Consider the following 57,671-nt stretch of genomic DNA (forward strand, 5'->3'; position numbering starts at 1 on the left):
AGACCTGGCCGAGAACAAGCCGGAAGAGTACGCCACGTTCTGGTCGGAATTCGGCCAGGTGCTCAAGGAAGGCGCGGGCGAAGACCACGCCAACCTGGAACGCATCGCCAAGCTGATGCGCTTTGCCTCGACCCAGACCGGCGACCAGGCCCAGACCGTGTCGTTCGCCGACTACGTGGCGCGCATGAAGGAAGGCCAGGACAAGATCTACTACGTCACGGCCGACACCTTCGCCGCCGCCAGCAACAGCCCGCACCTGGAGATCTTCCGCAAGAAGGGCATCGAGGTGCTGCTGCTGTCCGACCGCGTCGACGAATGGATGCTGTCGTACCTGCGCGAATTCGACGGCAAGTTGCTGGTGTCGGTGGCCAAGGGCGGCCTCGACCTGGCCGAGCTGGCCGACGAGGAAGAAAAGAAGCACCAGGCCGAAGTGGCCGAGGACTTCAAGCCGCTGGTCGAGCGCCTGCAGAAGACCCTGGAAGACCAGGTCAAGGAAGTGCGCGTCACGCTGCGCCTGGTGGATTCGCCGGCGTGCGTGGTGGTGGGCCAGAACGAACTCAGCCCGCACCTGCTGCGCATGCTGAAGGCCGCCGGCCAGGAAGCGCCCAACGTTAAGCCGGTGTTGGAGATCAACCCGGAACACCCGCTGCTGGCCCGCATCCGCGCCGCCGACGACGGCGAGTTCGACCAGTGGGCCCGCCTGCTGCTCGACCAGGCCCTGCTGGCCGAAGGCGCGCAGATCGCCGATCCGGCGGCGTTCGTCAAGCGCCTGAACGCGCTGCTGCTGAAGTAAGCGGTTGGTGTGACAGGTGAAAAAGGCGCTCGCGAGGGCGCCTTTTTCATTGGCGGGGGGGCGGAAGACCGAGGATTCGCCATGCGCGGACCAGGCTTCCGCGTAGGGAGAAGCGGCCGCGGTATTCCCGATCGGTAATTTCTAGACAGAAATGCGGCGATTCGAGCATAAAAATTACCGATCGGTAATTAAACCTGCATTTCGTGGGAATATCCGCGTAAAATTACCGTACGGTAATTCTGAGAGTTTCCCATGCCCTCGCCATCTTCCACTGATGGAGCCTCCATCGCCATCCACACCTCCGCCGAACTCGGTGAATTGGTGAAGGACGTACGCCGCGCGCAAGGGCTGCTGCAAACAGACCTGGCCGGCCTGTCCGGCACCGGCAATCGTTTCGTGGTGGACCTGGAGCGGGGCAAGCCAACGCTGCAGTTGCAGAAGGTGCTCGACATGCTGGACCTGCTGGGCCTGGAAGTGCGGGTCGGTCCCAAGCGCGTGGGCCGGCCATGAGCGTCGACGCGCTCGATCTTTACCAGGCGGATCGCAAGGTCGGCCGCCTGTTCGACGAACGGCCCCTGCGTTTCGTCTATGACGATGCCTGGCTGGGATGGCCTGCGGCGCATGCCATCGCGCCGGACATCCCGCTGCGCGACGGCGACCATGCCGGCGAGGCGGTGCATGCCTTCTTCGAAAACCTGCTGCCCGAAGGGCGCCTGCGCCGATTCCTGCAAGTCAGCCGCCACGCCACGACCGTCTTCGGCCTGCTGCGCAGCGTCGGGGGCGACACGGCCAGCGGCCTGACGATATGGCCGCAAGGCGAACGGCCGGCGCCGCCGCGCTATCGCGCCACGACCTGGGGCGAGATCGCCGCGCGTCTGCAGGATCCGGCACAGCCAGCCCTGGTTGCCGAGAACGCCGACGGTGCGCGCATTTCACTGGCGGGCGCGCAGGACAAGCTGCTGCTGATGGTCATGCCGGACGGCGCGCCGGCCTGGCCCGAGGGCGCCGCGCCCTCCATGCATATCCTCAAGCCGGACATCCGCGGGTTTGATGGCGTCTGGTCATCGGCGCTCAATGAAACCCTGGTGATGCAATTGGCGGCGCGCCTGGGGCTGGGCGTGGCCGAGGCGGGCCTGCAACCGGATACCCGGGCGTGCCTGGTCACCCGCTACGATCGCGCGCCGGACGGCGCGGCAGGCCTGCGGCGCCTGCATCAGCTCGATCTGTGCCAGTTGGCAGGCAAGCCCTCGGATGTGAAATACGAAGCCGATGGCGGGCCGTCGCTGGCGCAGTGCCGCGAACTGCTCAGGGGCATGGGCGTCAACGCGGCGGACCTCAAGCGCTTCCTGCAGTGGGTGCTTTTCAACCTTTGCGTCGGCAATAACGACAGCCATGCCAAGAACCTGTCCGTGCTGCAAACGCCGGATGGCCAGTACCGCCTGGCGCCGTTCTATGACCTGATGTGTACCGCGCTGTACCCCGGCCTGGCCTGCAATTTCGCGTTCGCCGTGGGCGGCGAGTCCAGGCCGGGCCACATTGGCCGCGGGCACCTGGATGCCATGGCGCGGGAACTGGGCTTCAGCCCCCGCTACGTGGCTGGCGTGGCGCAGGCGCTGGTGACGGAACTGCCGTCTGCGCTGGAAACGGTGCAGGCCGACCTGGCGCGGCAGGCTACGGCGGGCACGGAAAGCACGCTGCTCGAGCGTCTGGGCCAATGGATCCGGGCCAACACTCGCAAGCTCGCCAAACGCTGGGAATTGCCGGGCTGACCTCGCCCGCGCCCTGGAAACCCTCGCGTCATTCATGACTCCAGGTCAAAAGTCTTTCCCCGTTTAGTTGCTTTTTCTGTAAGGGTATACCCGTCATACTGGCCGCCTGTCTTCCGATCAGACTCGTCCCACGCCCCGGCCTTCGCCGCGACGCCCCTGGATTCCCTGGTCGGCGCATCCATACCAAGGAACCCGTATGTCCACCCATGAAACCCCGCCGGTGAAAGCCGGCCTGCCATTGCTGGCGCTGGCCGTCGGCGCCTTCGGCATCGGCGTCACCGAATTCTCTCCCATGGGCCTGCTGCCCGTGATCGCCGACGGCGTGGGGGTGTCCATCCCCAGCGCCGGCATGCTGATCAGCGCCTACGCGATCGGCGTGATGCTCGGCGCGCCGCTGATGACGCTGGCGCTGTCGCGCTGGTCGCGCCGCAAGGCGCTGATGGTGCTGATGGCGATCTTCACGCTGGGCAACCTGCTGTCGGCGCTGTCGCCCAACTACACCACGCTGCTATTGGCGCGCCTGGTGACGAGCCTGAACCACGGCGCCTTCTTCGGCCTGGGTTCGCTGGTGGCCGCCAGCGTGGTGCCGCGCCACAAGCAGGCCAGCGCGGTGGCGACGATGTTCCTGGGGCTGACCATCGCCAACGTCGGCGGCGTGCCGGCGGCGACCTGGCTGGGCCAGGTGATCGGCTGGCGCATGTCGTTCGCCGCGACCTCGGTGCTGGGGCTGGTGGCGATGCTGTCGCTGTGGTTCGCGCTGCCGGCGGGTGAAGCCGGGCGGCGTCCGGACATCCGCCACGAACTGGCGGTGCTCAAGACCCCGGTGGTGCTGGTGGCCCTGTTGACCACGGTGCTGGGCGCGGGCGCGATGTTCACGCTGTACACCTACGTGGCGCCGACGCTGGCCGAGTTGACCGGCGCCTCGCCCAACTTCGTGACCGCCATGCTGGTGCTGATCGGCATCGGCTTCACCATCGGTAATACCGCGGGCGGCCGTTTCGCCGACCGGTCGCTGGATGGCAGCCTGATCGCCTTCCTGGTGCTGGTGATCGTCGACCTGCTGGCCTTCCCGTGGCTGGCACAGACCCAGGTGGGCGCCGCGATCGGCCTGCTGGTCTTCGGCTTCGGCACCTTCGCCGTGGTGCCGCCGCTGCAGATGCGGGTGATGCGCGCCGCGACCGACGCGCCGGGCCTGGCCTCGTCGGTCAACGTGGGCGCCTTCAACCTGGGCAATGCGGTGGGCGCGGCGGCCGGCGGCGGCGTGATCTCGGCCGGCATGGGCTATGCCGCGGTGCCGATTGCCGGCGCGATCATCGCCGCGGCGGGCCTGGCGCTGGTGCTGTGGCAGCGCGCCGCCAACCAGCGCCAGCGCAAGCTGGCGGTGCAGGGCTGCTGATCCTCAGAACTCGAAGGTCGCGCCCAGCTCGTAGGTGCGGCCCGGCGCCAGCAGCACCTGGCTGGTGGCGCGGCCGCCATAGTAGGCGTAGAGCTTGTCGGTCAGGTTGCGTACCCGGAAGGTGATCAGCGCCGGCCGCAGGCGGTAGCTGACCGCCGCGTCCACGGTGGTGTGGCCGTTGATGCGGATCTGGTTGGCGTTGTCGGTGTAGATCTTGCCGGTGTGGTTCAGGCCGACGAAGAAATTCATCGGCAGTTCCTTGAGCCGGTAGTTGGCGTACAGGTTGGCGACGCGCTCGGGCACGTTGGGCGGCGTGTTGCCCACGCGCGAAGTGCCGTCGGCCTCGGTCAGCGAGTCGAAGCGCGCGTTCAGCGCCGCGATGTTGCCGGACAGGGTCAATTGCGGCGTGACGCGCCAGTCGGCCGACAGCTCCACCCCGCGCGATGACTGGCGGCCGTTGTTGACGGTCACGCGCGGGTCATTGGCGTCGCGCGTCAGCACGTTCTCGAGCTTGATGTGATAGACCGCCGCAGTCCATTCGACGTCGCCAAGGGTCTGCTTGAAGCCGGCCTCCCATTGCTCGCCCTTGGCCAGCGGGAACGAGGCGTTGGACTGCGACAAGAGGAACAGCGAGCCCACCGGGATGGTGGCGTTGGTGTACTGCGCGTACACCGATGACGACGGCGTCACGTCATACACCGTGCCCAGCCGCGCGGAATTGGCGCTGTAGCGGGTGCCGAAGGCGCTGCGGGTGCCGGCGTTCAGGTCGGTGACGCTGCGGTCGACGCGGATGCGGTCGTAGCGGTAGCCGCCCACCACGGTCCAGCGCTCGGTCAGCTTGAGCGAGTCTTCCAGGAACAGCGCGGCGCCACGCACGTCGGTGGTGAAGTCGGTGCGGTTGCCGGGGCCGCTCATCAGCGCGGGGTCGTCGTTGAAATAGCCCACGTCCGGATTCCACAGCGATACGCGCAGGGTGTCGCTAGTGCTGGCCGAACGGTTCGAGAAGCGCCGTTCGCTGTCCAGGGTGGTCTTGCTGAGCTCGCCGCCGATCACGAACTTGTTCGACAGGCCGCCGATCGTGCCGTTGTGGGTCGCGTCGAAACGGTCGATCAGGTAGCGCTGGTGGTGCGTGATGATGGTCTGGTCGCGGTCGATCGAGCCGGGGGCGCTGAAGGTGGCCGACTCCGAGTTCTTCCACAGCCGGTCGACCTTGTTCATGGCCAGCTCGTTGCGCAGCGTCCACGACGAAGTCAGCTGGTGCGTGACGCGGGCCCGCAGCCAATAGGCCTCGGCCTCGTTGCGGTCGTCCAGCACGTTGTAGTTCTTGCCGGCCAGCGCGCGGTCCAGCACGCGGCCATCGGGCGTGCTGACCACGCCGGTGGGGTCCTTGGCCAGGCTGCGCGGGATCAGCGGCGTGCCCCAGTAGGCGTGGCCGGTGTCGCGCGAGTAGTCGAACGACAGGTCCAGGCGGGTGGCGGGCGCGACGTCGAAGGCGATGCCGGTGGTCAGGTGATCCAGCTTGTTGCTGTTGCGGTCGATGGTGCCGACGCGGCTGTCGTTGTGGCTGTAGTCGATGCGGTAGGCGCCGGTCTCGCCGAAGTTGTCGCCCAGGCCGATGCCGGTGCGGATGCTGCCATAGCTGCCATACGAGAACATCGCTTCGCGCGAGGGGTTGTCGCGGTCGGGGCGCTTGGTCTGGAAGTTGACGATGCCGCCGATGGCGCTGTCGCCTTGCAGCACCGAGGCCGGGCCTTTCAGGACCTCGATGCGCTCGTAGTTCCAGGTGTCTTCGACCCGGTTGGTCGAGCCGGCGCCGGACATGCGCAGGCCGTCGTACAGATACAGGATGTCGGTGAAGCCGCGTGACGACAAGGTGGTGGGCGAGGACGGCGGGCCGCCGCCGGCCAGGCCGGTGGCGCCGCGCAGCGCCTCGCTGAGGGTGGTGGCGCCGCGCTCGCGCATGGCTTGTTGCGACACTATCTCGACCGAGGCCGGCGTCTCGCGCAGGGTCAGGCCGAGCCGCGAGGCGCTGCTGCTGCGGCTGTCCAGGTGCAGGCTGTCGGCGTCGCTGGCGGCTTCCACCCGGATGGCGGGCAGTTCGGCCTCCTGGGCCTGGACGTTGGGCACTGCGGTGCAGGCCGCGAGGGCGGCGGTGGATACGACTCTTCTCATGACGCTTTCCCGAAACTCGATGGGGGTGAAAAACCTGTCTCTAGACCACGCGGTAGCGGCGCAGGCGCCAACTGGCCAGGGCCAGCAGCAGCGCGGCGGGCACCAGCAGTTGCAGCAGCGCGCGCACGGCCCGGGCGCGCACGGCGGCGGGATCTTCCTCCTGCCACTGGAATACCGGCATGGCGGCGAAGTCCGCGGTCGTGATGGCGCGGCTGGCTTCGATGCGGGGCAGGAAGAAATCCTTCCAGGCGCGGTGATAGGCATCGATCTGCCGCATGAAATGCGCGTGGCGGCGCTGGCCGGTGCCGGCCAGCGCGGTGATGCCTTCGTACGCTACCGCCGCCGGCGACAGCACGCTGTAGCGCGCCACCAGCGCCTGCTGGCGCGCCATCTGCGCGTCGAAGCGATCCAGTTCGGGCTGCATCGCCGCGTCCACCTGCCGTTCGACGCGGGCATGGCCTAGCGGGCGGCCGGTGATCTCCAGGTGGCCGTCGTGGGGAATTAGGGCGTCGGGCTTGTCCATGTGGCCGTAGTCGGTCGACAGCAGCGCGGCGTGGTCGCGCATCGCCAGCGCCGTGGCCACGCGGGTGCGCGTGGCCAGCTCGGCGCGCGACGGCGCGGGGCTGGCGTACGCCGCCACCAGGTTGAGCAGCACCGGCACCACCAGTACCAGCAGCACCCAGCCGACCATCAGGATCATGGCGTTGGCGGCCGACGACTTGCCAAAGGCGTTGACTGCCACCACCGCGGCGAACCAGAACAGCGCGTAAGCGCCGACCAGCAATGCCCACCAAAGGGTGGCGCTGGCGGCCTGCAGTGCCTGGGGGCGGGCCAGCAGCAACGCGGCCACCGGGAGTAGCACCGCCGCGCCCAGCAGCACGGCCGCGCGCAGCGCGATCTTGCCGCTGATCAGCGTCAGCAGCGCCAGCGGCTGCGACAGCAGCAGCCGCAAGGTGCCGTCTTCCTTTTCGCCGGACAGCAGGTTGTGGCCAAGCGCGAAGATCAGCAGCGGCAGCAGATAGACCACCACGAACGCCAGGTCGAAATGGCCGCTGAGCAGGTGCCAGGGATTCTCGATGTCGTTGTTGTGAATGAAGTTGACCTTGCTGTCGTAGGTCACCTTGAACTGCGACGGGAACAGATCGGTCTGGCCCAGCGCCACCGGGGCCAGCGGCTCGCTGGGCATGATGGCGTAGTGCGCGCCCAGTCCGCCGCCCATGTTGGCGGGGCTGGCGGGGTTGCCGAACGGCGTCGGGGTTTCGCTGCCGTCCATGATGCGTTGCAGCTGCGCCAGCTGGCCGGCGCGGTTCTGCGCGTCGGCGCGCGCCAGCGCGGCCTGGGCCTCGTCGCGCAGCGACGTCTGCAGCAGTCCGTTGAAGACCGCGTAGCCCACCAGCAGCAGGAACAGCAGGCCGCACAGCCACAGCGCGCGTTCGCGCGTCAGCAGGCGGAGTTCGTGCCGCAGGACCATCCCGAAGCGGCTCAATTGCGAATCGTGCACCTGGGATCTCCTACAGGGCGGTCTGGCGGGCCACGGCGCGCCAGGCGAAGGCCAGGCTCAGCAGCAGCGCGGCGCCCAGCATCAACAGGCTCAGGCGCGCTTGCCGCAAGGCCCAGCCGGCCTCGGGCGGCTGGTAGCGGAACGGCGGCACGCGGGCCCACAGCGACGGGCTGGCCTGATACGAGAAATGCAGGTGTTCCTGCGTGTCGGCGTGCGCCACCAGGTCGGCGCTGACGATGTCCTGGATCACGCGGCGCTGCTGTTCGGCGGCGGTGGTGAAGTCGCGGTGGTGGGCGAAGTCGGTGCCGGCCATGGCGGCGGACAGCGCACGCACCGCCAGCAACGGCATCAGCCAGCCGGCCGATTCCTGCACCGTCTGCTGCCGCTCCCAGGTGTCCCACAGGCGGCCGAAGTGGCGGTCGTAGACGGCATAGCTGGACTGGTCGTCGAGCTTGAGCGCCAGGCCCCACTTGTTCAGCGGCACGTCGCGGCTCCAGCGTTCGGTGGTGCCGAAGGCCTGCATCCAGACGCGGTCGGACGTGGCCTTGAGGTCGTCCTGCAGCGCCTGGTTGAATTCCAGCCGTGTCGGGCTGGGATAGAGGCCGCGCGACAGTTCGGCCATGACGCGCGGCGCGATCACCGTGTTGGCGATCCACAGCGCCAGCAGCACGGTGATTGCCACGCGCGACGAGCGCGCGGCCGCCGACACGCCCAGCGTGAGGAAGATGAAGACCGCCAGGTAGATCGCATAGCCGCCCGCCAGCACGGCGAACCGCCACAGCGCATCGGCGCGTCCGCCCGCCAGCCACACCGCCCCGATGGCGGCCAGCGCGGCCGGCGCCAGCAGCAGGCCCAGGCTCATGGCCAGCGCCGTGGCCTTGCCCCACAGCAGGCGCCAGGGCGCCACGCCCAGGCTCAGCGTCTGGCGCAGGATGCCCTGTTCGCGTTCACCGGAGAAGGCGTTGAAGCCCAGCACGATCACCAGCAACGGCCCCAACGCCTGCAGGATCCAGGCGGCGGACAGATCGCCGAAGCGTTGCAGGCCGGTGGCGTCCTGAGCGGGGCGGAACTTGACCTCGCTCTGGCGGTGCGCCTGCAGCCAGACGGTGCTGCCGATGTAAGGATTGATGCCGGGGTCCAGCAGCGCCAGCGTGGTGTCGGGTTTGAAGACGTGCATGCCCTGGTGGGCGGCGTCGTGCGGATGGCGCACGCCTTGCTTGAGCCAGTCGGCGTAGTCGGTGTTCTGGGCCGCGGCCTGCTCGGCGCGCGCTTCCTGCTGGTGCAGGTAGCCGACCGCCAGCGCGGTCAGCAGCAGCACCGCGACGATGCCGCCGGCCCAGTACAAGCGGCCGTCGCGCAGGCGTTCGCGCAGGTCCTTGAGGGCGATCAGCAGGATCATGCGCCGGTCCTCATGTGCGCCAGGTACAGGGCCTGCAGGTCGGTGTCGTCGATCTGCTTGCTGTCCAGGCTCTCGACCAGCCGGCCGCGCTTCATGATGCCGACGCGAGTGGCGGTCTGGCGGGCGTGGAACAGATCGTGGGTGGTGGCCAGGATGGCCACGCCGCGTTCGCTGGCGCGTTGCAGCAGGCGGGTGAATTCGGCCGCGGCGGACGGGTCCAGGCCGGAGGTGGGTTCGTCCAGCAGCAGCGCGCGCGCATCCTTGGCCAGCGCCACGGCGATCCAGACTTTCTGCCGCATGCCCTTGGAATAGGCGGAAACGCGCTTGTCCGCCGCCGACGGGTCGAGGCCGACCTCGGCTAGCAGTTCCAGCAGGCGCGCACGCGGCGGCGCCTCGCCCAGCGCCAGCGCGGCGAAGTAGCGCAGGTTCTCCAGCCCGCTGAGCGTGCCGTACAGGTTGACCTGCTCGGGGATGTAGGCCACGTGGCGCTTGCTGGCCAGCGGTTCGCGCGCCACGTCCAGGCCGTGGATCAGGGCCTGGCCGCCGTCGGCGTCGATGAAGTTCAGGAACAGGTTGATGGTGGTGGTCTTGCCGGCGCCGTTGGCGCCCAGCAGGCAATAGATTTCGCCCGGCTCGATGCGCAGGTCCAGCGGGTGGAGCGCGATCTGGTCGCCGTAGCGTTTGGTCAGGCCGATGGCTTCGAGCACTGCGAGTCCTTCTTCGTCCGAAGATGCGGGGGGAATCAATGGGAGGGGGAAACGGGCAATTCCGGCGTGTTCCGCGGCGGATTGGGAATGCCTATCATTAGTGATGATATAACATAACGTGATTATACCGCCACACCTCGCGCGGAACTCTTCCGAAATCGGCGATACAAAGCAGAAGGGCGCCCACACGTGGGCGCCCTTCAGGGACTGCGACAGCGGCGATGCGCGATCAGGCCTCGATGCGCTCCACCTTGCCCACCAGCAGGATGTACGACAGCGCGCCCAGCAGCGCCAGCGACGACACATACACGATGGCCGGCGCGAAACTATCCTTGGACACCAGGAAGCCGATCACGATCGGCGTGCAGATCGACGACAGGTTGCCGACGAAGTTGAACACCCCGCCGGTCAGCCCCAGCAGCCGCACCGGCGCCAGCGCCGACACCAGCGACCACGTGATCGACGCCAGGCCGTTGCCGAAGAACGCCACCGCCAGGAAGAAGATCACCCACGGCGTGGAATCGGTGAAGTTGGCGCCGATCATCGACGTCGAGATCAGCAGGCCCAGGATGATGGGCAGCTTGCGCGCCAGGCCCACCGTGGCGCCGCGGCGGATCAGAAAGTCCGACAGCACGCCCGAGCACAGCACGCCGATGAAGGCGGCCAGGAACGGCACCGACGCCAGGAAGCCCGACTTGATGAAATCCATGCCGCGGTACTTCACCAGGTAGGTGGGGAACCACGTCAGGAAGAACCACAACGTCGAGGTCAGGCAGAACTGGCCCAGGTACACGCCCCACAGCTTGCGCTGGCTCATCACCAGGCCCAGGTCGTTCCAGTTGAACGGGGCTTTCTTCTCGGTGACACGCTGGTCCAGGTCGACCACGCCGCCGCCCTTCTGGATCAGCGCGATCTCGGCCGCGTTGGCGCCCTTGAACTGGCGCGGTTCACGGTAGATCATGTACCACAGCACGCCCCAGACGATGCCCAGCAGGCCGGTGCTGACGAACACCATGTGCCAGCCGTAGTGGTGCTGCAGCCAGGCCAGCACCGGCGTCAGGAACGCCAGGCCGACGAACTGGCCCGAGGTGTAGAAGCCGATGGCGGTGGCGCGTTCCTTTTCCGGGAACCAGGTCGTGACGACGCGGTTGTTGATCGGATAGGCGGGCGCTTCCAGGGCGCCCACGGCCAGGCGCAGCACGAACAGGATCACGAAGCTGCCGGCAAAGCCCATGAAGAACGTCGCCGCCGACCACAGGATCAGCGCGGCCGCGTACAGCACGCGCGGCGACACGCGGTCCACCAGCCAGCCGCCGGGGATCTGCATGGCGGCATAGGTCCAGCCGAAGGCCGACAGGATCAGGCCTTCGTGCACCGTGTCCAGGCCGAACTCGTCCTTCAGGGCGGGCGCGGCGATCGACAGGTTGCTGCGGTCCAGGTAGTTGATGACGACGGTGATGAACAGCATCACCATGATGAGATAGCGGCTGCGTGTCGGCCGCTGGGCGCTTTGCAGGCCCGGATGGGTGGCGGTGGTCAAGGGGGTCTCCTCTTTCGCTTTTTTCTACCGGCTTACCACTCGGCGAAGCTGCCGTCGGCGTGGCGCCAGATGGGGTTGCGCCAGCGGTGGCCCACCGCCGCGCGTTCTTTCACGTATTCCTCGTTGACCTCGATGCCCAGGCCGGGGCCCTGCGGAATCGCGACCATGCCGTTCTCGTAGGCGAACACTTCGCGGTTGCTGACGTAGTCCAGCAGGTCGTTGGCCGCGTTGTAGTGGATGCCCAGGCTCTGTTCCTGGATGAAGGCGTTGTAGCAACCGGCGTCGATCTGCAGGCAGGTGGCCAGCGCGATCGGGCCCAGCGGGCAGTGCAGCGCCAGCGCCACGTCGTAGGCCTCGGCCATGGCGGCGATCTTGCGCGTCTCGGTGATGCCGCCGGCGTGCGACGGATCGGGCTGGATGATGTCGACGTAGCCGTCGGCCAGCACGCGCTTGAAGTCCCAGCGCGAGAACAGGCGCTCGCCCAGCGCGATCGGCGTGGACGTCAGCGGCGCCAGTTCCTTCAGCGCCTCGTAGTGCTCGCTCAGCACCGGCTCTTCGATGAACATCAGCTTGAACGGGTCCAGCTCCTTCATCAGCACCTTGGCCATGGGCTTGTGTACGCGGCCGTGGAAGTCCACGCCGATGCCGACGTTGGGGCCGACCGCATCGCGCACGGCGGCCACGTTCTCCAGGCACTTCTCGACCTTGTCGAACGAGTCGATGTACTGCAGTTCCTCGGTGCCGTTCATCTTGACGGCGGTGAAGCCGCGCTCGACCGCGCCCTTGGCGGCGGCGGCCGTATCGGCCGGGCGGTCGCCACCGATCCACGAATACACGCGGATGCGGTCGCGCACGTTGCCGCCCAGCAGTTGCGACACGGGCACGCCCAGGTCCTTGCCCTTGATGTCCCACAGCGCCTGGTCGATGCCGGCCAGCGCGCTCATGTGGATGGCGCCGCCTCGATAGAAGCCGCCGCGGTACAGCACGGTCCAGTGGTCTTCGATGTTGCGCGGGTCTTTGCCGATCAGGTAGTCCGACAGTTCCTCGACGGCGGCGGCCACCGAGTGGGCGCGGCCCTCGACGACCGGTTCACCCCAGCCGACGAGGCCGGCGTCGGTCTCGATCTTCAGGAAGCACCACCGCGGCGGCACGATGTAGGTAGTGAGCTTGGTGATCTTCATGCTTGGGTCTCCTGGGCGGGATAGGCGCGTTGCCAGGCGGCGATGAAAGCGCGCGCGTTCTGGCCGACTTCGGCGGCCGACAGGCCGGGTTTGTACAAGGCGGAGCCCAGGCCGAAGCCGCTGGCGCCCGCCTGGGCGTAGGTGGAAAGGTTGTCGGGCGTGATGCCGCCGACCGGCACCAGCGCGATCGGCGGGCGCATCACCGCGCGCCAGGCCTTGAGCACGGCCGGGCCGAGCTGCTCGGCGGGGAACATCTTGAGCACGTCGGCGCCGGCGGCCAGCGCCGCGAAGGCCTCGGTCGGCGTGGCCACGCCGGGGCACGACGCCAGGCCCGCGGCCTTGGCCGCGCGCACCACGGTCAGGTCGCTGTGCGGCATGACGATCAGCTCGCCGCCGGCGTCCTTGATGCGCGCCACGTCATCGGGGTTCAGCACCGTGCCGGCGCCCACCAGGCAGTCGGCCGGCAGCGCGTCGCGCATGGCGCGGATGCTGGCCAGCGGATCCGGCGAATTCAGCGGCACTTCGATCAGGCGAAAGCCGGCGTCGTACAGCGCGCGTCCGACGGGCACGGCCTCGGCGGGCGTGATGCCGCGCAGGATGGCGATCAGGCCGCAATGGGCCATGGCGGTTTGCAGTCCGGTATGGGTCATGGTGTGGTCTCGGAAGAAGGGGCGGCGGGCACCAGGCCGGCGCTGACCGCCAGGTGCCACAGGCCGCGCTCGGTGGCGTGTTGCGCCAGTTGCGGCGTGCCCAGGCCGTAGTGCCGCAGCGCCAGGATGTAGCGTTGGCACAGCGCGTCGTCGCCGCACAGCACGATGCGCGGCAGTTCGCCCTGCAGCCGCAGCATGTCGGCCAGCGCGCAGATTTCATGGCCGATCAGCAGGCCCGACAGGTAATCGGCCTGCGACACGCCGGCCAGTTCGCCGGTCAGCCCCAGCGCGCGGGTGCTGAAGATCGTCGACAGCACGCCGGCGCGTCCGGCCGGCACTCCGGCCACTTTCACGCCGCGCTCGAACGCCGCCATGTCGGAGGTCGGCGCCTCGACCATGGTGCGGCCCAGGATGGTGTGGCCGCGCAGCGCGGCATAGACCTCGCCGGTCATGAAGGTATCGAAATGCGTGACCTGGCCGCGGCGCGCGTTGACCCACTTGGAGTGCGTGCCCGGCAGGCCGATCAGCACGCTGTCGGCGGGATCGTTGCCCTGGTCGAACAGCACGCCGAAGACCTGGGTCTCTTCGCCGCGCATCACATTGGGCAGGCCGTGGCGCTGGATCAGGCCGGGCACGATGTGCACCGGCGTGGCGCCGTTGCGCTCGACGCGCGTCAGCAGCGTGCCGATGCGCTGCAGGTCGACCGGCACATCCAGGTAGGCGGCTTCCTGCCAGCCCTGGGCGCTGCCGACCATGCCGCAGGCGATCACCGGCAGGTGGGGCTCGGCCCGCAGCCAGTCGCCGCAGGCTTGCTCGAAGGCCAGTTCGAAGCCCGATTGGCCGCTGGGCGTGGCGGCGCCGTCCTGCAAGGGCTGCGGCAGGCGCATGATGCCCCACGGCAGATGGCGGGTATCCAGCGTGCGCCCGGCGCCATCGAGGCGGTAGGCGCGCAGCGAAGAGGTGCCCCAATCCAGCGCTATCAGGGCCGCGCGGGCAGGCAATCCGGTTGTCATCAGAATCTGTCTCGTCTCGGGCCGGCGGCGCGCTGCGGGCGAGGGCGCGGGGAGGCGTTCGCGCGCGGCAGGAGCTGGCCGACCTTGTTGTCGTCAGGCCCGCGACGGCGCCAGGACGGCGCGGGGGCGGGTTGGGAAAAATTCTAGATCAGCGCTTGAAAAATCTCAAAATATAGAATTAAATCCCATATACAGGGATTAGTTTCTCGCTTCCCGTTTCCCGTTTCCCGTTCCCGATTTCCAGCACCTGGCCCTCTATGTCCGATTCTTCCCCCGCCTACGATCCCGACGCCGCGGCCCCCGCCGGCACGCAGACCCTGATGCGCGGATTGGGCGTGATCCAGGCCGTCGCCGCGGGCGCGCGCGATCTCAAGGACATCTGCGCCCATATCGGCGTGGCGCGCAGCACCACGCACCGGCTCGCCAGCTGCCTGGTGCAGGAGCGTTACCTGCGCTCGCTGCCCGGCGTCGGCTACGTGCTCGGCCCGAAACTGATCGAACTCGGCTTCCAGGCGCGCGAAGCCTTCCCCATGGCGACCTTGGCGCGGCCCTATCTGGACAGCCTCGCCGCCGAGACCGGCGACACCATCCACCTGGCCGTGCGCGACAACGACGAAGTGCTGTACCTGGAAAAGATTCCCGGCAAGAAGGGATTGGAGATGCGCTCGCGCGTCGGCCATCGCATGCCCTTGGCCGCCACCGGCGTCGGCAAGGCGCTGCTGCTCGATGCCGACGAACCGCAATGGAAGGCGCTGCATCGCGTCGGCGCGCCGGTGTCCTCGCGCGCGCCTGGCGGCCGCCAGACCTGGGAGGCCTTCCGCGACCGCATGCGCGACTACGCCGCCCACGGCTACGCCTTCGACCTGGAAGACAACGAACCGTCGATCCGCTGCGTGGCCGCGCCGGTGCGCGACGCCTCCAGCGGCATCGTCGCCGCCATCAGCGTGTCCAGCACGGTGCCGTACATGTCGCTGGAGCGCATGCAGGACATGGTCGCCGTGGTGCGCGACGCGGCGGCGCGCATCTCGGCCGAACTGGGCTGGAAGGTGCAGGGCGGTCCCGCCAAGCCGCGCGACGCCGACCAGTAGGGCAACACATCGGTAAATACCGCGAGCGATCCGCGCATGGCGCGCGACCCCGGGGCCCTGACGCGGGGCGCCGGACGGCTACGCCGGTCCAGGTCAAATCTCCGACCAATCCATATGCCGCCGCTACCGGCAGGGCGCCCTATCGGTGCTAGTCTCTTGCTCAACCATCCCTGACGCTCATCACGATTGAGTAGATTTCCGGCGACGAGCACGTGGCGCCCCAACCTGATGTCGAGCGCCTGTATGCGGCCTATGCCGAGCGGCTGCGTCGCTACCTGTTCCTGAAGACCGGCGAAGCCGAACTCAGCGCCGACCTGGTGCAGGACTGCTTCGCCCGCCTCCTTGCCCACCAGGAAGACGTCCCGCTGGACGACACCGCGCTGGCCTATCTCTACGCCATCGCCAATCGCCTGCTCATCGACCATCGCCGCAATCATCATCAATCCCGCACCGACATGGCGTCGGATGACGTACTGGAAGGCGTGCGCGATCCGCGCACCGCGCCCGACGTGCACGTGCACGTCCGCCGGCAACTGGCGCGGTTGACCGCGACCCTGGCTGAACTGCCGCCACGCACGCGCCAGATCTTCAAGCTCTGCCGCGTCGAGGGCCTGAGCCATGCGCAGGCCGCGCGCTATCTGGACATCTCTCCCAGCTCGGTGCAGAAGCACCTGGCCATGGCGCTTGAACTGATGCGCGAACGCCTGGGGAACGATCCATGAGCCCGCGCAATGAATACGCGCTTTGGGCGCTTTTTTTACTGTCTTTCGCGTCCGGGCCGTTTATTCCTTTCATGAAGATCCCATCATGTATCCGCTGAACCGCTTCGGCCGCCAACGGCGCCTGCGCCGCCACGCCAGCCAGTGGGCCGTGCGCCTGGAGGCGGGCGCGCTCGCGCCGGCCGAACAGCGCCGCCTCGATCGTTGGTTGGCGCGCGACGCGCGCCATGGCCCGGCCCTGGCCGATGCCGAAATGGTCTGGGCCCTGGCAGGCGCCTGCCGCGACGCGGCGGTCTGCGCGCAGCCGGCGTCTCGGTCTCGGCGCGACCCCTGGCGCGCCTGTGTCGCGTCGTGGCGGCGGGCCGGCCGTCTGCTGCCATCGCGACGCACGCCGGCGTTGGCGGCCTTGGCGCTGGCGGCGGCCGGCGCGGTCAATGGTCCGGACATCGTCGCGCCCTGGTTGGCCGACTACCGCAGCGGCGTCGGCGAAGTCCGATCTTTCGTGTTGCCCGACGGCAGCCTCGTGCTGCTGGGCAGCAACAGCGCGCTGGATGTGGAATACGACGCCATGACCCGCCGGGTGCGCCTGCTGCGCGGCGAAGCGGTGTTTTCGCCAGCGCCCACCGGAGCGGCCGAGCCGCGCCGTTTCGTGGTGGCGAGCGCGGGCGCCAGCATGACCGCGCTGGGCACGCGCTACGCCGTGCGGCGCCAGGATGCCGGCCATGGCTGGGTCGGTGTGTTGCAGCATCGCGTAGACCTCGCGCTGGACCGGCCGCCCTCGTCAGGCAAGGCGAGCCTGACACTGGGCTCGGGCGACAGCGCCACTTTCAGCCATGCCGGTGGCGTTGCGCGCAGCGCCGTCGCGCCCGCGCGCGGGGCCGCCTGGGCCGACGGCTATCTCATCTTCGAAGGCGAACCGCTGGAGCAGGTCCTGCAACGCATCGGCGATTTCCGGCCGGGCCGGCTGATCCTCGCGAATCGCGCCGCGGCGCGCAGGCCGGTGCACGCGCTGTTCCATCTGGATAACCTCGACGGCGCACTGGCCACGCTCTGTGGCGAGATGCAGCTTGCGCAGCTGCGGTTGCCGGGGGTGACGGTGCTGTACTGAAAAGCGTCGAGTCCTTGCGCGCCGGGTGCGGTTTTACAAAGCCTGGTTTGTAAAACGGAAAAACAAACGCTGGTCTGTATTCGGCACTTTTCCGCTTGCCGACGGCGCTCTGGATGGTGGGCGACAGCCGTGGCCCAAAAGCGTCGGCGATGCGATCCATCGCGAGGCGCGTGCAGCGCCATCGCCAGGCCCTGAGTAAGACGAAGTCAGGACGCCTCCGCGCCGCTCTCCCCCTGGCAACTGTCTTTTCCGAACTTTTTTTACTGTAGTTCGATTCTCAACCGTTAATGGTAATGATGCGCGTTTGCATCGGCAGCAACCAGAGACGGCAATGAAGAGAAGATTGATGAAGGCCAGGCTGGCCAGGCGGATGATGGGAGCGGGGATGCTCGCGATGCCATGCGCTGCCTCGGTGTGGGCCCAACCGCAACCGGTGGCATCGGGACAGCCCGACCGCCAGGAGGAAGCCGTCCGTCAGACCCGCGCCTTCGACATCTCGGCCCAGCCAATGATGCAAGCGGTGCTGGCGTTCGCCCGGCAGGCCGGCGTCGATCTCTACGTGGGCGATGTCGATCTTTCCTCGTACACCAGCGTCGCTACCCAGGGCACCTACAGCCTGACCGCCGGGCTCAAGCATCTTCTCGGCAACAGCCCCGTCGGTTATCGGATTTCCGAAGGCAACGGACGCCTGAGCTTTCAATTGGTCGATAACGGCCCGGGCGGTCGTTCCAAGGTGTACTCGCTCAAGCCGGTGGTGGTTCAGGGCAACACCGTCAACGAGCGCGTCTATCAAGCCCCCCGCGCCGTCAGCATCATCACGCGTGAAGAAATGGACCGCGTGCCGGTTCGCCACGCCGCCGAACTCATCCAGGACACCCCCGGCGTCGCCAGCGCCGTCAACCGCCAGAACCCCGGCCTGTCGATCAACATCCGCGGCATGCAGGACTTCGGCCGCGTCAACATGATGATCGACGGCATGCGCCAGGATTTCGTGCAGAACGGGCACATGCAACGCAATGGAGAAATGTATGTCGATTCGGAACTCCTGTCCGAGGCCGTGGTGGAGCGAGGCGTGGTGCATGGGGTGCATGGCACCGGCGCGATGGCGGGGAGCGTTGACTTTCGGACGTTGGATTTTGGGGATGTGCTGCGCGAAGGCAGGGATATCGGCTTGAAGCTGCGTGGCACGTCCGGGATGGGATACCAGGGAAACGGCGTCAACTTCATCGGTAGCGCGGCGGGCGCGGCGCGCGCGGGTGAGAACCTGGAAGTGATGGCGGCGGTATCGCGGCGATCTATTGGGGACTATCGGATAGGCGCCTATGGCGGCGCTTCAGGCCAGAACTCGGTCTGGGTGACTGACAGCAACGGCAGGGGCATCGGCAAGGTCGAATACAACGATGTGAAATTCGCCGCCCAGGATCAGGATTCCAGCCTGTTCAAGGCACGCTGGAAATTGAATGATGCCTCGTCCCTGCAATTCAGCTATGTCGGCACGCGGGTGGGCTATTCCTACACCATGGACGCCGACCTCTCGGTGCAGGAGAGCGGCACCGCCTGGCGCAAGCTTGGCGCTTCCAATGCGCAATCCAACAGCTTCGCGCTGGACTACAAGCTCAAGCCGGCCGACAGCCCGTGGCTGGACTTGAACGTGAAGCTCTATGCCGTCGATACCAGCATCAAAAACCACACGACACCGAATTATCCAAAATCCCTCTCTTGGGGAACGGTCACCGATCCGGCGCTGATCCGGGAGAACATCAATACCGAGTACTGGAACAGCGCCGGCACCGGCACGTGCGATAGCGCCAAGACCAAGTTCTCTCCTTACGCCAAGGACATTTGTTCACAGTACGGATTCGATCGGGATAGCCGCCTGCGCACTCAAACCAGTGGATTGCAGCTGGACAATACGTCGCGCTTCATGGTGGGCGAGAAAACGCTGCTCAGCGCCAACTACGGCATCGAGTACTTCACGGATCGCACCACCTCTAACCAGCGCTGGCACGTCGAGGGGCGCGAGGTCAAACCCTTCGGCCTGGACGGTAAGGACGCGCTCAATCCGCGAGGCCGCCGCAGCATGGGCAGCATTTTCGCCGAGCTGAAGCTGGAAGACGATTTCTATACGATATCCGCGAGCCTGCGCTATGAGCGCTACCAGGCCAAGGGCAAGACTCAGACGCCGGGTACGACGCGGATCTACCAAAGCACCGTGGATATGGTTGAGAAGTCAGCGTGTGCACAGGCTGGCAATATGAGTTTGGTACGCGACGAGAACTACAGAGCGATTTATAGAGAAGGCTGCCTCATTGCGCGGACCGGCGACCTGGCGGCCTTGAAAGCGTGGTGGGACGCCGATCCGACCTACCTTTGGCACTCCACTAAGAAAGTGCATGACCCGAGCGGTAAGTCGACGTATGTACGTACAGGCGAGACCTCGGTGGATCATCTCAACAGCATCGGCGGTCACAAGCGCGAACTAGAAACTGCCTATCCATCCCGATGGTTGGAGGACCAGCCCGCCCTATACGATTACGACGTCGACCGTAGCGCCGGCAAGCTGCTGCCGGCGCTGTCCGCGGCCATCCGCCCCGCACGCTGGCTGGAGTTGTACGGCAGTTGGGGAAAATCCTGGCGTCCCCCGGCCATCAATGAATTGCTGATGGTCGGCAGCCATCCCGCGCAGGGATTCGCCACGATTTTGCCCAATCCCCTGTTGGATGCCGAGACTTCGCAAACCTGGGAAGTGGGCGTCAACACCATATTCAAGGATGTCGCGCTGGATGACGACAATTTGTCGCTCAAGGTCGGGTATTTCGACACGCGGGCCGACAACTATATGTTCTCCTCAATGGATGTGATGACGCCCGGCGCGGGGCTGGAGAAGTTGCCGTTTCCCGGAACGACCGCCTTCGTCAACAACCGCACCCGCACCCAGTTCCGCGGGCTGGAGCTGGAAGGGCGCTATGACGCCGGCTGGCTCTACGGTGGCGTGAGCTACACGCATTACCTGGGCGGCGCCAACAAGTTCTGCGAAGACCTGTATTTCCTGGGATCAGGGCCCAACAAATACGACCAGCCCAATGCGGACGGCAGCTATCCGTCGCAGCACAACGACGCCGTCGCAAAGGGGTATGACTCCTGGCGGGCGTGGGCTGACGACCAGGTCGAGTGCGGCAATTTCGTCTTCAACAGCGCCATCGCCAAGCCAGTGGACAAGGGCATGGTCCAGGTCGGCGTTCGGTTGCTGGAGCGCAAGCTGGATACGGGCGTGCGTTTCAACTACAGCGGCGAGGGTTGGTACAACCGCGACGCCGGCGGCTCCCAAGTCTGGTTCAAGTACACCACTTGGGACTGGTACGCCAGCTATCAGGCCAACGCCAACGTCAAGCTGATGGCCTCCGTCGAGAACCTGACCAACCGCATGTACGTGGAAGGGTATTCCGACGCCCTGGCTCGTACCTTCGCGCCAGGCCGCGCGGTGACGCTGGGGATGGAGGTGCGCTTCTAACACAGGAATCGTTGCGGGTCCGCTCATCGCGACCCGTGCAAGGAACATGCGTTGTCGCATGTACGGCGTTCGCAGGCTGCGGCGTCGACCTCGCCGGGGAGGCTGTTCCCGGTGCAATCTTTATCTGTAGGAAATTTCAACCATGACTGCTTTCATCAGCTATATCGATGACCATCTCAGCGCCGCAACGATGGAGGGCTCGCTCAAGGACATGCTGCTCGCATTCCAAAGTGAGGGTGCGGAAGGTGAACACACCAGCATGCCGAATTCGGGCGGCTTCTTCGGCGGCAACATGTTCAACGGCACCGAATATGCCTACACCAGCAAAGCGATTCCCAGCTATGCCTTCGTGGCCGAGGGCGACATCCACTATTTCTTCCCTCCCTTCAGCGGCCACGCGGGTGACGGCCCGACCGCGCATACGGTATGGGGCGAATTGGACTCGATCACGCTGGGTGCGGGAGTGGACAAGGCCGGTCACGTGGTGGACCCGCTGATCACCTTCACTTTCGACACGCCGATCTTCGGCGACGTAGCCGAAGGAAGAAGCAATGACGTGCACGACATCGTTTGGGGTCTGATGAACGGGCATGTCGACAATGGCGCCGTGGATAAATTGGGTACTGTTTCCCAGGGCGGTCTGCTAGCGGCTCTGGAGCACAACGGTCTGCATACGGACTACTCCATCGCCGACCTAGTCGCCCACAACTTCGCCACCGAAACCGACCTCGCCCTGGCGGCGTAATCCGGTTGCTGCTGCCTTGCGCCTCGTGGGGGCAAGGCAGCAGATCAGAGTGGCCGATCATTCCGAGCCTAGACCGTATTGCGCAGTCCTCCCCGGTAAGCGGTGAGACGAGTCGCTTTGAGACGCCTCCTGCGGAAATCGTGCGATTCATTCGCATGGGCGACGTATGAACAGGTCTTCGCCGTTCAGGCCGGACCATGGTCCGGCGCAAGTTCACGACTGGAAATCCAGGAGTATCGATATGACCGTAAGCATCAGTAATTTCGACGAACATCACCTTCCAGATGCCTCGACGGCGGAAAGCTCGCTGCGCGAGGTGCTTCATGCTTTCGAAACGAACGGCGTAGAAGGGGAACACGTCACCGCGTCGAACTCGGGCACGTTCTACGGTGGAGGATGGTTCAGCTTTTTCAGTGGCACGAGCTATGCGTATAGCAGCAACGACCCTGCGCACTATGCGTTCGTGGCTACGGGCGATCTGCACTACTACTTCCCGCCATTCAGCGGTTCCATGAGCGACGGTCCGACTTCGCATACGCTGTGGGGATCGATCGAATCCATTACGTTGGGAGGCGGCGTGACGAAAGGCCAGGTCGTGGACCCCCTCATTACGTTCACGTTCGATCAACCCGTTGTCGGTGCCGTCTCCGAGGGGCGAGCCAACGACACCCATGACGTCATCTGGGGCCTGATGAACGGTTCGGTTGACGGTGCGGATGACAGGCTTGGCAGCGGCACGCATGGCGGGTTGATCACCGCCCTGGAGACCAACGGCTTGGACGTCGACATGTCCATCGCCGATCTCGTCGGCCACAACTTCGCCACCGAAGCCGACCTCGCCCTGGCGGCATAACCCTTCCGTGAGTTTCCCCGCGGCTTCTCGGCCTCGCGGGGCCACGGTCGCGGCGGGCCTGTCCCGCCGCGACCGTCTTTTTGTTTATTCATTCCGCAACTCCCGGCCCTCCAGCCGGACAAGGACACACCACCATGCAGCAAGACCAGAAGCGCGCGGGCGCGGCACCGGAAGGGGGCGCGCTGGAGATCAAATCTCTGCTGGCGCGCTTTCGCACGGGCTGGGTCAGCGTGGCGGCGTTCAGCGTCGCCGCCAACCTGCTGATGCTGGCGCCGTCGCTCTACATGCTGCAGGTCTATGACCGCGTGCTGGCGTCCGGCAACGTCTTCACGCTGGTCATGCTGAGCCTGATGATCGTCGGCCTGCTGGCGTTGATGGGAGCGCTGGACTACGCGCGCAGCGCCGTCATCATCCAGATCGGCGCGCGCTTTGATGCGGCGCTGGCGGGGCGCGTGCACGAGGCGGCGTTCGAGCGCGGACTGGCGGGCGTGCCGGCCAACGCGGGGCAGGCGGTCAGCGACCTGAACACGGTGCGCCAGTTCCTGACCGGCAGCGCCGTGTTCGCGTTCTTCGATGCGCCCTGGTTTCCGTTGTTCCTGTTGGTGATGTTCCTGTTCCATCCGTGGGTGGGGACGCTGGCGTTGGCGGGCGCGGTGGCGCTGGTGGCATTGGCGTGGCTCAACGAGCAGGTGTCGCGCAAGCTGCTGGCGGAAGCGGGTGGGTTGTCGGTGCGGGCCGGGGTGGAGGCCGACGGCCAGTTGCGCAATGCCGAGGCGATCCAGGCCATGGGCATGCTGGCGCGGCTGCGGGCGCGCTGGCAGCGGCTGCACGTGGGTTATGTGCGGCGCCAGGGGCTGGCCAGCCGCCGCTCGGCGATGATCGCCAGCATGTCGAAGACGGTGCGCCTGGCGCTGCAATCGCTGGTGCTGGGCCTGGGCGCATGGCTGGTGCTGCAAAGCCATGTCAGCGCCGGCATGATGATCGCCGGATCGATCTTGATGGGGCGGGTGCTCAGCCCCATCGACCAGGTGATCGGCGCGTGGCGGCAATGGACCAGCACGCGGCTGGCGTGGCGGCGCTTGCAGACGTTGCTGGAGACGTATCCCGGGCAGCCCGCCGGCCTGACGCTGCCCGAGCCGACGGGCGCCTTGCGCTTGGAGGGCGCGACGGTCACGCCGCCCGGCGCGGCGCAGCCGACGCTGGTGAACGTGTCGCTGGCGTTGGAGCCGGGGCAGGTGCTGGGCGTCATCGGGCCGTCTGGCGCGGGCAAGTCGACGCTGGCGCGTCTGGTGGCTGGCGTGTGGCCGGCGCGGCTGGGCGCGGTGCGGCTGGATGGCGCCGACCTGCGGCAGTGGGAGCGCACGCGGCTGGGAGAATGGCTGGGCTATGTGCCGCAGGACGTCGAGCTGTTCTCGGGGACGGTGGCCGAGAACATCGCCCGCTTTCCCGATCCGGACAGCGACGGCGAGGAACTGGCGCGGCGTGTCATCGAGGCCGCCCGGCTGGCCGGGGCGCACGACATGATCCTGGCCTTGCCGCGTGGCTACGACACGCTGCTCGGCGCCGGCGGCCAGGGTTTGTCGGGCGGCCAGCGCCAGCGCATCGCGTTGGCGCGCGCGCTGTATGGCACGCCGCGCCTGGTAGTGCTGGACGAGCCCAATGCGAGCCTGGATGATGCCGGCGAACAAGCCTTGCTGGATGCCCTGGGTCGGTTGCGCGAGATCGGCGCGACGGTGGTGTTGGTGACGCACCGCCCCAAGGTGCTGGCGGCCACGACCCATCTGCTGTTGCTGCGTGACGGGCGCGCGCAACGCTTTGGCGCGACCAGTGAGGTGCTGCGGCCGCCGCCGGCGGGGGCGACCGGGGCGGAGGGCGCGGCGGCATCACCGCCGGCCGCGTTCGACGCGACGGTGGCTTCGGGCCAACCAGCGCAGGCGCCCGGCATGGCGGGCGCGACAGGGGCCGGCGGCGCGGTGCCCGCGTCGTCGGTGCGGACGCCGGCATCCGTGGCGCAGGTGTATCCGCTGGCGGGCGGGGCGTTTCCTGGGCAGTTTTCCGGAGGCAAGGCATGACGGGGCGCGCCGAAGGCAATCGCGTGGTCGTGTTGCGGCCCGAGCGCGACACCGGTGAATCCAACGCGGTCGATCCGATCGAAATCGGCGGGTGGTCGGCGCGGTTCGGCTGGTGGGTGCTGGTCCTGGGCTTTGGCGGCTTTCTGGCCTGGGCCGCGTGGGCGCCGCTGGACAATGGCGTGGCCATGCCGGGCATCGTGGTGGTGACTGGCGAACGGCAGGCGGTGGACAGTATCGAAGGCGGCGTGGTCAGCGCCTTGCTGGTGGCCGAGGGCGATGCGGTGCAAGCCGGCCAGGCCTTGGTGCGGCTGGACGACACGCGGGTGCGCGGCGAGGCGCGGAGCCTGCACGCACAGTTGGCGGCCGTGAGCGCCCGCGAGGCCCGCTTGCTGGCCGAGCGCGATGGCCGTGAGGCGCTGGCGTCTCCTGGCGCGGACTCGGATGCTGAGGCCATGACCGCCCTTGAAATGGAACGCCAACTGTTCGCCAGCCGCCGCGCGGCGCTGGCGGGCGAACTGGCCGGCATCCAGGCCACGTTGTCGGGCAGCCGCGCCCTGGCCAGCGGCCTCGATGCGACGCTGGCGCACAAGCGCGCCCAGCGCGCCTTGCTGCGCGAGCAGTTGGGCAGCCTGCGCGACCTAGCGCGCGAAGGCTACGTGCCGCGCAACCGGGTGCTGGAACTGGAACGGGCGCTGGCGCAGCTGGACGGCGATATGGCGACGGAAACGGGCACGCTTGGCCAGACCCGGCAGCAGATCGCCGAGCTGGCCGTGCGCGCGCAGCAGCGGCGCGATGCTTTCCAGCGTGAAGTGCGCACCGATCTGGCGGAGACCCGGGTACAGCGCGAACAGTTGACGCAGAAGCTGGCCGCGGCGCAGTTCGACCTGGCGCACAGCGAGATCCGCGCACCGGCCAGCGGTACCGTGGTGGCCCTGGCCATCCATACGGTGGGCGGCGTGGTGCAGCCGGGTTCGCGGCTGATGGAGATCGTGCCGCGGGACCAGCCGCTGGTGGTGGAAGGGCGTCTGCCGGTGGAATCCATCGACAAGGTGCATGCCGGCTTGCCGGTGGAGCTGATGTTCACGGCGTTCGACGCCAGCCGCACGCCGCGCCTGGAGGGGGCGGTGACGCTGGTGTCCGCCGACCGTTTCGAGGATGAGCGCAGCGGCCGGCCTTACTACCGCCTGCGGGCAAATGTGGCGCCGGGGCAGTTGCGCCGTATCGGCGACGCGCCGCTGCAGGCGGGCATGCCGGTGGAGGTGTTCGTGCGTACGGGCGAGCGTTCGCTGTTGAACTATCTGTTCAAGCCGCTGCTCGATCGCGCGCGGCTGGCGTGGGGGGATGCATGAGGCGGTTGTCGGGGTTGGCCGCGGCATGGGCGCTGGCGTGGGGGATGTTGCTGCCGGCGGGCGCGGGCGCGCAGGTGCTGGATTTTCGGCAGGCGTATGCGATGGCGTTGTCGTCCGATCCCACCTGGCAGGCGGCGCGGGCGCGCGAGCGCGCCGACGCCGAGGAACTGGCGCTGGGCCGCAGCGGCCTGTTGCCGAACCTGAGCTATCACTACAACCGTGCCCACAATGACACCACGTCCCGCCAGCAGAGCCGCTGGGGCACGTTCGAGCAACGGTCGCGCTATGCCAGCCATGCCTCGGGCTTTACGCTCAGCCAGCCGTTGTTCGACGCGGCGGCGTTCGCGCAGTACCGGGCCGGCCGCGAACGCGCGGAGGCCGCGGGGCTGACCTTGGCGCGCGCCCGGCAGGCGCTGGCGGTGCGCGTGTTGCAGGCCTACACGGCCGTGCTTGCCGCGCAGCGGGCATTGGCCCTGACGCAGGCGCAGGGCCGTTCGCTACAAGAGGATGCGCGCCGCAGCGCGCGCTTCGTGGCCGCGGGGCAGGGTACGCGTACCGACCAGCTTGAGATCGAGGCGCGCGCCGGCGTGGTCCAGGCACAGGAGATCGAGGCGCAGGACCAGTTGCGCGATGCGCGCAACGCCTTGGGCGCCATGGTCGGGCCGGCGCTGGCGGATCGGCCGCTGGCGCAGGTGGACCTGACCGGGTTGGGCAGGCTGGCGGTGGACGAGCATGATCTGGCGGGATGGCGCACGCTGGCGCTGGATGGCAATCCGGAAATCCAGGCGCAGCGCCATTTGGTGCAGGCCAGCCGCCAGCGCTACGAAGCGGCCCGGGCCGGCCACCTGCCGACCGCGCGGCTGTATGCCCGCAAGCAGTTGACTAACTCTAATGGCGAGAACCAGATCGGCCAACACTACGACACCGGTTCCATCGGTATCGAGGTCAGCATTCCGTTGTATTCGGGCGGAAGGACCTCGGCGGCCAGCGGGCAGGCCCTGGCCGAGCAGGAGGAAGCGCAGCACAAATTGCAGGCCGCCACTTGGGCGCTGCTCGATGACCTGGAGCGGCAGTTCCGCACGTTCGCCAGCAGCGGCCAGCGTATCGCTGCCTACCAACAGGCGGCCGATGCCGCCGGCTTGCGTGTGCGGGCCACACGGCGCAGCGTGGAGGGCGGCGAGCGTACCAATCTGGATGTGCTGGATGCGCAGCGGCAGCGCTTCGAGGCGCTGCGCGACCTGGACCGCGCCCGCTATGACCATCTGCTGGCATGGTTGGCGCTGCGTTGGCAGGCGGGCGTGCTGGACGATGCGGATGTGGCGCGCGTTGGGGCGTTGTTCGTGGCGGGATGAGGCGGGCTCGCCGCGGATCACTTCAATGGCGGCAATGGCAGCAGCCGCTGCGAGATCGCCTGCATGGCGGTCGCCAACTGCACCGCCAGCGCCTGCGCGGCCGGCGACAGCGAGCGGTCGCGCCGGTGCAGCAGGCCGATGGCGCGGCGAGCCGAGGCATCGCACAGTGCCGCCGCGCGCAGCCCCGCCAGGTTCAATTCCGGCAGCGCCAGGCGCGGCAGCACGCTCACGCCCAGGCCCTGGCGCACCATGCCGGCGGCGGTGCCCATGTTGGTCACGTCGTAGCGCAGCGCGGTGGCTGGCGCGCCGGTCTCTTCGCGCACCGCGCGGTCGAACTGCTGGCGCGCGTTCGAGCCCTGCGACAGCAGGATCAGGTCATAGCGCAGTACGTCGCGCCAATGCAGCGGCCCGCGCTTTTTTTCCAGGGCGTGGCCTTCGGGGTAAATGGCGCAGAAGCAATCCTCGGCCAGCGGCGTGAAAGACAGGTCCGGCGCCGGCTCGGCCAGCGCGCCGACGGCGAACTCGATCTGGTTGGTGCGCAGCATGGCCACCAGTTCGTCGTTGTGCGCCTCGACCACGCGCACCTTCAAGGCCGGATGGCGCTGGCGTAGCGCGCCGACCGCCACGGGCAGCAGCGCCAGCGCGGTCGAGGGCAGGGCGCCCAGGGTGACGTTGCCGCGCCGCACCGCCGCCAGGTCGGCCAGGCCGCGATAGGCTTCCTCCAGGTCGGCGATGGGCCGCTGCACGCGGGCATGGAAATCCTGTCCGGCCGAGGTCAGGCTGATGCTGCGGGTGGTGCGTTCGAACAGGCGCAGGCCCAGCACGTCCTCCAGGTCCTGGATCAGCGCGGTGAACGAGGGCTGCGTCACGCCCAGCTGGTTGGCGGCGTGCGTGAACGAACCGGTGTCGACCGCCAGCAGGAAGGCCTTGAGCGGCCGGTACTTGATATTCATAGCCATGGGCTAAGAATATAAGAAAAATATCGAATTGTTCCTAATAGTCGGCCGGCCGATGATGCGTCTACCGCAGTCCCCGGATTCCACGACGTTATGAATGCATCGAGCCACAAACCCTTCCGGCTGGGCGCCGACTGGCGCCACAGCCAAGACGGCGACGCCGTCATCACCTCCATCAATCCCGCCGACGGCAGCGTTGCCGGCATCGTCACGCGCGCCTTGCCGCGCGACGTGGATGCCGCCGTCGCCATCGCCTGGGACGCGTTCCAGCGCCAGCCGTGGCGCAAGCTGCGTCCGGACCAGCGCGCCGCCACGCTGTACGAGATCGGCCGGCGCCTGGCCGCCGAGCGCGAGCCGCTGGCGCGGCTGCAGATGATCGACAGCGGCAAGCCGTGGAAGGAATGCCTGAACATGGTCGACAGCGCAGCCGGGCATTTCCGCTATTACGCCGCGGTGTGCGAGACCTGGCAGAACGAGATGACCTCGCCGCGCGGCGAGTATTTCTCGATGGCGCTGGCCGAGCCGTTCGGCGTGATCGCGGCCATCACGCCGTGGAACTCGCCCATCATGAACGAGGCGCAGAAGGCCGCGCCGGCGCTGGCGGCCGGCAACGCGGTGCTGCTCAAGCCGTCCGAGGAGACGCCGCAGCTGGCGCTGGAACTGGCCCGCATCTGCGCCGAGGCCGGCCTGTCCGAAGGGCTGCTGACGGTGTTGCCGGGTCACGGCGAAGACGTCGGCGCCGCGCTGGTCAGGCATCCCGGCGTGCGCATGGTGTCATTCACCGGCGGCACCGAGACCGGCCGCGCCATCGGCGGCATTGCCGGCCAGCGCCTGATTCCCGTCGGCCTGGAACTGGGCGGCAAGTCGCCGCACATCGTGTTCGACGACGCCGACCTGGACCGCGCCGTGGCCGGCGTGGTGTCGGGCATCTTTGGCTCGGCCGGGCAGAGCTGCGTGGCGGGTTCGCGCCTGTTCGTACAGAAATCGATTTATGGGCGTTTCATGGAAGCGCTGGTGGCGCGCACGCGCCAGGTGCGCGTGGGGCTGCCCGACGACCCGGCCACGCAGATGGGGCCGCTGGTGTCGCGCGCGCATCGCGACAAGGTCGCCGGCTATGTCGACATCGGCCGCGCCGAGGGTGGCCGCGTGCTGGTCGGCGGCGCCGCGCCGGACCGCGCCGAGCTGGCCAACGGCTGGTTCTACCTGCCCACCGTGATCGACGGCCTGGGCAACGGCGCGCGCGTGTGCCAGGAAGAGATCTTCGGGCCGGTGCTGGTGGCGTTGCCGTTCGACGACGAGGACGACGTGATCCGGCAGGCCAACGACACGCCCTTTGGCCTGGCCGCGGGCATGTGGACCGGCGACTACGCCCGCGCCTGGCGCGTGGCGCGCGAGATCGAGGCGGGCTCGGTCTGGATCAACACCTACAAGCAATCGCACATCGCCACGCCGTTCGGCGGCTTCAAGGCCAGCGGCATCGGCCGCGAGAAGGGCCTGCATGGCCTGCGCCTGTACAGCCAGGTCAAGAGCCTGTACTGGGGCATGCACAATCAACCGATGGGACTGTGAATCACATGACGACCGACAAGAAAAGCGCGGCGCTGCCGCTGGCCGATGCCCGCATCCTGATCGCCGGCGCCGCCAGCCTGGTGGGCTCGCACACCGCCGACGCGCTGCTGGCCGCCGGCGTGCGCGAAGTGATCCTGCTGGACAACTTCGCGTTTGGCACGCCCGAGGCCATCGCCCACCTGCAGGGCAATCCGCGCGTGAAAGTGGTGCGCGGCGACCTGATGCGCCTGCCGGACCTGCTGGCCGCGACCGAAGGCGTGGACGGCGTGCTGCACCTGGCGGCCTACATGACGCTGGGTTTCGCGCAGACGCCGTGGCAGGCGGTGGACGTGAACATTCGCGGCGCGCAGAACATGCTGGAAGCCTGCCGCGCCAACAAGGTGAAGAAGTTCGTGTTCGCCTCGTCCAACGCCGTCTATGGCTATGGCAGCGGCATTGCCGGCGCGCTGGCCGAGAACGGCCCGTTCCATTCCGTTGGCGCGCCGCCCGCCGCGATCCTGTACGGCGCTTCCAAGATCATGGGCGAACAGCTGTGCCGCCAGTACCACCAGAAGGCCGGGCTGGACTACGTGGTGCTGCGCTATTCCACCGTGTACGGCGAACGCCAGCACTACCGCGCCGCCAATTCGCTGTACATCATGGAGACCTACGACCGCGTGCGCCAGGGCGAGCGTCCCGTGCTGCCCGGCGACGGCAGCGATACCAAGCACTTCGTGCATGTGTCGGACGTGGCGCGCGCCAACGTCGCCGCGTTCCAGAGTGACGCCACCGACGTGGCCGTGAACGTGTCCGGCCCCGCGCCCATCACCACCGGCGAACTGGTGCGGCTGGTGCTGGACTACTGCAACAGCGACCTGGAACCGGAGATCCGGCCGGATCCCCCTGGCACCGTGCGCCTGACCTCGGGCGGCGCCTTCCATATTCCGCACGACCTGGCCGGACGGCAGATTGGCTGGCAGCCGCAGGTAGGCATGGCCGAAGGCGTGACGCGCCTGCTGGCCTGGCGCGAGGCGCAGGAAGGAGGCAAGGGCGGCTAGGGAATAGTTTGACCCGGGGCGGCCGTCGCAGCCTTCCCGCATGATGGGCCGGCATGTCCGGCCCATCACAACGCATAACAACAGCAGTACCCCAACAGGAGACAACCATGTTCTTTACACGCAAGGCGGCCTCTCGCGCCGCGCTGTCCGTGGCCGCGCTGTGCGCCGCGTGGCCGGCCTGGGCCTGGCCCGACCATCCCATCGAGCTGGTGGTGGGCTTCGCGCCCGGGGGTGGCACCGACCTGACGGCCCGTTCGCTGGCGGTGTTCCTGGAAAAGGAGCTGGGCACCACCATCGTGGTGCAGAACAAGCCGGGCGCATCCAGCGCCATCGCGCTGTCGTACGTGGCGCGCGCCAAGCCTGACGGCTATACGCTGGCGATGACCAACATGCCCGGGCTGGTGTCGCTGCCGATCGAACGCAAGGCCGGCTTCACCACCGGCGACTTTACCTATCTCGCCAACCTGGTGCGCGACCCGAGCGCTTTCAGCGTCGCGGCCGACAGTCCGTACCAGACGCTGGATGCCCTGATCAAGGCGGCGCGCGAGAAACCGGGCGCGATCAGCTACGGCTCGACCGGGGTGGGCACCGACGACCATCTGGCGCTGGTGCTGTTCCAGAACCTGACCGGCACCAAGCTCAACCACGTGCCCTACAACGGCGCGGGGCCGTTACGCAGTTCGGTGCTGGGCGGGCATACCGTGATCGGCGGCCTGAACCTGGGCGAAGTCATGCCCTATCACGGCAAGAACATGCGCGTGCTGGCGCAGGCCAGCGAGACGCGTTCGCCGCTGGGACCGGATGTGCCGACCTTCAAGGAGCTGGGCGTAAACCTGGTGTTCGCCTCCGAGCGCGGCATTGTCGCGCCCAAGGGTTTGCCGGCGGATGTCGCCGAGAAACTGCGCCAGGCCTTGGGCAAGGTCGCCGCCAATCCGGAATTCCAGGCGCAGATGAAGCAGCAGTTCACCGAGATGGATTATCTCGATGGGCCGCAATGGCAGGAACGCCTGAAGCAGGATGATGGGCGGCTGCGGCAGATCTGGGCGAGCACGCCCTGGGTGGAGTAGGGCGTCAGAGGGGGGCCCCGCGATTGCGGCGACATGCTCCGGATCGCGGGACGCGGGCCAGTGTCTGAGAACTGGTCTGAATTGCGGCTTTTTTTTACTGTAAATCGCCGCTCAACCGTTTATGTCTATAGACGGTCGCCTGCGTGGTGGTGGGTGGCTATTGATTGATCTGCGATCAGGAGCCGCATCATGGCTGTACCCACACTTGGCACTATCACCGTTGTTGGAAGCTGGCCCCCTACGCCGCCGTATTGGGGGCCATCCATGTGGGATATGTGGGAGTGGAGTTGGTTTGGTGCGTGGGATGAAGGAGGGTACCTGTTCGACGACCCCGAGGCGCCAGAAAAAGTCCCGGATCCCCCCGCGCCTGTTGCTACCCCTGTACCGCCTGCGCCGGTTGTCGCTCCCGTTCCGACGCCGTCCAACTGGGGCGGGCCAGCGTTGGGATCCGGACTGTGGAACCTGGAGAACAACGAGTACCACTACGAGCGTCCTCCCGAACTTCCCATTCCTGGCATAGATAGATTCCTCGCTGATCTGCTTCCTGGAATAAGGGACTATTACGTTTCCCACTACGCCGATGAATCCAGGCATTACCGCGATCCGGCTTCCACTGGCGGCATGGCGGCGTCGGCGGTCAGCGCGGTCGTGCCGGAAACGGGGCATTTGCTGAAGCACATCGGCACGTTGCTGGAGCACGAACTGGATGAGAAGACCTTCAAGCTTTTGAAGCGGATCGACTTCAAGAACTACGCGTTCATTCAATTCTTGTTCAGTTGGAATTCGATTCAGAAGGATATCGCTGCTGGCACGCCGCCTAAGGTTGCAGTCGGTTCCGAGGCCTTGCTTTTGACTGCCAGCTCCCTGGCGTCAGCGGGGCTAGTCTACGTAATTGGATCGCTGGGCGTAGCTGCGGCGGCTCCTGCTGTTGTTGCATCTTTCGTCATAGGCGCAAGCGTGTCGTTCGCGTTAGATCAATGGGGGTTTAAGGGCTGGGCGGCCAAACTCATTAACGACGCGCTTTTGAACTTGGACACCATGTCGGTCGAGCATCCTTCGAGTGTGGATGACGCATCTTCCGATCATCACGCACCGCCGGCCGGTACCGAGTCGGGCGTGGCTTCCCAGCCTACAGTGGATGTACCCGCGCAGCCAAGCGCGCCTTCCACCGACGATGGTTTGACACAGTTTTCCGACTATCAGGTCTACCTGGCAATGCGCGAAATCATCGAGCATCCGGAGCTGTATCCGAACGCGGCGGCCATCCTGCCGGATATCCTCTCAGGCATTGCAGACGCCATTTCGCCCCAAGATCTGGCAGGCGTCGATCCGGTGGACGGCGATGCGAGTTCGAGGCCTCCGCCTGAAACGGTTCGATATGCCGATCTTGAACCGGACAGCGGCGTCAAGGCATGCGTGGTTGATGACGACCGCTCCTATCTGTTTATCGGCGACGACACGCCAAACAAGATGGTCGGCGGCAAGGCCATCAACTGGTTCATGCCGAAGACCGATCATGGCGGGATCAATACGGTCATTGGCAATCCGGACGGCTACAACGTGCTGGATTTTTCGTTGAACGAAAAAGGCGTCGATATCTTCATACAAGGCAATGATCGCGTGGATGATCGGATCAAGGCCCTGGCCCAACTCCACGGGGTTAGCGCTGGCTGGTTCGAAGAGCGCTTTCTTACGCGCGACAACGCCCTGAAATTACTGCGGGGATGGTTTGCATCCGAAGAGTTGTATGTCGATTCTTCCGCGCGGTTCTCCGAAGACAGTTATCGAAACATCGACTACATCATCGGCAGTCGTCATGATGACATCATCATCGGCGATGCGCTCGGTGGCATGACGATAACCGGCGGCGCGGGCAACGATACCTTCGTGCTGCATGGCGGCAGCAATCGCCTGGTGTTCAACGATGGAGATTTCGCCGCGCCGGGAAGCGGGGAAATCACCACCAAGTTCATTCACGGGCTGACGACAGGCTCGGAAGCCGATCACTTCAACGTGCAGAGGTATTTACCCAATTATCCGGAGCTGCGCGACTATTTTGGGTTCCACCTGGATCCCGACGTGCTGGACTTTTCCAATCTGGATGGCGACGTCAACACCGATGGCCATCAGGCGATGCGGTTCATCGGAGAACTCGCATTTACAGGGCATGCTGGCGAGCTCAGGTACGTGACGATGGATTCCCATGGGACGAACGTTCCGATCCAGGAGCCTGACGATGTCTACTACTTGAGCACCACCGTGCGTCTGGAAGGTGACAGAACTGGCAGCGGCAAAGCGGACTTCTTCATCGAATACACCAACTACCTCAACCCCTCCAACTACAACGAACTGCATATGGCGAAGGTAATCGGAAATATCTATCCGTTCCTTGACGACGCCAATTTCTTCTTCGAATAACCCGGTGCTCGGACTTTTTTTATCGAGGTGGAACATGGCATTGGGACCGAGAGGGCTGTTCGAAACCCTGGAAGACGGCACCATCATCTACTACGGCAAGATGGGCTGGAACGCGCCCGGCTACATCGTTGACGAGGCGACCATGAAGGCGATCCAGAGGCAGCGCGCAGCGTCGGCAGTTATGACGCTGCTGACAATTCCCGCCATGATTCGCGCGGGTCTGCTATGGCTGCCGCTAGCGCTTGGGTTGATCCTGGTCGCCGTTGTTCACGTTCAACACAAGAAGATCGTCAAGGACCTGCCAGTCTCTTCTTGTCACTTCAGTCCCGGCTTTAGAAAACGCTGGGTCCTGCTCAGCCAGGACGCGTCATATTGGACGTTGATCCTGGGCTCTTTTATCGTTTTTCCTTTTTCCCTCGTAGTGCTTCGGAGCGGGCTTGATGACCCCAACAAAGATCCCGCCTTTACATGGACCATCATTGGTGTATTCGCGATATGCCAGTTGACGTCTGCCGCCCTTTTGTTGATCAAGCTCAAGATATCGCTCGGCCATGCCATGACCTGGCTCAAAGCCCGCCGGAAGTGAGACAAACCGATGGTTCCCGCGCCTATGCGAGATCCGCATCGCATAGCGCGGGCTCTTGAAAAAAACTATTGGAAGCGTGAGCTGCAACATGGCATTGGGACCGAGAGGGCTGTTCGAAACCCTGGAGGACGGCACCATCATCTACTACGGCAAGATGGGCTGGAATGCACCCGGCTACATCGTTGACGAAGCGACCATGAAGGCGATCCAGAGGCTGCATGGTGCGTCGGCAGGTATGACGCTATTGACGATTCCGGCTCTGGTTCGCGCCGGTCTGTTATGGCTGGCGCTAGCGCTTGGGATCATTCTCTTCGCCATTGTTCACGTTCAACACAAAAAGCTCGTCAAAGATCTGCCGGTCTCTACGCGCTACTTCACGCCGGGGTTCAGACGGCGTCTTGTTTTGATGAGCGCGGACACGTCCTATTTAATGCCCATGTTGGGCCTGATCTTCGTTTGCCCATTGCTTGCGTGGATAGGTTGGAGCAGTCTGGGTGACCCCGATATCAAGCCGGTATTGTCGTGGGCAGCATTGGCTGGCGCTGCTTTGGGATCGTTGTTCAGCGCCGCCATGCTGTCCGTCAAGGTCACGATGTCGGTGCGCCGCTTCAGGACCTGGCTTAAAGCCCGCCGGAAGTGAGGCCCTTATTCCAACGGCAACGTCAACACCCCCTGCGGCGCCGGCCGCATCATCACCCGGCGGTACCACGCCGACAGAGCCGGCGTGTCCGGCCGCTCGATCGGCAGCGCCAGCCAGCGGTGCGCCGAGCACACCAGGGCGATGTCGCCCATGGTCAGGTGGCGGCCGGCGATGAATTCGCGGCCTTGCAGCGCCTGGTCCAGGATCCGCGCGCGGTCGTTGCTGCGCTTGACCGAAAGTTCGATGGCGGCGTGGTCGCGTTTGGCCTCGGGCGTGCGGATCAGGCCCAGGAAGGCCGGGCCCATGGCGCCTTGCCATTCGGTGGTCTGCCAGTCCATCCAGCGGTCGGCGTCGGCGCGCAGGCAGACGTCCTCGGGCCAGAGCGTGCCGGCGCCGTAGCGCGCGGCCAGGTAGCGCACGATGGCGTTGGATTCCCACAGCACGAAGCCGCCATCGTCGATGGCGGGCACGGTGCGGTTGGGGTTGATTTTGGCGTACTCGGGCGTGTCGACCACGCCGAACGGCCCGCCGGCCTCGATGAAGGTGTGCGGCAGCGCCAGTTCGCGCACCGCCAGCATCACTTTCTGCACGTTGACGGACGTCAGGCGTCCCCAGATCTTCAACATAACCGGTCCTTGTAAGGGTCAGGCGGGCGGCAACTGCCGCCGCGCAAAGCCGCTGTCGCGCCCGAAGCGCGTCCAGTTGAAAGCGGGCCCCGGGTCGGTCTTGCGGCCGGGGGCGATGTGTTCGTGGCCCCAGGCGGCCGCCAGGGGGTAGCGCGCGCGCAGCACCGGCGTCAGCCGGCGCAGCGCCAGGTACTGTTCGTCAGTGTAGGGCAGGGTGTCGGTGCCTTCCAGCTCGATGCCGATGGAAAAGTCGTTGCAGCGCTCGCGGCCGGCGAAGCGCGAGACGCCGGCATGCCAGGCGCGGGCATCAGTGGAGACGAACTGCACGATGCGGCCATCGCGGCGGATGAAGAAGTGGGCCGACACGCGCAGGCCGCGCAGGCGTTTCAGCCAGGGGTGCGAGGCGTAGTCCAGCGTGTTCAGGAACAGGCCGGCCACCTCGGGGCCGCCGAACTGGCCCGGGGGCAGGCTGATGTTGTGCAGCACCAGCAGCGAGACCTGCGCGTCATGAGGACGCGCGTCGCTGTTGGGGGAGGGCAGTCGGGCAACGCCCGGGGCCGGCGCCAGCCAGCCATGTCGATCCAGAAGCAGGGGCATGGGAGGAAAGCAGGTTGGTATCCAACGTGCATTATGCCGTGCGTGTAAAAAGGGGGCGAATGAGAGGCGGGGTTCTCCGGGGGCGGCGCTGTCGTGCGTCCTGTGATGGGCGAGCCTCTCCTGGCTGACTAGCGGGCTGGGCTGGCTGGCGGAATGGCGGAATTGCGGGCGGGCCGGCAATTCCGGGCTGGCCAGTCGCCCAGGCCAGCCTTTTACTTTGCTGCCGGCCCCAGCCGGGCGTGTTCCTGGCTGCACCAGGTCTGGCCGCCCTGCAGCAGGGCTTCCGAGCGCGGCAGGTGGATGCCGCAGTGGGCGCAGCGGACCATGGCTTCCGGGGCGTGGGCAGTGGGCTGGCCGGCCTTGCCCTGGGGGCGGGCGCCCGCGGGGCCTTCCTGGCGGGCGGCGGCCATGCGGCCGGCGATGCGCGCCACGAACAGCACGCCGATGATGATGACGATCCAGAACAGCAGCTTGCCCACGTCAGCCTCGATGCAGAATGACTTCCAGCACGAACCGGCTGCCGGTGTAGGCCAGGATCAGGAAACCGAACCCGGTCAGGGTCCAGCGCAGGGCGACGCGGCCGCGCCAGCCCCAGATGTGGCGCCCGGCCAGCAGGACGCCGAACGTCAGCCAGGACAGCAGGGTGAAGACGGTCTTGTGGTCGAACGGCAGGATCTGGCCGGTGAGCTTCATGGAGGCGATCGAGCCCGAGCCGACGGCCAGGGTCAGCACCACGAAGCCGATCCAGATGATGCGGAACAGCAGCTGTTCCTGGACTAGCAGCGGCGGCTGCGAGTCCAGCACGCGGCCGACGATGCTGCGCTCGGCGGGGGCGTCCAGCGGACGGTGCAGGTGGCGGTCGAGCAGGGCCATCATCATCGCGTGCAGGGCGGCGATGGTGATCAGGCCGTAGGCGGCCAGGGCGATCAGCAGGTGGACGCGCAGCCAGGCGTTGTCGGCGTGGGGCACGAACTGGCCCTGGGGGAACAGGGCGGCCAGGCCGCTGGCCAGGGTGGCGGCCGGCAGCAGCAGCAATTGCAGGCCGTCGATGCGCACCAGCAGGCTTTCGAGCCAGAAGACGACCATGCCGAGCCAGATGGCGGCCGACAGGGCCAGCGCCCACCCGATGAACAGGTGCGTGGCCCCCAGCATGGATTGCTGCAGCCCGATTCCATGGAGAACCAGGGCTCCCAGCAGGCACAGACGGGCGATCTTGCCCGTTTGCTCGACTTCCCCGGCGCCGGCCAGGCGGATCCAGAGGGACCCTCCGAGCACGGCGTACGCCAAGGCGGCCGCTGTGTGAAATACAATGCCTAGTGACATAGAAACCGTTGTCTGGATGGGGCCTGGGGGCGCATGCCGCCCGACAGTGCGGAATCCGCGCCTGCGGCCACCGTTCAATCAACTAGTTTAAGCGGAAACGCCTCTCATGCTCGATAACCTAACTCAACGCCTGTCGCGCGTCGTCAAGACGCTGCGCGGCGAAGCCCGCCTGACCGAGGCCAACACCCAGGAAATGCTGCGCGAAGTGCGCATGGCCCTGCTGGAAGCCGACGTGGCGCTGCCCGTGGTGCGCGATTTCGTCGCCCGGGTCAAGGAAAAGGCGCTGGGCGAAGAAGTCTCCAGCAGCCTCAGCCCCGGCCAGGCCCTGGTGGGCGTGGTCCACAAGGAACTGACCGCCCTCATGGGCGGCGACCTGGGCGCCGATTCTGGCGAACTGTCGCTGGCGGTGCAGCCGCCCGCCGTGATCCTGATGGCCGGCCTGCAGGGCGCCGGTAAAACCACCACCACCGGCAAGCTGGCCCGCTGGCTGAGCGAAGGCCAGCACACCCAGCACGGCCGCAAGACCGGCAAGAAAAAGGTGCTGGTGGTGTCCGCCGACGTCTACCGTCCGGCCGCCATCGACCAGCTGAAGAGCGTGGCGGCGCAGGTCGGCGTCGATTTCCTGCCGTCCGATCCCAGCCAGAAGCCCGAGGACATCGCCCGCAACGCGGTCGACCACGCCCGCCGCCACCACTACGACGTGCTGATCCTGGACACGGCCGGCCGCCTGGGCATCGACGAGGCCATGATGCGCGAGATCCGCGCGCTGCATGACCTGGTCAAGCCGATCGAAACGCTGTTCGTGGTCGACGCCATGCAGGGCCAGGACGCGGTCAACACCGCCCGCGCCTTCGCCGAGGCGCTGCCGCTGACCGGCGTGGTGCTGACCAAGCTGGACGGCGACGCCCGCGGCGGCGCGGCCCTGTCGGTGCGCCACGTCACCGGCAAGCCGCTGAAGTTCGTCGGCGTCTCGGAAAAGCTGGATGGCCTGGAGCCGTTCTACCCCGAGCGCATGGCGCAGCGCGTGCTGGGCATGGGCGACATCGTCTCGCTGGTCGAGCAGGCCCAGAAGAACATCGACATCGCCGAGGCCCAGAAGCTGGCGGCCAAGATCAAGTCGGGCAACAAGTTCGACCTGAATGACTTCCGCGACCAGCTCGGCCAGGTCAAGAAGCTGGGCGACATGGGCTCGCTGCTGGAAAAGCTGCCGGCCCAGTTCCAGCAGGCCGCCGGCCAGCTGCAAGGCGGCCAGGCGGAAAAGCAGCTGCGCCGCACCGAGGGCATCCTCAACTCCATGACGGCCGCCGAGCGCGCCAAGCCGGAGCTCATCAAGGCCTCGCGCAAGCGCCGCATCGCGGCAGGCTCGGGCGTGCCGGTGCAGGAGGTCAACCGCCTGCTGGCCCAGTTCGAGCAGATGCAGGGCATGATGAAGCAGATGAAGAAGGGCGGCATGGCCAAGATGATGCGCGCCATGGGCGGCATGAAGGGCATGGGCCGTTTCATGAAGGGCTGACCGGCGCGCGGGCGCCCGGCGGCAGGGCCCGTCCCTCGGGCCTGCCGATGAGCGCCGGCTCTTGCTCCGGAATCGGCATCAAAAAAATGGCCAGGCATTGCGCCTGGCCAAATCATCGCGGCAGGCAGGGGGTTCTGCGCCGCGATACGGGCCCGTGAGGGCCCATTCTGTTCGGTTGCCTACGACAGCGGCGGGATGCGCAGCACCTGGCCGGGGTAGATCTTGTCGGGGCTGGTCAGCATGGGCTTGTTGGCCTCGAAGATCAGCGTGTTCTTGGCGCCCTGGCCCTTGCCGTATTGCGCCTCGGCGATCTTCCACAGGTTGTCGCCCTTCTGCACCGTGTACATCTTGGCCTCGGGCGCGGCCTGCTTGACCTTCAACTGATTGTCCACCGCGGCCACGCCGACGGTGTTGCCCAGCGCCAGGGAAATCTTCTCGGCGGCTTCGGTGCTGGCGGCTTCGCCCGCGACCGTGACCTTGTCGCCGTCCACCGTGATCTGCAAGCCATCGGCGTTCAGGCCGTGCTTGTCCAGTTCCTTCTTCAGCTCATCCGCCGTCGCCGCCTTGGCTTCGCTGGCACCGAAGAGTTTTTCTCCAACGTCCTTGATGAAATTGAGCAGACCCATCGTATTTCCTTTATCTATGTTGCGGTGAGAGAAAGAGCGATGCATGTCAGGGCGCGGGGCCCCTGGACTTCTGCGCACGATGCCGGCGATGGCGCGGCCCCGCTGCGGGCGGGGCGGTAGCGTTCAAGCCTGCCTGCCTGCCGGGCCAGGCCCGGGCGCGCCGGCACCAACGATTATGACTCGCCGCGTCGTCGCCAGAGAGGGGTAATCGTGTAACAGGTTGCTAGCCATCCGTCAGGATGATGAAAAAAGGGCTGCATTGCTGCAGCCCTTTTTATGGGTGGCGATCGTGGCGTCCTGGCGGCGCCGCTCAGCCGCCGCCCACCGCGACCACGATCTCGACCTGGTCGCCATCGGTCAGCGCAGTCTGCGCGTGCTGGCTCTTGGGCACGATCTCGCCGTTGCGCTCGACCGCCACGCGCTTGCCGGCATAGCCCAGCGTTTCGAGCAGTTCGTTCACCGTGGTGTCCAGCGGGAACTCACGGGCGTCGCCGTTCAGGGTGATGTGCATGTCGGTCTCCTCAGCGTTTGGCGTAGGCGTCGGTGGCGGCGATCAGGCGCGCCAGCGTGCCGGGTTCGTCGAAGGCGTGGCCCGCGTCGGGCACGATGTGGAATTCGGCCTCGGGCCAGGCGCGATGCAGGTCCCAGGCGGTGCGCGCCGGGGTGCAGGCGTCGTAGCGGCCCTGCACGATGGTGCCGGGGATGTCGCGCAGCTTGTGGGCGTCGCGGATCAGCTGGCCTTCTTCCATGAAGCCGGCGTTGACGAAGTAGTGGTTCTCGATGCGGGCGAAGGCCAGCGCGGCGCGGTCGGCGGCGTGGCTCTGCTGGTGGCGCGGGCTGGGCAGCAGCGTGATGGTGCTGTCTTCCCACTTGCTCCAGGCCTTGGCGGCGCGCAGCTGCTCGGCGGGATCATTGCCCGTCAGGCGCTTGTGGTACGCCGCCACCAGGTCGCCGCGCTCGGCTTCGGGGATGGGGGCCAGGTACTCTTCCCAGCGATCGGGGAACAGCCACGACGCGCCTTCCTGGTAGAACCATTGCACTTCGGCGTGACGCAGCGTGAAGATGCCGCGCACCACCAGTTCGCTGACGTGCTGCGGATGCGTTTCGGCGTAGGCCAGCGCCAGCGTCGAACCCCACGAGCCGCCGAACACCAGCCATTGGTCGGCGCCCATTATTTCGGTGCGCAGGCGTTCGATGTCGGCCACCAGGTGCCAGGTGGTGTTGTTGTCCAGGCTGGCGTGCGGCGTCGAGCGGCCGCAGCCGCGCTGGTCGAACAGCAGCACGTTGTAGCGCTGCGGATCGAACAGCTGGCGATGCACCGGCGAGCAGCCGCTGCCGGGGCCGCCGTGCAGGAACACCGCCGGCTTGCCCTGCGGATTGCCGCACATTTCCCAATAGACCTGGTGACCGTCGCCGGTCTCCAGCATGCCGTGGCGGTAGGGTTCGATCGCGGGGTAGAGCATCAGGCGACTCGCTTGAAGATCAGGTCCCAGACGCCGTGGCCCAGCCGCAGGCCGCGCGTCTCGAATTTGGTCAGGGGGCGGTAGTCGGGGCGCGGCGCGTAGCCGTCCGACGTGTTCTTCAGTTGCGGCTCGTTGCCCAGCACGTCGAGCATCTGCACCGCGTAGTCTTCCCAGTCGGTGGCGCAATGGATATAGCCGCCCGGCGCGATGCGGCTGGCCAGCAGCGCGATGAACGGCGGCTGCACCAGGCGGCGCTTGTGGTGGCGCTTCTTGGGCCACGGGTCGGGGAAGTAGATGTGCACGCCGGCCAGCGAATCCGGCGCGATCATGTCGCGCACGACCTCGACCGCGTCATGCTGGATGATGCGCAGGTTGGGGATGCTGGAGTCTTCGATGCGGCGCAGCAGCGAGCCGACGCCGGCGTTGAACACTTCCACGCCCAGGAAGTTGTCGCCCGGACGCGCCAGCGCGATCTTCTCGGTGGTCTCGCCCATGCCGAAGCCGATTTCCAGCACCGTCGGCGCTTCGCGGCCGAAGGCGGCGGCCGGATCCAGGCGGCGGGCGGCATAGGGGATGGACCACTTGCCCAGCAGCTGTTCCAGCGCGGCCAGTTGGCCCTGGGTGATGTGGCCGCGGCGGTGGACGAAGCTGCGGATGTGCGTGGCGCCCGGACTGTTGGGGGCGTGCGCGGCGCTGGCCAGCGCGGCCTCGGTCTGGGGGGAAACCGGCGCGGGCGCGTCGGGGTTGCCGGGTGTTGCGGGGGTGTTCACGGGCGGATTCGCAGAGCGGTTCGTTGTCATAGGCGGGATTGTAGTGGCAGCCCCGCCGGGCTGCAGTCCGTACTGGGCATTAAATGGGGACTTATCGCTGGCGCGCTGCCCGGCCGTGGCCCGGGGGGCCCACGCGCTATAGTGCAGCCGCGGCGTCCGCCTGGCGCCGCCCGCCCGCCATGAATATCGCCCGCATCGACCTCGTCACGCTCTCGCTTTTCGTCTCGGTGGCCCGCCAGGGCAGCATCTCGGCCGGCGCGCGCGCGTCCCACCTGGCGGTGGGGGCGGCCAGCAAGCGGATCTCGGACCTGGAGGCCGCGCTGGACACCCAGCTGCTGTACCGCAACGCGGCGGGCGTCGAACTGACCGAGGCGGGCCAGGCCTGCCTGGTCCATGCCCTGCGGGTGCTGCAGGAAGTCGAGCAGATGGCGGGCACGCTGTCCGACTATGCGCGGGGCGTGCGCGGGCAGGTGCGCATCGCCGCCAATACCTCGTCGCTGACCCAGTTCCTGCCGGAGGACCTGGCGTCCTTCATGGAAGCGCATCCGGCCGTGCGCATCGACCTTGAAGAGCAGAACAGCAGCGACATCGTCACCGCCGTGCTGGAGAACCGCGCCGACATCGGCGTGTTCGCCGACCGCACCCCGGCGGCGGGGCTGGCCACCGTGCCGTACCGGCTCGACGAACTGGTGCTGATCGTGCCGCAGCGCCATCCGCTGGCGCGCCAGGCGCGGGTGGCGTTCGCCGATACGCTGGCCTACGACTACGTCGGCCTGCCGCCGGCCACATCCCTGGCCACCCGCCTGGCCGACGAGAGCGGCCGGCTGGGGCGCGACATGCGGCTGCGCATCCAGGTGCGCAGCTTCGACGCCATCTGCCGCATGGTGGCGGCCACGCGCGGGGTCGGCATCCTGCCGCGCCTGGCGGCCGAACCGCATGCGCGCTCCATGCCGATCCGGCTGATCGCGCTGTCCGACGACTGGGCGCGCCGCTGGCTGTTGCTGGGGGTGCGCGACGCCGACGCGCTGCCGGTGGCGGCGCGGCTGCTGCTGGCGCATCTGCGCGGCGGCCAGGAGCCGCCCGCGGCCTGAGGCGGCGCGACGGCCCGCCGCGGTTTCAGCCGCGGCGTGGCGCATCAAGGGGCTTTCTCGATCCGGGAATGCCCCTTTCCCGAATCGTCCATTCCGTCGCCACGGGCGATGGCGCACACTGCCCGCCATGATTGGTTGGATGCGCCCGGGAGGCGACATGGCAGGGCAGATACTCGCCGGCATACGCGTGCTGGAACTCGGACAACTCATCGCGGGACCGTTCGCCGCCAAGACGCTGGCGGACTTCGGCGCGCAGGTCGTCAAAATCGAACCGCCGGGGCAAGGCGACCCGCTGCGCAAATGGCGCCTGCTGCACGAGGGCACCTCGGTGTGGTGGGAGGCCCAGTCGCGCAACAAGCAATCCGTGTGCGTGGACCTGCGCCAGCCCGAGGGCCAGGACATCGTGCGCCAGCTGGCGGCCGAGGCCGACGTGCTGATCGAGAATTTCCGCCCCGGCACGCTGGAGAAGTGGGGCCTGTCGTGGGAGACCCTGCACGCGCTGAACCCGCGCCTGATCATGCTGCGCATTTCCGGCTACGGTCAGACCGGGCCGAAGGCGCGCGAGCCGGGCTTTGCCGCCATTGGCGAAGCCATGGCCGGCCTGCGCTACCTGAATGGCGAGCCCGGCCGTGCGCCGGTGCGCGCCGGCCTGTCGCTGGGCGACACCATCGCCGGCCTGCACGGCGCGCTGGGCGTGCTGCTGGCCCTGTACCAGCGCGATGCCCGGGGCGGCCAGGGGCAGGTGATCGACGCCGCCCTGTACGAAAGCCTGTTCAACCTCAGCGAAAGCCTGCTGCCGGAGTATTCGGTGTTCGGCGCCGTGCGCGAGCCAGCGGGTGCGTCGCTGCCGGGCATCGCGCCGTCCAATGCCTATCCGTGCCGCGACGGCTATGTGCTGATCGCGGGCAATGGCGACGCCATCTACACCCGCCTGATGGCCCGCATCGGCCGCGACGACCTGGGCCGCGATCCCGACCTGGCGCACAACGACGGCCGCGCCCGCCGCGTCGCCGAGATCGACCAGGCCATCGGCGCCTGGACCGGCGAGCGTGCCATCGACGCGGTGCTGCAGGCCATGCGCGAGGCCGACGTGCCGTCGGGCCGCATCTATTCGGTGGCCGACATCGCCCATGACCCGCACTATCAGGCGCGCGGCGCCATCACCCGCCTGGAGGCCGTCAGCGGCATCGCGGTGGACATGCCGGCGGTGTTTCCGTGCTTGTCGGCCAACCCCGGCGCGGTGCGCGAGCGCGCGCCGACGCTGGGCGAGCATACGGATGCGGTACTGGAGGCGGCGGGCCTGAGCGCGGCGCAACGCGAGGCGCTGCGGGCGCGCGGCGTGATCGCATGAGCTATTTCAATTTCCACTGCCCGGCAGCGAGGATGCATCCATGAATACCGGCTCCCCCGTCCTGGAAATCAACGAGGTCGGCCCGCGCGATGGCTTGCAGATCGAAGCGCGCATGGTACCCACCGAGGACAAGATCGCCTTCGTCGATGCCTTGTCCGACTGCGGCTTTGCCCGTATCGAGGTCACCAGCTTCACCTCGCCCAAGGCCATCCCGGCGCTGGCCGATGCGGGCGCCGTGATGCAGGGCATCCGCCGCCGGCCCGGCGTGATCTACACCGCGCTGGTGCCGAACATCCGCGGCCTGGAGCGGGCGCTGGAAGCCGGCGTGGATGAGATGAACCTGGTCATGTCGTGCAGCGAGACGCACAACCGCGCCAACCTGCGCATGACCCGCCAGCAATCGTTCGACGAACTCAGCCAGGTGCTGGCCGCCGCCGAACGCGCCGGGGCGCCCTGCAATGTCTCGCTGTCGACCGCGTTCGGCTGTCCCTTCGATGGCGACGTGCCCGCGGCGCAGGTGCTGGACCTGGCCGCCCGGCTGGTCGACGCCGGCGCCCGCGGCATTACGCTGTGCGACACCACCGGCATGGCCTATCCCAGCCAGGTGGGCGAGCTGTGCACGCAGGCCGCGCAACGCTTGCCGGGCAGCGCGCTGACCGTCCATCTGCACAATACGCGCGGCATGGCGCTGGCCAACGCCGTCACCGCCTGGCAGGCCGGCATCACCCGCTTCGACGCCGCTGCGGGCGGCCTGGGCGGCTGCCCGTACGCGCCGGGCGCCAGCGGCAACGTCAACACCGAGGAACTGGTCCACATGTTCGACTGCATGGGCGTGCGGACGGGCGTGTCGCTCGACGCGCTGCTGGCCATCCTGCGCGGACTGCCAGGGCTGGTCGGCCGCGAACTGCCCATGGCTTTGCTGCGCGCCGGCCCCCGACTGGCCGCGCATGCGCCGCCCGCCTGGCTGGCGGAGCGGTTCGGACCGGCCATCGACGCCGCCTAGATTTTTGCCTTACCCCACGCGCCCGTCATCGGGGGCTTTATACAAAAACAGCAAGGAGACAACCGCATGACCGCATTCCGTCCCGTTCCCGTCCTGCGCGCCTGCGCCGTCGCGCTGGGCCTGGCCGCCGCCGGCGCCGCCCACGCGCAGGCGGATTTTCCCAATCGCCCCGTCACGCTGATCGTGTCCGCCGCGCCCGGCGGCACCACCGATATCGCCGCTCGGCTCATCGCCCAGCCCTTGGGCGTCGCGCTGGGGCAGAGCGTCGTCGTCGAAAACAAGCCGGGCGCTTCTGGCGGCATCGCCGCCCAGGCGGTCGCCCGCGCCAAGCCCGACGGCTACACGCTGCTGCTGCAATATTCGGGCTTCCAGGTCATCACCCCGCACGTCACGCCGACATCGGGCTGGGATCCGATCAAGGACTTTGCCCCCGTCGCCAACGTGCTGTCGGCGCCCCAGGTGGTGGTGGTGCGGCCGGACCTGCCGATCAAGTCGCTCAAGGACCTGGTCGCCTACGCCAAGGCCAATCCCGGCAAGCTCAACTACGCCTCGTCCGGCAACGGCTCGTTGCAGCAGGTCGCGACCGAGCTGCTCAACCAGATGGCCGGCACGCAGATCACGCACATCCCGTACAAGGGCACCGGCCCCGCGCTGAACGACCTGCTGGGCGGCGCCGTCGACATGACCATCACCACGCCGCCGCCGCTGCTCGGCCAGATCGCCGCCGGCAAGCTGCGCGCGTTGGCCGTCACCGGCAACACGCGCCTGACGTCGCTGCCGGACGTGCCCACCGCCGCCGAGGCCGGCTATCCCGACCTGATCGTCTCGTCCTGGTTCGCCATGTACGCGCCCAAGGACACGCCGGCGCCGGTGGTGGACAAGATCGCCGGCGAGATCCAGAAGATCATGCAGACCGACGCCTTCCGCCAGAAGGCGGCCGAGCAGGGCGCCGAGGCCGAATTCATGGGGCCGAAGGCGCTGGGCGACTACACCCGGGCCGAGCTGGGCCGCTGGGGCAAGGTGGTGAAAGCGGCGGGCATCACGGCGAACTGAGGGGGGCGGCCTGGGGGGTAAAACCCAGGCTATAATCTTCGCCTCTGCCCGGGTCTTGCGCCAGGGCACGACACCCGAGCGGGTGTAGTTCAATGGTAGAACGGCAGCTTCCCAAGCTTCATACGAGGGTTCGATTCCCTTCACCCGCTCCAAGTGAGACTCACACCCGCTGTGTGACTCTGAGAAGTTTCCTAGGTTGTTGAAATAACAGGAAATTTTCCGTCTTGGCTTCGCTGGCAATCAGTGAAATCTGTCCACAGCTTACCCAGTCAAGTACATTTTTCGGGCCAACAATGCGATATCCGGCTCACCGCATTGATGCGACCTGAAGGTCGGCGCTGAAGTCGCGGCTCCTGTCCCATCTAATCTGGGAGTTTGGAGTTGGAGCATGGCGCTCACCGATCTGCAGGTCCGCAACGCGAAGGCAACGGGCAAGAACTACACCCTGGGCGACTACGATGGCCTGTCGCTCTTCGTCTCGCCAAAGGGCAGCAAGGCGTGGCACTTCCGCTACCACTGGCTGGGAAAGCAGTCGCGGATGTCTCTGGGCATGTACCCCGAACTGAGCTTGCGCGATGCCCGGGCCATGCGGGACGAAGCGCGAACGCTGATTGCCAAGGGCATCAACCCGAGAATCGCGCGCAAGCAGAAGCAGCAGGCCGCTCGGCTGGCAGGTGAGCACACCTTCATCGCGGTGTAGAAAGGTGGCTTGCCTACCGAGCGCTGGCCCTGGAGGAAGGACGACAGAGCACGCTGGCGCAGATCCGGCGGGTGTTCAAGAAGGACGTCATCCCACCCCTGCGGCGAATGGCCATCCACGAAATCACGCGGCATCACCTGCTGGAAGTGGTCGAGCGGATCGAAAAGCGCGGGTCGTTGTCGGTGGCCGAGAAGGTCCGCACCTGGTTCCGGCAGTTGTTCGGATATGCCATGGTGATCGTGCCGGACATGGAGAACAACCCTGCGCGAGATCTGCATGTGGTCGCGGTCCCCTTGCCACCGGTTCAACACAACCCGTTCTTGCGAATGCAGGAAATACCTTCGTTTTTGCGGATATTGCGTACCTACCAAGGAAGAGAGGTGACACAGTTGGCCGTCCGCCTACTGCTGCTCACTGGAGTACGCACAGGCGAACTGCGGCTGGCCACACCCGCCCAGTTCGATCTGAAGCGAGGGCTATGGGTGATCCCTGCAGCGTCACTCAAACAGCACATGATGCTGACCCGTAAACAGCGCAAGCGTGTGAATGACATACCGCCTTACATTGTGCCCTTGTCGAGCCACGCGCAGGAGATCGTCAAGCAGTTGTTGAACGACTTCAAGCCTGCTCAAAAATATCTGTTCCCAGGCGCGCTGCGGCTGACGGATCGGATGAGCGAGAACACCGTCAACTTCGCCCTGAAACGCATGGGCTTCGACGGTCGGCTGACCGGCCATGGGTTGCGAGCAACGATGTCGACCGCCTTGAACGAGATCGGCTATCCCAGGGCATGGGTGGATGCTCAACTGTCACATGCAGATCCGAATCGCATCAGGGCTACCTACAACCATGCGCAATATGTAGAACAGCGACGCGTGATGATGCAGGACTGGGCGAACCGGCTGGATTTGCTGGAACTTGGCGAGGTGGAGGTTGCAAGCCGGCATCTGATCGTGCATTTGCAAGGGTTGCCAGGGGGCTCGCTACCACGCAATCCAGCCTCACACAGTTCAAGAGCACATACCCTTTTTTGAAGTAACTTGTGCTCAGCCAGCCATATCGCTCCCGAACGAGGACGGGGCGATCCAGCACCCACAGGGAGATCGAAGCGAGAGAGAAGAACGCCGGGGAACGGCTGAGCTTGTGCTTAAATTATGAGCGAGGCGACGATCTCGTATGGCTGCAACAGTCAGTTCCTGCGCAGGAGCAGCACCGATTTGGCATTTGGTGTCATGGATGACAGCTAGGCAGCGGTTGCCAGCCCTTCGCTGGCGCGGGCCGAACTCACACTAACCGTCATCAAGCAGTCTATGGCTCTAACATCCGGAAGGTAAGGTGTCAGGAGCACTGAGCATCGCATGGATTGCTCTGCATGCAGAGTGACGGCATGGTCAGTTCTTGGTCGAGGCAGAGGCCGATCGAGATCGGCTCGGGTGAGGTTCCGAGGCAGCAGATGGGGTCCTCGGGGTACGGGTGGCAGGTTGCAAGTAAGCGGTGCAAAATTACTGGACAAAGAATTGCGGGAGGCGCATGGCGAAGAAGAATGGTTTCAAGGGAAGTGCCGCCATCGGCAATTCTGGCATCAAGAAGCACTTTGGGAACGACGAGCTTTGGGCTCCCCTCTTCGAGTTGGCCTGGAATGGATTCGATGCCGGTGCGAGCTTCGTTGCCGTCACTGTGGTCGAGAACGAGATCCACGGTGTGGAGCGGGTCGTCGTTCTGGACGACGGCGAAGGTATCGAGTTTGCCACTCTGGACCACACGTTTGGCAACTTCAACGACTCCTCGAAGAAGGCGAACCTATCGCTCAAGGGGCAGCATGGTCGCGGGCGTCTTGCGTTCCATAAGCTATGCGCCAACGCCTCCTGGTTTACCAGGTTCAAGAGTGTCGATGCAGTAATCGAGATCGCCGAGCCGACCATCAAAGACTTCGAGGCCTGGCTCATAGAAGAAGCTGACCAGAAGCAAGAGGTCCTGACGCATGGCCATGGCACCCTGGTGGAGCTCACTCAATTCACAGATGTCCTGCCGACACAGGATGAGCTCCGGGAGAAATTCGCCGTTGAGTTCGGCTGGTACCTCGCCGTGCACAAGGAGAAGCGGCTGTATCTGAACGGCAGCGCCGTAGATGTGCCTAGACACGAGGCCTTCGTTCAGGCCATTTCTGCGGACGACGAAGCCTTCGAGGCTCAGGTCATCCGCTGGGAGCAACGCCCAACATCAGAAAAGTCATATCTCTACCTGCTGAATTCCAGCGGCGAGTTGGTCTACAAGGTGCTGAGCTCGCTCAACCAGAAGCCAAACTTCTTCACTAGCGTCTGCGTGAAGTCATCATGGGCTGACACCTTCTCGCAGGAACAGGATCTGTTCAATCCTGAAGCGCATACGCCAACGTCCCCTGTCTGGAGAAAGTTCAAGGCTCAGCTGGACCGGCTTGGCCAGTCCGTCTACGACGAGTTCCTTCGCTTCCAGGCGGAGGAAGTTGTGCAGGGCTACGAGGACGAAGGCTACTTCCCGACCTACGCAGGGCTGGATGAGGCGGAGAAAGCATGGCGGCACCAGCATACCCGTGACCTGGTGCGGAACATCTACATCGCCGAGCCGCGCGTCTTTCAAACCGCCAGCAAGAAGCAGGCGAAGCTCATCATCCGGCTGCTGGACCGACTTGCCGTTTCAAATGAGAACGAAGCTCTGTGCGACGTGCTTGAAGGTGCGCTTGACCTCGATGCGAACTCGGTGCAAGACCTCGCAAACCAGCTCAAGAATGCGACTTTCGAGAACATCGTTGCGAGCATCGAAATACTGCAGCGACGGGCTACGGCTGTGGAGCAGTTACGACACGTAATGAACGTGCACTACCGGAAAGTCCTCGAGACGCCCGACCTGCAGAAGGTAATCGAAAGCAACACTTGGTTATTCGGGCCGCGCTACGAGACTCTCGGTGCGGAGGAGGACACCTTTACCGAGATTGCCCGGAAGATGCGCGACGAGGTCATGGCGCGGAACCCTGTCGACATGGACGATGTTGACGACGAAGAGGACCTGCCCGGTGCCAAGCGACAAACCGACCTTTTCCTGGCGCGCAAATTTCCGTCCCTCGATTCAATGGGAAATAGGGTCTTCAAGTGCATCGTCGTGGAGATAAAGCGGCCGGCGATTTCGCTCAACAAAAAGCACCTTCGACAACTCGAGGACTATGCGGAAATCATCAAGCGCCAGCCCCAGTTCAAGTCGGAAAAGATGCACTTTGAGCTCATCCTCCTCGGGCGCCAGATTTCCTCTTCGGACACCATCATTACCAGTCGGCTGAACGCCCATGTCTTGCGCAACGACCCCGGCCTCGTGACAGAGGATCCGCGTATGAAGCTGTACGTCATGAACTGGTACACACTGCTTGATGGGTTCGAGCTGATGCATGGGTTCATGCTCGAAAAGCTGAAGCTCAAGAGGGACGACTACAGCGCGGCGACCAGAGAGGAACTGGTGGCAGAGCTACAGACCGAGCACTGAGCCTTTTAGCTATGGCTGTACAGCTTCCTCAACGACCTCGAGCGCACGAACTTGAAGTTCAGTCGGAAAACTTTTTTTGGCAGAACCTTCCTGCTGGATGGATCTGCGACAAGCCTCAACACGACTATGGAGTTGACCTCCGACTTGGGCTGACAACCGATGGCCAGATAACAGGTCAGCAACTGGTCGTTCAACTGAAAGCGTCGGAGATTGCCAATGCCGCCGACTACGTCGTGGTGAGGCTCGAAGTGACAACTCTTGCACTGCTTCGACAAATGCTTGAAGTTGCAATTTTGGTGAAGTACATCGCGGCGGAGCGAGAGGCCTACTGGCTGCTGTTAAAGGACTTCACTGCTGAGCCAATGGGTGGCCAAAGGACAGTCTCGGTGCGCATCCCGAAAGTCAACCGGCTTTCAGCAAATCCTTGGCCGTTCATCGGTCAGCACGTTCAAGCTGTTCACTTCCGAAAGCTCAATGCAAATCGTCCTGGGCATCCGCAGCAGTGATGCCTGCGGAGCGAAAACTGCCTTTCGACTGCTAAACATTGACGGACTTCACTAACTTCACACTGGTACGGCTCGCGGGGGGCAGGTCAGCAGGTCAGAGGTTGCCTTCCATGCAATCGCATAGCCGATGGCTTGTTACTCATAACTCAAAAAATCACCGCCTTAAAATCATGCGGCACGAATGGTGGCTCTAGGTAGTCGTCACTTGTTTGTTCACCGTCGCTGCCGCACTCGCGCCACCAGTCTGGTGTCAATTAGCGCTAAGTATCTGCGACAGGATCTTGCTCTTCCTGTGGACCAAACTTGAAATCGGCAAACTGAAGCATCATGTTTGCTTGCAGACGCGCCGTCTCGTCAACGCTGAGAAAGTCCAGCCGACCGTTAGGCAGATGTCTGAGTCTCAGCAGGCTCTCTCCCATGCTCGGCGGAATGCGGATCTTGTCGCTTCGAAACGCTTCACGCAAAAGGTGAAATCGAAGCTCGAACTCTTCCCGCGTCTTGGGGGTATCCATTGTTTGAAGGCCGGGGGTCATGGGCAAACCTACGTTGATCGAGACACAGTTCCAAGGGGCATTCCATCGATCTCGTACTCCCAGGCGATCCCAATACCTTGGGGCAAGCGCAAGGCTCCTCGTTTGATGGCCAAGTAGCAGCCTTCGTGTTCCGGGCCTGCACCACTGCTTCCGGATACCCTTCCAATTCGCCAATTCGCACGTGACAAATCGCTGCCCGTCGCACCAGTCATTTGCATGAGGGCAGCCGAAGGAACCGCAGGTGTGAAGCTGCCGAAGAATGCAGGTCGGCCTTCCACTCTGGCGCAGGCCTCCATCTCCGACGCAGACCTCGCGGCAGGCAGCTCCGTCGACAGGAACTCCGTGGCCGACGAGGGCGGAACAGGCCTCACGTTCGACCGATGGAGGAACGCGGTCATCCGAAACAATCGGTGTCGCCTTCCGTCCCAAATGCGCTCGAAGAAATCCAAGTAAATTTCATCGCCACGCATGGGCGCGAACCCACCTCCGGGTTGCGTCAATTTGGCCATCCAAGCCTTGGCAGGGGACGAAAACCCGACGATTCGAGATCGCCCAAGCTGGCCAGGGTTGTAAGCTCGAAATGTTTGCTCAACACGCGGCAGAAGAGCTTCTGAAATGGCCGGCAGCACCGCTACCTGCAATGCAAAACGAACCTTCGCCTTCCATCTGCCCAGAGGATGATCCGACCGATCCCTGAAACCCTCGGCCAGAAGTTTCTCAAGCTCAATGCTTGTCTCAACCGATAGAGGGGCGCAGGCTTTTCGAATTTCATTCTCGGCACGCTCGGCGAGGGCTGGCGTTGCAAGACCCATTGCAGCCAGTTCGGCCCACTCGTCTTCTGCCACGCGTGCCCATGCCGGACATGGCACAGCGGAGGCATTGGCGTCGCCAGCCCCTTCGACTGCTTGAAGAACTGTCGCTCGGAGACTCTTCAAAGCTTCGGCCGCACCTGTCGAGCCCTTTCGAGCGGCGCGATCCACTATCCGCATCAATACTGCAAGACGTCCGACGTGTTTGCATTCGCGCTGAACATCAGCGACAACGATGGCCGGCGCCAACCGATCCCAAAGCAGAGTGGCGTCCGACGCGGACAGTTGATCGAGCACGCCACAAAGAACATCGGGCAGATTGCCGGTATCCATTTTGAAAGCAGTGGCCCCAAACATAGGGATGTATTCAGGAAAGCCTTCAAGAAGCCACTGAAGAAGCTCGGCCGCCTTGTCACGCCGTAGCCACTGCGGATGGTCCACGGCAGCAAGCAGAAGTTTTATCAGACCGGTTGACGAGTCCGATACTACGGCTTCATCCAAGAAGCCGTATTCGCGTGCCTTCGCCGCCGTGTCGCCAACCATCATCTCGACGTGCTCAACGACCTGCTGAACTAAGGCTGCGCGCTCGCTGGGAGTCGCAATTGATGCGAGTCGCTCGATCAGATGGTCGGCGCGACGCCACTTCTCCGCATATCGCTCGTTGAGGATAAGCGGCGCGTAAAGCTTCACTACAGCGTCTGCCGATTGGGCCTGATGTCGCAGGATGCTTTCCGCTCTGGCCGCACCTGACGAAAGATTTCCCCAGATTGACCAACCACCTCGCTGCAGATGCTCCAGCGCCGCAAGCGCTTCCGTGCGAGCTGCTGACACGTTCCCTCGCGCGAGCTGCCTTTCGGCGCGTGCCAGTGCATCGTCTGACTCTCGGGTCGACCCTGACGTTCCAAACATGCCAGGCATGACAAGCGCGTCCCGCGTCGACTCGTCATCCGCCTGATTTGCTTCCTCCTTTTCGCTGGGTGTGTCGCGAGCAACCGCGATGCGCTTCACCTCGGGAGGCGCTGCCGCAGGTTCACTGTCGCCAAGAAGCTCTGCAAACGCCTTCGCTACGTCTGGATGCAGGTTGTCCCGCAACGAAGAAAAGAATTCCTGCCGTTGCGTGGCGTCGAACTCAGATTCGCTGATGAGCTTCAAGCGATGAAGCATTAGCCTCTGAATGTCGCTCTGACTGTTCGCCTGCGCCGCCAAGCGCGCGTACGCTTCTGCGGACGTTCCCAGGTGTCGATGATCTCCAAACTGATAGATCTCCAGAAGCGCCCAGCACAATGGCCAATGTGCACTGGGCGTTGCCGATTCAAGTATTCGATACAAGGCGGCCTGCTCATCCAGCGCGCAACCGGGGAAGCGATTGCCCCTGAGGGTAGAAACCCGATCGATGCTTCCTTCCGTCGCTTCTGCAAGCAGCTCCTCTGCCGTCCCGCATGTCTGACGTTGGAAGTAGCGCACCGCACCTAGAAAGTCTCCTCGCTGACAGAGGACACCAATGAGCGATGCCTTGTCATATCTGACGAATCGCTGGAAAGTCATCTCGCCGCCCGCAGCCTCCAGGTTCCCAGCGATACGAGGCAGGAGACCTTTCTGTAAGACCTCATCTCGAGGAACTCGGTCCAGTGCTCCGGTCATCAAGGTCAGTTGATCCTCTTTGTACCAGCTCGGCCCCATCGATACAGCCAAGACAGCTTGGTAGGTTCGGCGGGCTTCCTCCAGGGCATCGAATCGCGCAAATATGGGAATGAGGGTCAGCAGTTCGGGGACAAGTTCATGTCGGTTCTTCACGTTTGCCTGCACATAGGCCCGCCAGCGTTGAAGCAATCCAAACGCTTGGTCCCCAACTGACGTCTCCAATGTCATCCGGCTCACCTCTGACAGGAGGTTGGCCAAGACGGTCCGGAATCCTTCGGAGTAAAGGCCACACTGACCCTCGAAACGCTGCTCCATGAAGGACAACATGTAGCCGATACGCTCGGGAAATACGTCAAAAAGCAACCCCACCAATCTTTCGTAGATCTGAGGGAAGACTGCCTCAGGAAGGCCGTAGCTGTCTTTCCATTTGACTCGACGCCCTAACGAGAATCGAAGGTGTTTGAAGACGCGCTGATCAAGATGAGACCACGCCTCTTGCAATCCGACGTCATCGTCACAGTCCTTTGCGCGCCTTCCGGAACCGTCGCACCACGCCAGAGCTCGGCAAAGCGCATCCACCCCATCGATCCAGCCGTCCGCTTGAATCTCTGCTGTCTCTGGGCAAGGAAGATTCTTCTCGAGAAATGATGCCAGTCGCCAATGCGCCATCCGAGTGGCGAACAGGCGAAAATCCATCTTGACGTTGCCTTTCGCAATGAACTGCACAGGGCCAGGCTGCCCAAAGCGCCCGTTGGCAAGGGCACGCACAAGCGCCCCTGGGGCGCCCAGCGCCACCAAAGCATCGATTTCACCGAGGCTGGGCTTGGTCTCTTGCGCCTTGTGCTCTTTCCGGAGCAATTGCACATCGGAAAATATGCTTTGCAGCAAACTCTGATCCAAAGCTACGCCGAAATACTTGCAGTACCCTTGATAGTTCGCGAGGAGTCGAATGAGGACCGGCTCCAGCAAGGCCGTTGAGCCTGAAAAGTGCTTCCGCAGAACAGACACGGGTGTGTACCGCGTCGCGAGGCACGCGGAGCTTGCGCCAAAGTACCCGGTGACTTCAGACAAGCATTGTTCACAGGCGGCCTTGTCCGAGATGCTGCCCCTGATAGCCTCCACCGACGATCCGTAGAACATCGCCAGCGCTTGCATCGCGTCATCGTCACCGGCCTGGTTTTTGAGAAGAAGCAGTTGGATCCGAAACTCAAAGAGAACCACGAAGTTCGAGACTGTCAGCCCCTGCATGGCCAGTTGCCGCTCAATCACCGCTTCGGCTTTGTCGAGAAGATCCAAAGCAGTCGCATTCTCGTTTGCCGCAGTGAGCTGCAGCGACAAGCGCAAAGCGTCTTGCAGCGGCACAATCAAGTGACCATAGCGAACGGCATGCTGCACCGCTTCCTGCGCCTTGCCCAAAGACAACAAGGCATCTGCAGCCAAGTCCGCCGACTGTGCGAACAGAGCGTCGTAGCGAAATTGGAGGCGCTGGGCAAGCAAGAGGATGCGGACAACCTCGGTCAGGCTTCCTTGGCGCGTCGCAGCTGCCAAGGCCTCGTTCACGTCACCGAGCAGTGCGTCCGGCTCAGCTCCCAACGTGACACATCGGTCGGCCCAACCCTGTGCGCACATCGCCACCGTACGCGCTTCCTCCGCCGGCCCGCTTCTGAGCCCGTGGTAAATGATGTTGAGCGTGCCATAGTCGGTATCCGGACGCGACGCACAATACTCCAGCAACCGACGTTGGACGTCCAACTCTCGCAATGCAGTCTTCTCAACAAGGAAGTCGGCAAACGATGAGTGATAGATGGTCGTCTCGTCGTGCCGTAGCAGCAGGTGCTGGATCCGAGCAAGTGTGCTCACGAGTACCAACGTCTCTGCCTCTTGCAGGATTTCAACGAGCTGCTGTGTTGGAATTCCCCATCTCAGGCGAGCAATGATCGCCAGCAAGTTAACGGCCTCTGGATCCACTAAGAGTTGGGGCCACAGTGTCTCGTAGTACGTGCGAATGCTGCCGTTAATCAACGGCAACGCAGCAAGATGTTCGTCATCTGTGCCGCCATTCGCCAGATCGATGAGATAGCGAAGATAAAGAGGATGACCTTGTGCTCGCTCGCAAATGATGCGGACCGTCGCAGCGGTCACTCGTTCCGGGACAAGGGCACCCAGGCAAAAGACACGCGCAGATCCGGGCTCCAGCGAGGGCATTGCAATGCAAGAACGGCTTTCAAACCTTGCTCCCAATGCCGTAGAGAGATTCACGTAGCTGGGAGCCGAGGCCACAAGGGTCACGCCAGCGGGCATCCTGGATGGCAACAGCCCTATAAACTGTTCAAGTGTTCCCTGCCCGAGCTTTGCAACTTCGTCGACGCCATCTACGAAGATCACCGCGGTCTTTCTCCGGGACGCATACGACTGCCCAAGAATCTCCAGAAGTTGCGCTACTTCGACGATTAGTTGAGGGTAGCTCTTCGCGGAAACGCGTCCTGCTCTTCCCGTCAGGTGCGACGAGACCAAAGTGTTAAGCCAGTTGAAGAACACTTCTGGTTGTGCCAAATGCATCGGACTGACCGCGCCCTTGTGTAAGGTAAAGCTGTAGGTTCCAAAATGCTCAAGGCTCGGGTTGAGCGGGCTATACCGATCGCAAAATGTTGATTTGCCAATCCCATGGGCACCTTCGATGAAGGCATACCCGCCGTTCGAGGTGCTGACAAGGGACTCAAATGCCTCGGTGAACGCTTGGCGCGCTGCGAGAACTTCGCCATCAGCCTCTTGACCTTGAGGCTCATCAAGAGGGATGGAATGCTCTCGAAGAAAGGCCGACATTCTGGCGATGGACATGGCGCCCAAGGACTTGTCAATCGCAACTCGCAACACGCCTCGAGCTCGGCCGTCGCAGATGAGCGGAGCGCCGGAGATACCGTCATAGTTGGTCAGCGCGGACGGCGCATCTATATGAAGGTCGAGATCAACGCTCAATCTCGGCGTATCGAGAACTTGCGATATCGAACCTTCCAGCCTGTGCCCGACGGAGAGCTTCGCTGCTGGAAAACCAAAGGCTGTGAATTGGCTTCCTTCTATTGGAAGCCTCTCGTCAAGGAGGATCGGATCGATGTCGACCTCTCGTGCGAGCGCAAGGATGCACACATCAAGGCTCTCGTCCTCTGCAACCACGCTCGCAATGACTTCGTCGGAGGCCGATCCAAGATCGAAACGCACACTGATCTGCACTTGAGCAGAGATCGCGTCATATACACAGTGACGCGCCGTGATCACTCGGGAAGTTGTGACCACCCATCCGGTCCCAGAGTCGGCGCCACATTTGACCTCGCAAGTGGCAAGCTTTATCTGCGCGTCAATCATCAGTT

Annotated in this window: 46 protein-coding genes, 1 tRNA gene and 1 pseudogene (3 of these 48 only partly in view); 28 read left to right on the plus strand and 20 right to left on the minus strand. The window is 65.2% G+C overall.

The genetic code is table 11. The features are described 5' to 3' along the window. The 4 genes from htpG to I6I07_RS10260 all read left to right on the plus strand — a co-directional run. On the plus strand, window positions 1-793 hold the 3' portion of the coding sequence (gene htpG, locus I6I07_RS10245) for a molecular chaperone HtpG (RefSeq protein ID WP_198486549.1). The gene continues 1,097 nt to the left of window position 1, outside the view; only the last 793 of its 1,890 coding nucleotides appear in the window; its start codon lies off the left edge, out of view; it ends in the stop codon at window positions 791-793. Window positions 794-1,045: 252 nt separating this feature from the next. Continuing rightward, the gene (locus I6I07_RS10250) at window positions 1,046-1,303 is read left to right on the plus strand and encodes a type II toxin-antitoxin system Y4mF family antitoxin (protein ID WP_198486550.1); all 258 of its coding nucleotides are present in this window, start codon (window positions 1,046-1,048) and stop codon (window positions 1,301-1,303) included. After that, a complete protein-coding gene (locus I6I07_RS10255; protein WP_198486551.1) occupies window positions 1,300-2,562 on the plus strand; it encodes a type II toxin-antitoxin system HipA family toxin in 1,263 nt (420 codons plus the stop codon). Before I6I07_RS10250 ends, I6I07_RS10255 begins: the two co-directional genes overlap by 4 nt. 196 nt (window positions 2,563-2,758) lie before the next feature. Further along, the gene (locus I6I07_RS10260; protein WP_198486552.1) at window positions 2,759-3,958 is read left to right on the plus strand and encodes an MFS transporter; all 1,200 of its coding nucleotides are present in this window, start codon (window positions 2,759-2,761) and stop codon (window positions 3,956-3,958) included. Window positions 3,959-3,961: 3 nt separating this feature from the next. Here I6I07_RS10260 and I6I07_RS10265 read toward each other — a convergent pair whose 3' ends face one another. The 8 genes from I6I07_RS10265 to I6I07_RS10300 all read right to left on the minus strand — a co-directional run bounded on the left by I6I07_RS10265 (window position 3,962) and on the right by I6I07_RS10300 (window position 14,121). Next, window positions 3,962-6,130, minus strand: coding sequence for a TonB-dependent receptor (locus I6I07_RS10265; RefSeq protein ID WP_198486553.1), 2,169 nt, complete (start codon window positions 6,128-6,130; stop codon window positions 3,962-3,964). Window positions 6,131-6,170: 40 nt separating this feature from the next. Then, window positions 6,171-7,631, minus strand: a complete 1,461-nt coding sequence (locus I6I07_RS10270) for an ABC transporter permease subunit (protein ID WP_198486554.1) — start codon at window positions 7,629-7,631, stop codon at window positions 6,171-6,173. A 10-nt stretch (window positions 7,632-7,641) separates the two neighbouring features. Beyond that, the gene (locus I6I07_RS10275) at window positions 7,642-9,030 is read right to left on the minus strand and encodes an ABC transporter permease subunit (RefSeq protein ID WP_198486555.1); all 1,389 of its coding nucleotides are present in this window, start codon (window positions 9,028-9,030) and stop codon (window positions 7,642-7,644) included. Next, window positions 9,027-9,737, minus strand: a complete 711-nt coding sequence (locus I6I07_RS10280) for an ABC transporter ATP-binding protein (RefSeq protein ID WP_198486556.1) — start codon at window positions 9,735-9,737, stop codon at window positions 9,027-9,029. The genes I6I07_RS10275 and I6I07_RS10280 overlap by 4 nt, the downstream gene beginning before the upstream one ends. A 229-nt stretch (window positions 9,738-9,966) precedes the next feature. Beyond that, complete coding sequence (locus I6I07_RS10285) at window positions 9,967-11,277, minus strand: MFS transporter (protein ID WP_198486557.1); 1,311 nt, start codon at window positions 11,275-11,277, stop codon at window positions 9,967-9,969. Window positions 11,278-11,309: 32 nt separating this feature from the next. Then, on the minus strand, window positions 11,310-12,458 hold the full coding sequence (gene dgoD, locus I6I07_RS10290; protein ID WP_198486558.1) for a galactonate dehydratase: 1,149 nt from the start codon (window positions 12,456-12,458) through the stop codon (window positions 11,310-11,312). Beyond that, complete coding sequence (locus I6I07_RS10295; protein ID WP_198486559.1) at window positions 12,455-13,108, minus strand: 2-dehydro-3-deoxy-6-phosphogalactonate aldolase; 654 nt, start codon at window positions 13,106-13,108, stop codon at window positions 12,455-12,457. The genes dgoD and I6I07_RS10295 overlap by 4 nt, the downstream gene beginning before the upstream one ends. Beyond that, entirely contained in the window at window positions 13,105-14,121 is a 1,017-nt protein-coding gene (locus I6I07_RS10300; RefSeq protein WP_198486560.1) for a 2-dehydro-3-deoxygalactonokinase, read from the minus strand. The genes I6I07_RS10295 and I6I07_RS10300 overlap by 4 nt, the downstream gene beginning before the upstream one ends. 257 nt (window positions 14,122-14,378) lie before the next feature. Here I6I07_RS10300 and I6I07_RS10305 point away from each other — a divergent pair, with 257 nt between their 5' ends. The 9 genes from I6I07_RS10305 (at window position 14,379) to I6I07_RS10345 (ending at window position 26,918) form a co-directional block, all read left to right on the plus strand. Next, complete coding sequence (locus I6I07_RS10305) at window positions 14,379-15,209, plus strand: IclR family transcriptional regulator (RefSeq protein ID WP_054488961.1); 831 nt, start codon at window positions 14,379-14,381, stop codon at window positions 15,207-15,209. A gap of 212 nt (window positions 15,210-15,421) precedes the next feature. Then, entirely contained in the window at window positions 15,422-15,931 is a 510-nt protein-coding gene (locus I6I07_RS10310) for an RNA polymerase sigma factor (protein WP_054429131.1), read from the plus strand. An 85-nt stretch (window positions 15,932-16,016) separates the two neighbouring features. Next, entirely contained in the window at window positions 16,017-17,036 is a 1,020-nt protein-coding gene (locus I6I07_RS10315; protein WP_198486561.1) for a FecR family protein, read from the plus strand. Between the two features lie 331 nt (window positions 17,037-17,367). Next, window positions 17,368-20,547: a TonB-dependent hemoglobin/transferrin/lactoferrin family receptor gene (locus I6I07_RS10320; RefSeq protein WP_232626025.1), complete on the plus strand. Its 3,180-nt coding sequence runs from the start codon at window positions 17,368-17,370 to the stop codon at window positions 20,545-20,547. Window positions 20,548-20,689: 142 nt separating this feature from the next. Next, a complete protein-coding gene (locus I6I07_RS10325; RefSeq protein WP_198486562.1) occupies window positions 20,690-21,292 on the plus strand; it encodes a heme acquisition protein HasA in 603 nt (200 codons plus the stop codon). 241 nt (window positions 21,293-21,533) lie between these two features. Continuing rightward, window positions 21,534-22,145, plus strand: a complete 612-nt coding sequence (locus I6I07_RS10330; RefSeq protein ID WP_198486563.1) for a heme acquisition protein HasA — start codon at window positions 21,534-21,536, stop codon at window positions 22,143-22,145. Window positions 22,146-22,279: 134 nt separating this feature from the next. Next, a complete protein-coding gene (locus I6I07_RS10335; protein WP_198486564.1) occupies window positions 22,280-24,217 on the plus strand; it encodes a type I secretion system permease/ATPase in 1,938 nt (645 codons plus the stop codon). Continuing rightward, on the plus strand, window positions 24,214-25,566 hold the full coding sequence (locus I6I07_RS10340; protein ID WP_198486565.1) for an HlyD family type I secretion periplasmic adaptor subunit: 1,353 nt from the start codon (window positions 24,214-24,216) through the stop codon (window positions 25,564-25,566). The genes I6I07_RS10335 and I6I07_RS10340 overlap by 4 nt, the downstream gene beginning before the upstream one ends. A gap of 44 nt (window positions 25,567-25,610) precedes the next feature. Further along, window positions 25,611-26,918 (plus strand): TolC family outer membrane protein, encoded by a 1,308-nt coding sequence (locus tag I6I07_RS10345; protein WP_232626026.1) that lies wholly within the window; start codon window positions 25,611-25,613, stop codon window positions 26,916-26,918. A gap of 17 nt (window positions 26,919-26,935) precedes the next feature. Here I6I07_RS10345 and I6I07_RS10350 read toward each other — a convergent pair whose 3' ends face one another. Beyond that, window positions 26,936-27,871: a LysR family transcriptional regulator gene (locus tag I6I07_RS10350; RefSeq protein ID WP_198486567.1), complete on the minus strand. Its 936-nt coding sequence runs from the start codon at window positions 27,869-27,871 to the stop codon at window positions 26,936-26,938. Window positions 27,872-27,967: 96 nt separating this feature from the next. Between I6I07_RS10350 and I6I07_RS10355 the strand changes: the two genes are divergently transcribed. From I6I07_RS10355 to I6I07_RS10380, 6 genes are all read left to right on the plus strand, one after another. Beyond that, entirely contained in the window at window positions 27,968-29,443 is a 1,476-nt protein-coding gene (locus I6I07_RS10355) for an aldehyde dehydrogenase (RefSeq protein WP_198486568.1), read from the plus strand. A gap of 5 nt (window positions 29,444-29,448) precedes the next feature. Beyond that, window positions 29,449-30,480 (plus strand): NAD-dependent epimerase/dehydratase family protein, encoded by a 1,032-nt coding sequence (locus I6I07_RS10360; protein ID WP_198486569.1) that lies wholly within the window; start codon window positions 29,449-29,451, stop codon window positions 30,478-30,480. 107 nt (window positions 30,481-30,587) lie between these two features. Next, entirely contained in the window at window positions 30,588-31,547 is a 960-nt protein-coding gene (locus I6I07_RS10365) for a Bug family tripartite tricarboxylate transporter substrate binding protein (protein WP_198486570.1), read from the plus strand. 189 nt (window positions 31,548-31,736) lie between these two features. Beyond that, complete coding sequence (locus tag I6I07_RS10370; protein ID WP_232626027.1) at window positions 31,737-33,965, plus strand: hypothetical protein; 2,229 nt, start codon at window positions 31,737-31,739, stop codon at window positions 33,963-33,965. 34 nt (window positions 33,966-33,999) lie between these two features. Then, entirely contained in the window at window positions 34,000-34,551 is a 552-nt protein-coding gene (locus I6I07_RS10375; RefSeq protein WP_198486571.1) for a hypothetical protein, read from the plus strand. Between the two features lie 88 nt (window positions 34,552-34,639). Then, the gene (locus I6I07_RS10380) at window positions 34,640-35,191 is read left to right on the plus strand and encodes a hypothetical protein (RefSeq protein WP_198486572.1); all 552 of its coding nucleotides are present in this window, start codon (window positions 34,640-34,642) and stop codon (window positions 35,189-35,191) included. Window positions 35,192-35,196: 5 nt separating this feature from the next. Here the strand turns inward: I6I07_RS10380 and I6I07_RS10385 are convergent, their stop codons facing one another. The 4 genes from I6I07_RS10385 to I6I07_RS10400 all read right to left on the minus strand — a co-directional run bounded on the left by I6I07_RS10385 (window position 35,197) and on the right by I6I07_RS10400 (window position 37,737). Then, window positions 35,197-35,817 (minus strand): glutathione S-transferase family protein, encoded by a 621-nt coding sequence (locus I6I07_RS10385; RefSeq protein WP_198486573.1) that lies wholly within the window; start codon window positions 35,815-35,817, stop codon window positions 35,197-35,199. 18 nt (window positions 35,818-35,835) lie between these two features. Next, window positions 35,836-36,414, minus strand: coding sequence for a 1,6-anhydro-N-acetylmuramyl-L-alanine amidase AmpD (gene ampD / locus I6I07_RS10390; protein WP_198486574.1), 579 nt, complete (start codon window positions 36,412-36,414; stop codon window positions 35,836-35,838). Between the two features lie 212 nt (window positions 36,415-36,626). Next, window positions 36,627-36,893 carry a PP0621 family protein gene (locus I6I07_RS10395; protein WP_198486575.1) on the minus strand — a complete coding sequence of 89 codons (267 nt, stop codon included), beginning with the start codon at window positions 36,891-36,893 and terminating at the stop codon, window positions 36,627-36,629. A gap of 1 nt (window position 36,894) precedes the next feature. After that, entirely contained in the window at window positions 36,895-37,737 is an 843-nt protein-coding gene (locus I6I07_RS10400) for a cytochrome C assembly family protein (protein WP_035359597.1), read from the minus strand. Window positions 37,738-37,843: 106 nt separating this feature from the next. Between I6I07_RS10400 and ffh the strand changes: the two genes are divergently transcribed. Further along, complete coding sequence (gene ffh / locus I6I07_RS10405) at window positions 37,844-39,250, plus strand: signal recognition particle protein (protein WP_006391538.1); 1,407 nt, start codon at window positions 37,844-37,846, stop codon at window positions 39,248-39,250. 179 nt (window positions 39,251-39,429) lie between these two features. Here ffh and lysM read toward each other — a convergent pair whose 3' ends face one another. From lysM to trmB, 4 genes are all read right to left on the minus strand, one after another. Further along, entirely contained in the window at window positions 39,430-39,876 is a 447-nt protein-coding gene (gene lysM / locus I6I07_RS10410) for a peptidoglycan-binding protein LysM (RefSeq protein WP_025138165.1), read from the minus strand. 310 nt (window positions 39,877-40,186) lie between these two features. After that, window positions 40,187-40,387 carry a sulfur carrier protein ThiS gene (gene thiS / locus I6I07_RS10415; protein WP_006391536.1) on the minus strand — a complete coding sequence of 67 codons (201 nt, stop codon included), beginning with the start codon at window positions 40,385-40,387 and terminating at the stop codon, window positions 40,187-40,189. Between the two features lie 10 nt (window positions 40,388-40,397). After that, a complete protein-coding gene (gene pip / locus I6I07_RS10420; protein ID WP_198486576.1) occupies window positions 40,398-41,339 on the minus strand; it encodes a prolyl aminopeptidase in 942 nt (313 codons plus the stop codon). After that, window positions 41,339-42,109, minus strand: coding sequence for a tRNA (guanosine(46)-N7)-methyltransferase TrmB (gene trmB, locus I6I07_RS10425; RefSeq protein WP_156333443.1), 771 nt, complete (start codon window positions 42,107-42,109; stop codon window positions 41,339-41,341). Before trmB ends, pip begins: the two co-directional genes overlap by 1 nt. Before the next feature lie 179 nt (window positions 42,110-42,288). Between trmB and I6I07_RS10430 the strand changes: the two genes are divergently transcribed. The 8 genes and pseudogenes from I6I07_RS10430 to I6I07_RS10465 all read left to right on the plus strand — a co-directional run bounded on the left by I6I07_RS10430 (window position 42,289) and on the right by I6I07_RS10465 (window position 51,323). Next, complete coding sequence (locus tag I6I07_RS10430) at window positions 42,289-43,200, plus strand: LysR substrate-binding domain-containing protein (protein WP_054429110.1); 912 nt, start codon at window positions 42,289-42,291, stop codon at window positions 43,198-43,200. A gap of 157 nt (window positions 43,201-43,357) precedes the next feature. Next, complete coding sequence (locus tag I6I07_RS10435) at window positions 43,358-44,551, plus strand: CaiB/BaiF CoA transferase family protein (RefSeq protein ID WP_198486577.1); 1,194 nt, start codon at window positions 43,358-43,360, stop codon at window positions 44,549-44,551. Window positions 44,552-44,591: 40 nt separating this feature from the next. Then, the gene (locus tag I6I07_RS10440; protein ID WP_198486578.1) at window positions 44,592-45,554 is read left to right on the plus strand and encodes a hydroxymethylglutaryl-CoA lyase; all 963 of its coding nucleotides are present in this window, start codon (window positions 44,592-44,594) and stop codon (window positions 45,552-45,554) included. A gap of 66 nt (window positions 45,555-45,620) precedes the next feature. After that, on the plus strand, window positions 45,621-46,607 hold the full coding sequence (locus I6I07_RS10445) for a Bug family tripartite tricarboxylate transporter substrate binding protein (protein WP_198486579.1): 987 nt from the start codon (window positions 45,621-45,623) through the stop codon (window positions 46,605-46,607). 78 nt (window positions 46,608-46,685) lie between these two features. Beyond that, a tRNA-Gly gene (locus I6I07_RS10450) sits at window positions 46,686-46,759 on the plus strand. A 236-nt stretch (window positions 46,760-46,995) separates the two neighbouring features. Then, window positions 46,996-48,281 (plus strand): annotated as a pseudogene (locus I6I07_RS10455) (tyrosine-type recombinase/integrase); the annotation flags it as partial. A 556-nt stretch (window positions 48,282-48,837) separates the two neighbouring features. Beyond that, entirely contained in the window at window positions 48,838-50,817 is a 1,980-nt protein-coding gene (locus I6I07_RS10460) for an ATP-binding protein (protein ID WP_198486580.1), read from the plus strand. Between the two features lie 11 nt (window positions 50,818-50,828). Beyond that, on the plus strand, window positions 50,829-51,323 hold the full coding sequence (locus I6I07_RS10465; RefSeq protein WP_198486581.1) for a DUF4365 domain-containing protein: 495 nt from the start codon (window positions 50,829-50,831) through the stop codon (window positions 51,321-51,323). Window positions 51,324-51,583: 260 nt separating this feature from the next. Here the strand turns inward: I6I07_RS10465 and avs1c are convergent, their stop codons facing one another. Continuing rightward, complete coding sequence (gene avs1c / locus I6I07_RS10470; protein ID WP_198486582.1) at window positions 51,584-51,856, minus strand: AVAST type 1 anti-phage system protein Avs1c; 273 nt, start codon at window positions 51,854-51,856, stop codon at window positions 51,584-51,586. Between the two features lie 8 nt (window positions 51,857-51,864). Beyond that, window positions 51,865-57,671: the 3' portion of an AVAST type 1 anti-phage system protease Avs1b gene (gene avs1b, locus I6I07_RS10475; RefSeq protein ID WP_198486583.1), read on the minus strand. 10 nt of this gene lie beyond the right edge of the window; only the last 5,807 of its 5,817 coding nucleotides appear in the window; its start codon lies beyond the right edge, outside the window — the gene reads right to left on this strand; its stop codon occupies window positions 51,865-51,867. Beyond that, a protein-coding gene (gene avs1a / locus I6I07_RS10480) for an AVAST type 1 anti-phage system MBL fold metallo-hydrolase Avs1a (protein WP_198486584.1) crosses the window boundary here: on the minus strand, window positions 57,659-57,671 show its 3' end. Its footprint extends 1,181 nt past the window's final position; the window shows 13 of its 1,194 coding nt (coding positions 1,182-1,194); the start codon falls outside the window, past its right edge; it ends in the stop codon at window positions 57,659-57,661. The genes avs1b and avs1a overlap by 23 nt, the downstream gene beginning before the upstream one ends.

It is taken from the genome of Achromobacter deleyi (assembly GCF_016127315.1).
In the GTDB taxonomy this organism is placed as follows: Bacteria; Pseudomonadota; Gammaproteobacteria; order Burkholderiales; family Burkholderiaceae_B; genus Achromobacter; species Achromobacter insuavis_A.

Excerpts from the sequence above, each read along its gene's own strand:
- I6I07_RS10305 (WP_054488961.1), top strand. The coding sequence starts at position 14,379 with ATGTCCGATTCTTCCCCCGCCTACGATCCCGACGCCGCGGCCCCCGCC.
- I6I07_RS10330 (WP_198486563.1), top strand. The coding sequence starts at position 21,534 with ATGACCGTAAGCATCAGTAATTTCGACGAACATCACCTTCCAGATGCC.
- thiS (WP_006391536.1), bottom strand. The coding sequence starts at position 40,387 with ATGCACATCACCCTGAACGGCGACGCCCGTGAGTTCCCGCTGGACACC.
- dgoD (WP_198486558.1), bottom strand. The coding sequence starts at position 12,458 with ATGAAGATCACCAAGCTCACTACCTACATCGTGCCGCCGCGGTGGTGC.
- I6I07_RS10440 (WP_198486578.1), top strand. The coding sequence starts at position 44,592 with ATGAATACCGGCTCCCCCGTCCTGGAAATCAACGAGGTCGGCCCGCGC.
- I6I07_RS10400 (WP_035359597.1), bottom strand. The coding sequence starts at position 37,737 with ATGTCACTAGGCATTGTATTTCACACAGCGGCCGCCTTGGCGTACGCC.
- I6I07_RS10380 (WP_198486572.1), top strand. The coding sequence starts at position 34,640 with ATGGCATTGGGACCGAGAGGGCTGTTCGAAACCCTGGAGGACGGCACC.
- I6I07_RS10265 (WP_198486553.1), bottom strand. The coding sequence starts at position 6,130 with ATGAGAAGAGTCGTATCCACCGCCGCCCTCGCGGCCTGCACCGCAGTG.
- I6I07_RS10430 (WP_054429110.1), top strand. The coding sequence starts at position 42,289 with ATGAATATCGCCCGCATCGACCTCGTCACGCTCTCGCTTTTCGTCTCG.
- I6I07_RS10350 (WP_198486567.1), bottom strand. The coding sequence starts at position 27,871 with ATGAATATCAAGTACCGGCCGCTCAAGGCCTTCCTGCTGGCGGTCGAC.
- I6I07_RS10460 (WP_198486580.1), top strand. The coding sequence starts at position 48,838 with ATGGCGAAGAAGAATGGTTTCAAGGGAAGTGCCGCCATCGGCAATTCT.
- I6I07_RS10360 (WP_198486569.1), top strand. The coding sequence starts at position 29,449 with ATGACGACCGACAAGAAAAGCGCGGCGCTGCCGCTGGCCGATGCCCGC.
- I6I07_RS10260 (WP_198486552.1), top strand. The coding sequence starts at position 2,759 with ATGTCCACCCATGAAACCCCGCCGGTGAAAGCCGGCCTGCCATTGCTG.
- ampD (WP_198486574.1), bottom strand. The coding sequence starts at position 36,414 with ATGCCCCTGCTTCTGGATCGACATGGCTGGCTGGCGCCGGCCCCGGGC.
- I6I07_RS10295 (WP_198486559.1), bottom strand. The coding sequence starts at position 13,108 with ATGACCCATACCGGACTGCAAACCGCCATGGCCCATTGCGGCCTGATC.
- I6I07_RS10250 (WP_198486550.1), top strand. The coding sequence starts at position 1,046 with ATGCCCTCGCCATCTTCCACTGATGGAGCCTCCATCGCCATCCACACC.
- avs1c (WP_198486582.1), bottom strand. The coding sequence starts at position 51,856 with ATGACCCCCGGCCTTCAAACAATGGATACCCCCAAGACGCGGGAAGAG.
- I6I07_RS10255 (WP_198486551.1), top strand. The coding sequence starts at position 1,300 with ATGAGCGTCGACGCGCTCGATCTTTACCAGGCGGATCGCAAGGTCGGC.
- I6I07_RS10445 (WP_198486579.1), top strand. The coding sequence starts at position 45,621 with ATGACCGCATTCCGTCCCGTTCCCGTCCTGCGCGCCTGCGCCGTCGCG.
- ffh (WP_006391538.1), top strand. The coding sequence starts at position 37,844 with ATGCTCGATAACCTAACTCAACGCCTGTCGCGCGTCGTCAAGACGCTG.
- I6I07_RS10340 (WP_198486565.1), top strand. The coding sequence starts at position 24,214 with ATGACGGGGCGCGCCGAAGGCAATCGCGTGGTCGTGTTGCGGCCCGAG.
- I6I07_RS10275 (WP_198486555.1), bottom strand. The coding sequence starts at position 9,030 with ATGATCCTGCTGATCGCCCTCAAGGACCTGCGCGAACGCCTGCGCGAC.
- I6I07_RS10435 (WP_198486577.1), top strand. The coding sequence starts at position 43,358 with ATGGCAGGGCAGATACTCGCCGGCATACGCGTGCTGGAACTCGGACAA.
- lysM (WP_025138165.1), bottom strand. The coding sequence starts at position 39,876 with ATGGGTCTGCTCAATTTCATCAAGGACGTTGGAGAAAAACTCTTCGGT.
- I6I07_RS10345 (WP_232626026.1), top strand. The coding sequence starts at position 25,611 with ATGTTGCTGCCGGCGGGCGCGGGCGCGCAGGTGCTGGATTTTCGGCAG.
- I6I07_RS10355 (WP_198486568.1), top strand. The coding sequence starts at position 27,968 with ATGAATGCATCGAGCCACAAACCCTTCCGGCTGGGCGCCGACTGGCGC.
- I6I07_RS10370 (WP_232626027.1), top strand. The coding sequence starts at position 31,737 with ATGGCTGTACCCACACTTGGCACTATCACCGTTGTTGGAAGCTGGCCC.
- I6I07_RS10335 (WP_198486564.1), top strand. The coding sequence starts at position 22,280 with ATGCAGCAAGACCAGAAGCGCGCGGGCGCGGCACCGGAAGGGGGCGCG.
- I6I07_RS10385 (WP_198486573.1), bottom strand. The coding sequence starts at position 35,817 with ATGTTGAAGATCTGGGGACGCCTGACGTCCGTCAACGTGCAGAAAGTG.
- pip (WP_198486576.1), bottom strand. The coding sequence starts at position 41,339 with ATGCTCTACCCCGCGATCGAACCCTACCGCCACGGCATGCTGGAGACC.
- I6I07_RS10315 (WP_198486561.1), top strand. The coding sequence starts at position 16,017 with ATGTATCCGCTGAACCGCTTCGGCCGCCAACGGCGCCTGCGCCGCCAC.
- I6I07_RS10300 (WP_198486560.1), bottom strand. The coding sequence starts at position 14,121 with ATGACAACCGGATTGCCTGCCCGCGCGGCCCTGATAGCGCTGGATTGG.
- I6I07_RS10325 (WP_198486562.1), top strand. The coding sequence starts at position 20,690 with ATGACTGCTTTCATCAGCTATATCGATGACCATCTCAGCGCCGCAACG.
- I6I07_RS10320 (WP_232626025.1), top strand. The coding sequence starts at position 17,368 with ATGAAGAGAAGATTGATGAAGGCCAGGCTGGCCAGGCGGATGATGGGA.
- I6I07_RS10375 (WP_198486571.1), top strand. The coding sequence starts at position 34,000 with ATGGCATTGGGACCGAGAGGGCTGTTCGAAACCCTGGAAGACGGCACC.
- I6I07_RS10365 (WP_198486570.1), top strand. The coding sequence starts at position 30,588 with ATGTTCTTTACACGCAAGGCGGCCTCTCGCGCCGCGCTGTCCGTGGCC.
- I6I07_RS10465 (WP_198486581.1), top strand. The coding sequence starts at position 50,829 with ATGGCTGTACAGCTTCCTCAACGACCTCGAGCGCACGAACTTGAAGTT.